Source organism: Bacillus sp. FSL P4-0334, assembly GCF_038004825.1.
GTDB lineage: Bacteria > Bacillota > Bacilli > Bacillales > Bacillaceae > Bacillus > Bacillus velezensis.
In genome coordinates, this window is record NZ_JBBORX010000001.1 from 461,374 (window position 1) to 519,044 (window position 57,671).

Here is a 57,671-nt window from a genome sequence, read left to right on the forward strand (position 1 = left end):
ATTTGCAACGTTATTTGAAACTGTGCTCAATGCAGTCTGCTGCGCACTCAATGCACGCCTTGCTGTTTCCAGCCCCATAAAAGTCGATGGCATTGAAAATCCTCCGTTCTAAGCTTTTGAATCGAATAGTGTCAAACGGCTGACAGGCTTGCGCGCCGCTTGCGGCTCTTTATAATTCATATTCTCTTTTTCACCCGGCATGATCATATCGAATGCCCCGGAGATGAATTGTAAAGCCTGAATCGTGAGCTGTTTGTTCATCTCATTCACTTCTTTCAGACGGTCAAGAAGCGCAGACAAAGAGTGAAATAACCCTTCAAGCTCCTGTTTTTCACTGCCCGAAGTTCTGGAGATGCATGCAGCAATTGTATTGTCCTCACCGCGGCTGAGAAACTGAGAAGTTAACCTGATTCGTTCTTCCTCAGTCTGCCCGATTGCCTGAATATACTTTTGCTCTTTGGTCAATATGTTGGAGAGCTCTTTTGTTTTACCTGCTTTCAGCGCTTCCGTTTTCTCCTCAGACAGCGTGAGCAGATGTTCATGCAGTGCGCAAAGTCGCTTCAGTTGATCAATAATTGGCTTTGCTGACATTGGCTTTCTCCTTTTTATTGCTTTTTATAGAAATTTACTATGTTTTCAGCGATGCTGTTTGAATCTATTTTATATGTTCCGCTCTCTATATCCGCTTTAAGCTGAGCGATTTTTTCCTGACGTGTTTTAGTGACCGCATCTGACGCATTTTGAAGCTCTTTTGCATGAGAAGAAATTTCCACTTTGTCCTTCGGCTTTGCAGCCTCTTTTTGTACGGCTTGCTTTTCGTAATTTTTTTGGTATGGATTAACGGATTGTGTTCCGTACTGATTGATTTTCATAGGATTCCTCTCGCTTTCTGTTCGCAGTCTAATTCTTTTATCGACTGCGTTATCAGTTAGTTTAGGGAATCAGGTGTTTTTGGTATTATAGGCATAGTATGTGTCTTTTGTACTGTTTTTATCTTCGAATTCAGCGGCTGTTTTTTGGTTCATATGGTCTAATTGTGACTCAATATCTGTCTGACAGGACTTGCAAAATTTCCCCGTCCTGATTGGATTTCCGCACCTTTCGCAAGGATATGCCAAATTCGGAAGCTGGCTGATCTGAATTCTTTTTTGTTTGATAAACTTGAGGATCAGCTCTTCATCCACACCTGTTTCCTCAGTGATCTGCTGCATCGTCGACTGTCTGTTGATCTGCTTTCTCAAAAATTTATAGACGGTTTCAAATGCTTTTTCTTCTTCTTTAATACATGCCTGGCACACGGTCTGCAGGTTCGTTTTAAAAAATAAAGCATTGCATTTTGGACAATTCGCCAATTCACCCATCGTATTAACTCCTATTCCTTCTTTAATCTGCCTTATATTTCTATCAATTATATCGGCAGAAAAAAAAAATGATTTAGCTCCTGATTAAAGTAAAAGAGGAGACCGATGACGCTTTACCCACTGTCAGCAGGACTTCGGCGGCTTGGTGAAGTGTGGCGCCCGTCGTATAAATATCATCTATTAAAATGACGTTCATACCTTCGGCGGAGTTTTCGGCTGCTGAAAACTTTTTTTCTGCAGACAGCCTGTCTGTTTTGCTCTTTTTGGATTGTTTTTCGTTGTTCAGTCGGATGAGGGGGGAAATGACGGGCATTCCGAGCAGAGAGGCCAGCAGCTCGGATTGATTGAATCCGCGTTCCGCCAGCCGTTCGCCGCTCAGCGGAATAGGGATGAGAGTATGTGTATTTGATGGATATGCCGCTTTAAAGCCGGCAGCAAAGTCACGTTCAAATGCTTGAATGATTTTCGCATCACCCCTGAATTTAAAACGGGCCAATGAGTCCTTCATCGCATCATTATATAAATATACCGAACGGTTTTGCCGCAGCAAAAAGCGCTTTTCCGTTTTTGATTCCCGGGCCGCACAATCAGCGCATTTTTCATTTGACTCCTGAGGCCTCCCGCATATACTGCATACGGGGCCTTCAATTTTTTCGAATTTGCTGCTGCATATGCTGCATATCTCTTGCTCGGGCGCCAGAGAAAACAGAGATCTCCAAGTCAATGAACTTGAAATTGGTGAGTCACACAATAAACAATTCAGAGATATTACGCTCCTTCCCGAGTTTCACAGAACTCGCTTGGATTAACCGAAACAATCGCCGCTGATTCAGCCAGAATGACAAGCAGCGCCGTATTTTTCTGTTTATCAACTATCTCTGCTTTTGCATAAGCAACTTTCTTTTTATCTGTAACATATGCCGGCTCAGCCCGGTTTAATGAAAGTGCCAGTACATCATTTTTGCATACCCGGCATGTGCATTTCATATGAAGCTGAGACATATGGCGGTCGAGAAGTTCCTTTAATACGATTTCTTTTGAATTGACAAGCATGCTGACAGCTCCTCATAGGAAAGTATGAGTATACTGTATCACGTTTTCTGAAATTAACTAGTCCAACAATTTACTTTTTTGTGCCAATTTGTTCATATGTTCTATATGTTTTTTTGCTTTTTTCATTCCGCTTGTGATTCCGAAATGAAACATGACGACATCACCGCTGAAATGTTTATAATGCCTTCCTGTTCTGCCCGCGATCTGTACGAGCGCGCTCTCAGTAAAGATAGGTGCTTCTGCGCCGAGGACACATGTCTGAACTTTGGGCACGGTAACCCCTCTTTCTAAAATCGTAGTCGTTACCAGCAGGTCAAGCCGGCCGTCTCTGAACCGTTTCACTTTATCCTTTCTGAATGTGTCTTCCGCATGAACGCCTTCTGCCCTTACATTTAATTTCTGAAAATAATCCGTTGTCTTTTTCAATACATGTACAGACGGAACGAATAAGAAAACCGGCAGCTGTGATTGAAGTTTTTGGCGGACCCAATCGGTTACAGAGCGCGGCAGTTTTCCTTTCTGAAGCTTCTTCTTCCAATTGCCGCACCACAAAAAACGCGGCTCCGGGAGGGGTTTCCGATGATATCTGGCCGGTATGCGGACGCTTTTCAGCAAACCGGCTTCAGCCTTCTTTTTTAATGTGTCTGAAGGAGTTGCCGTTACATAAACAAGGGCGCTGTTTTTCTTCCTCGCTTTATCAACAGCGAATCTTAATGTCTCATCGGCTGAAAAAGGAAACGCATCTACTTCATCTATTATCATGACATCAAAAATGTCTCGGTAGCGCATCAGCTGGTGAGCGGTTGAAATCATTAACGGAGTCAGACGGCCTTTGTCCTCGCTGCCGCCGTACAAAGCAGAAACTTCGACTTTCTCAAATGCTTTTTTCAGTCTCGGCAGCAGTTCAAGTACGACATCTGTACGCGGAGTCGCGACACAGACGCGCAAACCGTGATTCAGAGCAAACTCGATACCCGGAAACAGCATCTCTGTTTTCCCCGATCCGCAAACCGCCCATACTAACAGCTCTTGTCTCTCTTTTATCGCATCTGTAAGCGCGGCGGCCGCCCGCTTCTGTCCGTCTGTCAGTGTTCCTTCCCAAGAAAGCTTTACAGGCTCCCAGCTGTTTTCATGGGCTTGATTCCAAGAATATAATGATGTCAGTTCATCAGCCCTTCCCATCACGACACAGGCACGGCAATAGGTAATCTGCCTTTTGGCAGAGGGCGCCCAAAATGCCGCAAAGCTGGCTTGATCAGACTGACCGCATCGTTGGCAGACGTAACGGTTTTTCCGGCGGATGATTGACGGCTCGTCCGTTATATATTCTTTTTCTATAAAACGCTTGATGCGCTGATCTGAAAACGGTATCTCAGATCTCAATAAATGCCGGCCGTAAAAGAAATCCCGTACCTCTGAAAATTCTGAAGCACCTTCGGACATCTCCCTGCCTCCTTTCTGCTCAAAGTATGCCTTGTCGGGAACCCACTTGTCGAATTGCGAAAATTAAAAAATAAAAAAATCTCCGCCCTTGAAAACGGAGATTTTCACTTAGTTTTTAAAGCACCAGCCGATTCCGATGGCGCCTTCGCCCAAATGGGTTCCGATCACGGCACCGAAATAGCTGTTATAGAATTCGACATGAGGATACTTACCGCTTAACTCCTGTATAATATCCGCCGCTTCTTCTTCCCTGTTTGCATGGATGACAGCTGCCCGCATCGGGATTCCTTTACTTGCATCCTCCCCAAACAGCTCAAAAATTCTCGAAATCGCTTTTTTGCGTGTCCGAATCTTCTCAAAAGGAACAATTACCTTATTGTCAAAATGAAGAATAGGCTTTACCTTTAACAGACCGCCGATAAAAGCCTGAGCACTGCTTAGACGCCCGCCCCGCTGGAGGTGTGATAAATCGTCCACCATAAAATACGCACGGACTGTTTTTTTCATTTCTTCCAGCTCTTTTATAATCTCTTCCGGTGAGTCAACACCGTCTTTAATGAGCTGTGCTGCCTTTAACGCATAAAACCCTTGTGCCAAACAGCTGATCTCTGAATCAAAGGGATAAACTTTAATATGATCAACCATAGTGTTTGCCGAGGCGGCGCTGTTGTATGTTCCGCTGATTCCGCTGGACAAATGTATGCTTATGACTGCATCATATGTTTTGCCCAGTTCTTCGTACAATGCGATTAATTCACCGAAAGAAGGCTGAGACGTAGTCGGCAGCTCATCATGATTTTTTACTTCTTTATAAAAACTTCTCCAGTCGAGTTCTGTTTCTTCGCGGAATGTTTTTTCACCGAAAACCACTTGGAGAGGGATCATATGAATATGATGTTCTTCTCTCATCTCTTTCGGAATATATGCTGTACTGTCTGTTACAACTGCAATCTTCATCACTTTACCTGCCTTATTAAGTACTTAATAAGTATTTTAATAGATATGCAGCTGTAAAAAAAGACTTGCCATAACAGGCAAGTCTTCTCACACATGACTAACGCATCTCTACCCAGCCGTTTTTAATGGCCACGACAACGGCTTGTGTCCGGTCATTAACGTTCATTTTCTGCAAAATATTACTCACGTGGTTTTTCACTGTTTTCTCACTGATAAACAATGATTCACCGATTCCGCGGTTGCTTTTTCCGTCTGCAAGCATTTGCAGCACTTCACATTCCCGTCTCGTTAATATATGTAATGGTCTCCGGATTTCCGGGTAAACCTCATGCTGAGGATGAGCAGAAACTCCGCTTGTCGCAAGACGGCGGAATTCGTTGACAAGATTGTGGGTTACTTTCGGGTGAAGGTAAGAACCGCCCTCGGCTACCACTTTCACTGCTTCGATTAAAGTATCTGCGTCCATCTCTTTCAGGAGATAGCCTCTTGCACCTGTTTTTAAAGCATGAGTCACATAGTTTTCATCATCATGGATGGAGAGGATAATCACCTTAGATTCAGGGTACAGCTCAACAAGCTGTTTAGTAGCCTCTACTCCATTTACATTCGGCATATTGATGTCCATTATGACAACATCGGGATGATAATGCTCGACGATTCGAGCCGCCTCATCTCCATCGTCACCTTCTGCTACCACTTCAAAGGTAGGTTCAAAATCCAATATTCTTTTTACACCCTCACGGAATAGTTGATGGTCGTCGATAATAACAATATTTACTTTAGTCACACGCTACGCCTCCTTATCCTATTGTTCTATATACGCCGCTGTTCGGTCAATATGTCTTTTGGCTCTATTTAACAAATTATAGGCCGAGAGATAACGGAACCTTAATCATGATAAATGTCCCAAGACCTATTTTAGAGTCTATCGTTATCGTTCCTTCAAGCAGATCTACTCTTTCTTTCATTCCCAGCAAGCCGAATGACTTGTTTTTCTTTTGTTTAGCATCCTTAATATCAAAGCCTTTTCCGTTGTCCTTAATGATGAGAACGACAAAATCAGCGGTTACTTCCACTTTTACTGTAATTTCCTCTGATTCTGAATGCTTGAGTGCATTTGTGACGGCTTCCTGAGCGAGACGGAAAAGCGCCACTTCAAATTGCGGGGCAAGCCTTTGGTTCTCCGTGTCTCCGATACACTGAAAATGTATTTTCACCTTTCCGTTGTATTCTTCAGTTGTATAAAGATATTTTCTCAGTGTCGGAATCAGCCCGAGATCGTCCAATGCCATCGGTCTTAAATCATATATAATCCTTCTGACTTCGTAAAGGGCATTCCGCACATTCTGCCGCAGATTTCTGATTTCCTGAAATCCGTCCTCCGTGCCGCGGTCGCGGAAGATCCGTTCAATTAATTCCGATCTCATCATGACATTTGCCAGCATTTGCGCGGGACCGTCATGAATTTCTCTGGAAACTCTTTTTCTTTCTTCCTCTTGGGCTTCAATGATTCTTAAACCGAAATCTTGTTTAGCCTGCGCATCGGCAAGAAGAAGCCCTACTTGGCGAAGGTCTTGATTCAGGTAATTCAGAACGACGGTTATTTGGCTGACCAATGATTCTGACCGTTCAATGATTTCCTGAAGCCCCAAAAGCCGGCGTTCTAAATCATCTCTGCGCTCCCGCAGCTGCTTTTCACGCTGTTGGATCATCGTCAGTTCCACTTGAAGTTTGTGCGCCTTTTCATAGGCGTTGCGAATTTCTTCTTCGCTGAACTTATGGAAATTTCTGCTTACTTCAGACAAGCGGTTTCGTGCGTGCCGCGTATGAACTTCAAGTTTGTCGCCCAGCTCAATGACTTCGTAGACCTGCTGTTTGATCTGTTTAAGTTCTTCAACCAGCTGCTCATATTGCTGGCGCGACTGCTCTCCGATTTGAAAAACCTCGTCCTTACTCCCGTCCACGGTTTTCAGCATTTTCATAAGTATAGAATCCAAAACTTTGGAGTCCATCTTCGATTTATTCATCTGTCTCCCTCCGTAACGGTGTTGTTATGTATTTTTATTATAAATGTAATTGAACTGCAATTTATGTCGAATTATAATGAAAGAATGCGTATATTCTAGAAAAAAACATTTTTATATAGTATCTTACTCTTTCATGATACCAAAATATGCGCAAAAATTCTAAAGTCTGTTCGAATTTGTAGAAACAAGTCTTTTAATGCTTGTCAGGAGGGTCCAGCAATCATGCTGCACAGCTATTTAACAGTTAAAGAAACGGGTGAACATGAGATTGTGATTGAAAAATCGCGTTTTATCTGTCACCTGAGCCGTGCTGCTTCTGAAGAGGAAGCGCAGGAATTTATACAAAAGATAAAAAAACAGCACTGGAATGCGACTCATAACTGCTCAGCTTATCTGATCGGCGAAACCGACCATATACAAAAGGCGAATGATGACGGAGAACCAAGCGGCACAGCCGGCGTCCCCATGCTGGAAGTGCTAAAAAAACGCGGTCTGAAAGATACCTGCGCGGTGGTTACCCGGTATTTCGGCGGAATAAAGCTCGGTGCAGGCGGATTGATTCGTGCATATGGGAAGTCAGTGTCTGAAGGCTTAAATCATATAGGAGTTACGGAGCGGAAGCTGATGCGGATTATGCATACATCAGCGGATTATACGTGGCTCGGCAAGATAGAGAACGAACTGAGAGAATCAGTTTTTTTACTGAAAGATATCCATTATGCGGATCATGTCGAATTTGAAACGTACGTTGAAGAAAAAGACAAAGAAGCGTTTATCAAATGGATGACAGAGCTGACGAACGGCAAGAGTAAGAATACAGAGGGAGAACTGACGTATTTAGAAACAGACGTCAGCCCTAAAGGAGACTAATGTAATGGCTGAACGTGTAAGAGTGCGTGTTCGAAAGAAAAAGAAAAGCAAACGAAAGATCATATTCAAACGAATTTTGCTGCTGCTTACCCTCGTTTTGTTAGTCGCTGCCGGGTTTGGCGGATACAAAGTATACAAAACGATCAATGCGGCAGATAATGCATATGATGCCCTTTCCCGCGGAGACAAATCAAAACTTCGGGATAAAGTCATCGATATGAAGAAAAAACCGTTCTCCATTTTGTTTATGGGGATCGAAAATTATGCTACAAGCGGAAAAGGCGGACGATCAGACTCTCTTATTGTCGTTACCCTTGATCCGAGAAATAAAACAATGAAAATGCTGAGTATTCCGCGTGATACGCGGGTGACGCTTGCCGGCGATACAACCGGTAAAAAATCAAAAATCAATGCGGCTTTTGCTAAAGGCGGGGCGGATGAAACCGTCTCAACCGTCGAAGACTTATTAGGCATACCGATTGATAAGTATGTCACTGTCGATTTTAACGGCTTTAAGGATGTTATTGATGAAGTCGGCGGAGTCAATGTAAAAGTGCCTTTTGACTTCGACGAGATGAGTGACGTCAGTAAAAAGAAACGGATCTACTTCAAGAAAGGAAACATGCATTTGAACGGTGAGCAGGCTCTGGCTTACGCACGCATGAGAAAGCAGGATAAACGCGGAGACTTCGGCCGTAATGACCGCCAAAAGCAAATCCTAAATGCACTGATCGACCAAATGTCTAAGGCTGGAAATATTGCTAAAATCGATAAAATCGCTGAAACAGCAAGCAATAATGTCCAAACGAATATTCGAATCACTGAAGGACTCGCCCTTCAGCAGATTTACAACGGCTTTACCAGCAAAAAGATTGATACACTGACCATAACAGGATCAGATTTATATTTAGGCGGCGGCGGAACCGCGTCTACGGGCGGAACGTATTATTTCCAGCCCGATCCGACCAATCTCGAAAAAGTACGGCAGGAATTGCAGAAACACCTGGATTACCCGTCCGGAAGCAGCACGGCGTCCGATCCTGCTTCTGACAGCACCGGAACGGACAGTACGACTGATTCGACTTCTGACAGCACAGGAACAGGCGGTACGGCTGATTCGACTTCCGGCAGCGCAGGAACAAGCGGTACCACTGATTCAACCAACGGTACTGCCGGTGCAAACGGTACGGACAGCACACAGTCCGGCGGCACACAGTCCGGCGGCACACAGTCCGGCGGCACAACAGGCTATTAAGAGTAAACCCGATCCTTTGAGCAGGATCGGGTTTTTTTATATAATAAGAGAATAGCAGAATCCACAAAAAAAGCAGACCATTCGCATGATCTGCTCTTTTTAATTTTTCTTTACCAATCTCTTGTAAAACTTGGTAAATGGTTTAAATTGTTCATTTACTAACCCTGTGACCTCTGCTATGATTTGCATAAATACAATCAATACAAAAATAATAAACAGCGAAAGCCATATGGTCGCGCTTTTCAGCAGGATGGCACTGACGCTGAAAATAAAGCCGATTAAATAAATGATAATGACAGCCGTGCGATGTGACAGCCCGAAGGCCATCAGCCGGTGGTGTATATGTGACTTATCAGGCGCCGAAATCGGCTGTTTGTTTAAAATCCGCCTGATGACGGCGAATGTCGTATCAAAAATCGGCACGCCCAAAATGATGATCGGAATGATGATACTGAATAAAGTAACACTTTTATAAAGACCTAATAATGAGAGTACTGAGATGACGTATCCGAGAAAGAGCGATCCGGTATCTCCCATAAATATCTTTGCCGGGTGAAAATTATAAAATAAAAATCCGAGTGTGCTTCCTATCACGACAAGTGAAAGTGACAGAATAAGGATTTTCCCTCCGGACAACGCCATAACGGCGATAGTGGAGAGTCCGATGACCGACAGGCCGGCAGCGAGTCCGTCCAAACCGTCAATCAGGTTCATCGCGTTCGTAATACCGACGATCCATAACACAGTCAGCGGGTAAGCGACCCATCCCAATTCTAAACGTTCCGTTAAAAACGGTACGGAGAAAAAGTCCATTTTCAGTCCCGTGCTCACAATCATAATGGCCACGGCCAGCTGGACGAAAAACTTTACCTTTGCGCTTAATTGGTATTTATCATCGAGGATTCCTAAAATAACAATAATAAACGCACCCACTGTAATGGCGGTCATTTTTGTTTCATTATATATGCCGGCCGCGAGCACACCCGCCGCTACGCCGATAAAGATGGCCAGGCCGCCCATACGGGGCATTATTTTATCATGTACTTTTCGGTTGCTGGGCTGGTCAACTGCACCTATTTTGATCGCAATTTTTTTTACGATAGGAGTTAGGATTAAAACCGTTAGCAGAGAGACAAAAAACGCAACAACTATGCGAAACATGCGTTCGTCAAGCATAAAGAAGTCTCCTTTGGAATTATATGAAGTCTTTTCTGATATTGAACCGTTCCTTCCATTATAATTCTTACTAGTTATTATAACAAGCATCATCAAAAAGAAACACGCAAATCAAAAAATGCGCTTTCCCTTTTAATGGGATTGCGCATTTTTCAATATACCCGTGCATTCGAGCATTCGGCCGAATAAAACATTCCAATCCCGTCTCCGGGCCAATTCACGGCGCAAAGCCTCATATGATCCGCTGCGGTCCGCTGCCAGAAGCGCGTCGCAGGCCGCGATGAAATCTGCGGGGTCACTGCCTTCAACGTGTTCATAAACGAAAGGCCTTTTGATTTTTGACGTAGAAGAAAGGTTGCAGCCGACAACCGGTTTTCCGGCGGCTAAAAATTCAAAAAGCTTGAGCGGAAATACCGCGTCATTATAAGGTGAATTTTTATAAGGCATGATGCCGATGTCGACAAGCTGCATATAGGACGGCACTTCATTCGGCGCGGCAGGTCCCGTCCAGATGACATTCGGACGCTCCAGAAGCGACTTGAAATCCGGATCGTCCTGAGCCGTGTTCGGGCCTACCAATAAAATCGTCCAGTCAGGCCTCACATCTGCCGTTTCCGCCATAAGCGCAAAATCGAGCTTCGGTTTGATTCCGCCGATAAAACCGAGAACCGTTCCGTTCCGTCCCCGCAAAATGTCTTCATCCGGCTGTTTATTTTCCCGTGAAAACAGGTCATATTCCACTCCGTTTTCAATGGTGAACACTTTCTGGTGCGGGTTCTCCAGCTTTTTTCCGACCTCCTGGTGCAGACAGTCAGATGTACACGTAATGGAATCGGCACGCTGAATGATTCTCATTTCCGCCTGTTTAATGATGTTTCTTCTAACATTTGACAGCACCCCGGACCGGCCGCTGATCGGAGCGGCCCACAGATCACTGCAATCATAAATCACTTCATCCCAAGGAAACAGATCTGCCAGAAGCGGAAAACCGGGGAAGGTGTACCATAAGCAGCAGCGGGCCCCTTCTCCTTCTTCCTTCAGCATGTTCAACAATGGTGAAAGCTTATGCCTGTAGCACATGTCTGTATACCTGCCGAAGCGGAAAGCTTTTTGCCGCATGAGATCCTTTACAGTGAACTGCCGGATTCCCTCAGCGATCCCGGCCATTTGACCATCATTGGCTTGCGGAGACGGGCATACCCAAATGACGCTTTTCGTTTCTTTTTGCCGGGCGAGAAATTCAGCCAGCCGGTGCCGTCTGTATCTCAGCCGGTCATGCCCCCATTCCGCCGCTCCGACGATTACGTGAATAATCGGTTCCACCTTCATCACCCAGCTCCTCTGACGCCTACAGTCTTTTCAAGACCGCGTTTTTCGCATATTGCATAAAACACCACGAAGCCTTGATAAAATGCAGGCGCTCAATTTCTCTATAAACAAACCACGTTTTTTTTGCGGCTTTCCACTTGTTGCTTGAAATCGAATTCTGCACAAGCCTGTATTCTGAAAGGCACTCATTCAGGCCGTAAGCCGTAAATCCCCTTTTCAGCAGGGAAAGCCATGTCGCTAAATCCTGCCGCGTTCTGATATCAGGCATTTGAATCTGCCCCGTCTGCTCTCTGTCAATCATGACCGTTAAACACCCGATAATCGTGTTTTTTAAAGCTTCATCATATGACAGGCTTTCAGGGGCTTGAATCGTTTTGTCCGTCGGCGTTCCGTCCTGCTCCATGACGCTGTAGCCCGTAAATGAAAAAGCGCAGGACCGCTCTGCCATAAACGCAAGCTGTTTTTGAAGCTTTTCCTTTTTCCATCTGTCATCGCTGTCCAGAAATGCGACATAACGGCCCTTGGCATGTTTAAGGGCTGTATTTCTGGCAGCCGCGGCTCCCCCGTTTTTCTCTAAATAAACGACGCGGATCCGCTCATCCTTTTGTTCATATTGCCGTAAAATATCTCTCGTTCCGTCCGTTGAACAATCATCCGCGATAATCATTTCCCAATGCGGGTGGCTTTGATGTAAAACGGACTGAATCGTGTCTTCGATATATTCACTTGCATTATAAGACGGTGTAATGACAGATACGAAAGGTTTCCAGTTTGTCATGGTCACATCTCCATCGCAGATTTTTACAAGGACTCTCTAAAAAACTCAGGAATGACAATGAACATAAATGCAACTGCAATGCCGATTAAAACGCCCAGAACCGCTTTCTTTTTCGGCGGCATGCCTTGTCCCGCCGTTTCATTCATCGGCTCTGAATTGATGATGCCGGCCGCTTTCAGGTTCAGCTGCGTATTTTTCAATTCGTATAAAAATCGTTCCTTATCCACTTTGGCGTCCGCGCTGACGGTTTCTCCTTCAAGCGCAGCAATACTCTGCCGCACTACTTTTGCCCGTTTTTCAAACAGGTCCTGATCATTCTTCAGAAAAGTTTTTATGACGGCTTGAAACACCGATTCGGTCTCCTGTTTGTTTTGGCCGCTGTAGCTGATCGTGATCAATGAATCTGATTGTGTTTCGACAGTCAGTTTACTTTTCACGGCCGCTCTTTCTTCGTCTGTTTTATCAGGCAAAGCCTGCTTTAAAAAGGCATCGCTCGTCAAAAGGAGCGGGATTTCTTTTGTATTGTTATAAAGCGGATGATCATAATTTCCCGCGGCGATCGCGGCTTCTGATGTAAAACTGCTGCCCCCGCTGATTTTTGACGGCAATACATATCCCGCTGCCCCTAACACAACGGGCAGCGCAATGATCCAAATGATATTCTTTTTGATACGCTGGGTTATTCTTGTCAACATATCCTTCATCTCGCATCTCCCTGTTTTTCATAGTACGCCGTGACGGCAGGCTCCTTTTGTAAACGCCTCAATATATTGACCGCCGCGATCACGAGCGAGAGAAATACCCAGTGGAAAAATAAATTTGATACGGAGCTTGGGCTGATGCTGCTTACCAAAAAACCGGCCATCGCCGTGATAAGTCCTTCTGTGATCAGTCTTGACTGATTTTCCGATTTTCTTTCATGACATTTATAAAGTGTCCAAAAAAGGAACAAATAGACTGTCAGGTAACCGAGCATCGTAAGAACGCCGAAGTTCGCCATAATCTCGACGAGCCAGTTGTGCACCTCAACTACGCCGCCCGTATCATAAACGGGCTCTGCTTTTAAATAGTAAGAGACGTTTCCGGCACCCACTCCAAACCCCCAGGAATCAATCACATAGTGAAAGGCGTTTTTTAAAAGATTCGCCCTCGCGAGGTTGGAAGGAAGCGGATGCTGTCCCGGCATCGCCTGCGGAGCTGAAAACAGATTCAAGACGGCATTGGTGATACGGCCCGCAAATAAAACCGCAAACAGCGCCGCACCCGCTCCCGCTGCGTACAGCGCGAGTTTTTTCAACAGGGAAGGCAGCAGGATGAAGACGTATACAGCCGCCCCCGCGCATATGCCCAGCAGACTCGCGCGCGAACCGGTCAAAATGATTAAATACAAAGCGCAGATCGCAAAGAGCAGGCTGACGGCCTTCACATAGCCGTTTTTCATATTTTTCACCGCCGCCGCATACAGAAAGAAACTGATGCACAAAAACGTTGCGAAATCATTTTGATTAAAGAAAACGGACGTCGGATAATGCTGTTTGTACTGCGGGCCGTTATAAAGCGTGGAGCTCGGCAGATGGTGGTGTGTAAAATGATTGTAAAAGCCGATCGCCATCACAAAAATGGTCATCACAAGCCATATGCCGTAAAAAACCATCAGCTGATCAAAGCGCTGAATGAACATGACAATAAGATAAATCAGAAACATGCCCATTCCCATTAAAGCTAAATATTTAATCCCGTACGTCACGGATTTTGCCCACAATAACGATAGGAGACCGTATGTAAACCATAAGGCGAAAAACATCAGAACCCCTTTTACATTCACCCGATTCCATCTGTCAATATGATGACGGTTTGTCAGGATGCCGGCGACGTGAAGGGCGCCCGCTCCGATTAATAACAGCCGGTATATAAATAAGCTGAAAAATCCGAGATGGACCGCAAAGAAGGCCTGGTTTAAAAATGTACACGCGATCAGTATATAAATGAGCCCCATAAACATCTGACCGTTTGTTGTAAAGGCGGATAGCAAAGCAAGTCCGGCAATACCGATCATGGCGGCAAGCAGCAGCACGGTGATTTTTCCGAATCCGGCATCCGTCCTGACCGCCTCCAGCGTGATGAATCCTCCTGTAATGAGAGCGGCAAGCAGCACAAGAACATGTGCCGCTGAACGTTTGATACTCACATGGCAAACCCCTTTCCAAAACAGCAGCCGAGCCGGGCTGCCGAGAGCCTGAAGACAAATCTTTTTCTATCTTGCCAGTTCTTTTATTTGCCGATCGGCATGAACCGCCGGACGTCCGACGGAATGATAAGTGAATCCTGAAATCCTCATATACTCCAGCGGAAACATATTTCTGCCGTCAATGATAACCGGCTGTTTGAGCAGCTGCTTCACTCTCTGAAGATCCATCTCCTTGACTTCCGGCCAATCTGTTGTAATCAGGCATGCGTCCGCGTTTTTGATGGCACTGTACAGCTCTGTGTGATATTCAATGCCGCCGTCTCCTAATATCGCTGACGCTTCGGGAATCGCGATCGGATCATACGCTTTCACATGAGCGCCCTGCTCTTTAAGGCTTGTGATGATATCAAGAGCCGGGGCGGAGCGGACGTCATTTGTGTGCGGTTTAAAGGCCAGCCCCAGTACGGCCGCGGTTTTCCCTTTTAAGGGACCGATGGCGCGGTTCAATTTTTCCGTAATACGGACCCGCTGCTTCTGATTGGTTTCAATGACGGCTTCCATCATTTGAAACGGATAGCCGGCGGCGTTTGCGATATGCAATAAAGCAGTTGTATCCTTCGGAAAGCAGGATCCGCCGAATCCGATGCCCGCCTGGAGAAATTTATTCCCGATCCGGCTGTCAAGACCGACGCCTTCTGACACGTGGGAAATGTCCGCCCCGACACGTTCGCAAATATTGGCGATATCGTTAATAAAAGATATTTTCGCGGCTAAAAAAGCATTTGCGGCATACTTAATCATTTCCGCGCTTTCAAGATTCGTCTTTACGACCTTCGTACGGAACGGCTTATGAAGCTCTTCAATGACCGAAGCGGCATGTTCGCTTGTGGCGCCGATGACCGCCCGCTCCATCTGCATCGTATCCCGCACCGCCGAACCTTCACGGAGGAATTCAGGATTTGACGCGACATCAAACGGATATTTTCCCTTTGACGCTTCGCTGACGATTTGGTAAACGAGCTTTCCCGTCCCGACCGGAACAGTGCTTTTGGTGACAATGATTTTGTATCCGTTCAGCTGTTCTCCGATTGTTTGCGCCGCTGCCTTAATGTAGGTCAGATCGGCTTCACCCGTCTTTGACATCGGCGTACCGACGGCGATATAGATGATATCAGCGGCTTTCACAGCCGGCTCAATGCCGGCCGTAAAGGATAAGCGCCCGGCACTGACATTTTTTTCGGCTAATTCCTCAAGTCCCGGTTCATATATCGGGATGACTCCGTTTTGCAAGCTTCTGATTTTCGCTTCATTGATGTCACAGCAAGTCACATGATGGCCGATTTCCGCAAAACAAGTTCCAGATACAAGACCTACATACCCTGTTCCTAATACAGCGATTTTTTTCACAGCTTCATCCCTCTTTCGAAAGGTTCTCCTCTTGCCCGGCCCGGTTCATTACGGATCGGTATTTCTCTTTCAGCGTTTTCGCGTTTTGGCTTGCGTCAAAATACATGCGGACGGTTTGATAAAGTTCCTCGGCTGTTTGCGGCGTCCAAGCCTCTCCTTCGTCATATTGCAGAATCGATTCTGCCAGCGTCTCAGGTGAACCCGGCTTGATCAGCAACCCCCGGTGTTTCCCGAATAAAGAAGCCAATCCTCCGACATCGGTGCAGATCACCGGCACCTTCAGAGCGAGCGCCTCAATGACCACAGTCGGCATGCCTTCGCTGTAGGACGGCAGCGCCATTACATCCGAAGCCAGCAGATAGTCCTGTACCTTGTCGTTCGGCAATTGCCCCGTGACGATATGAGCGGCTTCACGCAATGAAGATGCGGCGGGACCGTCACCGACAAAGACGGCTTCATACCTTTCATCCAATGATTGAACGGCTTTTGATAAGTCGAAAACGCCTTTCTCTTTGACAAGCCTGCCGATGAACACGATCAGTTTTTTATCCGGAGGAAGGCCGAGCCGTTTTCTGACGGCTTCTTTCGTCTCGTTCCTTTTTCGGAAGGCGTCAAGCGTGATGCCGATCGGAAGCACGGTGCACTCCGCTTCGATAAGCTTTTTCATTTGTTCCCGCAGACTGCCGCTCACAGCGTAAATATCGGCTGCTTCCCGCACCGCAAATGTAAATGCGCGATGAGCGCTTTTGCTGTAATGCGGATAGACATTGACATCACTGCCATGCAAGGTCAGCACATACGGAATGCCTAAAGCCTTTGACACAATGGCGGCCGCTCCGCCTGACGGCATGGCGAAATGCGCGTGAATCAGATCGGGCTTCAGGCCATGATTTTTAATCGCGGAAAGAACCGATGACGCCATTCTTTTATGCGGCTGCGCCCATTTCAGCTGCCCGGGAACCGCCTGATAAAACGGCCGGTGGACGGACACGCCTTTCCGCCATTCATGCGCCGGCCTGATATCCTTTTGCCGATATGTCTTTTTCAGCACCCGGAATGGCGCGGCGAGTTTCGGCCGCGGACAAATGACGGTCATCTCCGCGCCAAGCTTTCTCAGTTCTTGGGCCTGCGTCTCATGAAAAACGCCTTCTCCCGGCTTCTCACTGCTCGGATAGACACTTGTCATCCACAATACCTTCATAGCAAACGTCCTTTTCTTAATTTACTTTTCATATGCGGATAAGCTTTTCCTAACAGGAATAAATAACACAACGCGCCGCAGGCTACGGAGATCGCCAGCCGCAGCTTGACATCAAGGCTGATCCGCTCCGTGCCGAAGCTGGCTGTAAAAGCGATGACACCCATTGCCGCCGTAAGCAGAAACGGTTTGGCCACGGCTTTGAAGTAAGCCGACAGCCGCAGCTTAATGACATATGCCAACAGCCAGCGCCCGATCAGGAAATTCAGGATGCTGATGAAAGCGTACGTCCAGGCTACCGTCAAGAGATTTCCGGACAGCACGGCGGCGTACAAAGATGCACCATACAGCAGCATCACCCCGGCGTCCCAATAAAACGCCAGATCGGCCCGCCCTTTTGCGAGCAGCACAGATCCGTTCGGATTCATCAGAACCCTTAATATCCCGACGATGGCGAGAACGTTTAAAACCGGGACAGCCGCCAGCCATTTTTCTCCGAATACCGAAGCCACGAATGCATCCGACACTGAAACCAAACCGAGCAAAAGCGGAAAGGATATCAGCGCGAGTATTTTGGTCATATTGAGAAATCCTTCTCTGATAACGCTGTTTTCATGCTTGTTTTTCGCAAAGACGGGAAACGCGACTCTCGTAATGATCGGATTAATTTTTAATACCGGAAGCGTGACAATCTGGTAGGCCAGATTGTAAATGCCGAGCGCCTCGGCGCCGATAAAACTGCCGATCAGAATCATATCAATATTCGCTCCGAGCCGGTTCACAAGCCGGGAAGACAGCTGAAAGGCCCCGAAAGAAAAGAAGCCTTTCATTCCTTTCAGATCAAAAACCAACGCCGGTCTCCATGTTTTTCTGCAGGACATCCAGTACAGAATCCCTTTTGACGATTGCAGCAGCACCTGGGAAATCACATAGGCGAGAATCGGGTCCGTATAAAAAACCGCGGCCGCCAAATACACGAAGGACAACACATTTGAAAAGATTTCAATCTTGCTTAACGTGTTAAATGCCAGCGCTTTTTGCAGCATATACTGGTATTGCTGACCGATCGGCGCGATTAAAAACATGACGGCCAGCACGCGGATTAAATAGACAAGCTCCTCCCGCCGATAAAAATCGGCGATGAGCGGACTGCTGAAAAACAGCAGCGCAAACAGCGCAAGCCCCGTTATGATATTCAGCCAGTACAAGGAAGACATCTGTTTATCAGTCACATGATCTTTTTGAATGAGCGCGGCGCCAAAACCCATATCAAGCGCGATTTGGGCAAACACCACTACCGTTGTGATCATGCCGACAAGGCCGAATTCAGCCAGTGACATGACCCGCCCGAGCAGGGCGAATTGGACGATTTGAATGACCGTAATACACGCTGTCGAAATACTTGTCCATTTGGCGCCGCTCAAGATTTGATTTGTAATACTAGGCATCGTTTTCCCTACTTTTTTGTCTGCTGACCAGAATTTTTATCGCGCCCCGTCACCGGTCCAGATCACTTTGCACGTTTTGAGCATAATCTTCAGTTCCAATGAAAAGGTCAGGTTGCGGATATAATATAAGTCAAACATCAGTTTTTCCCTCGGTGTCATGTCATATCCCCCGTTGACCTGCGCCCAGCCGCTTAATCCCGGCTTAACGGCCAGCCGCTCCGTAAACCCCGGAATCTCAGCCTGAAACTGTTCCGTAAACACGGGACGCTCGGGACGCGGGCCGATCAGGCTCATTTCTCCCCGAAGCACATTTACCAGCTGCGGCAGCTCATCTATACGGGTCCTTCTGATAAAAGCGCCGACCTTTGTCACGCGGGGATCCTTTTTCAGCGCCCAGACCGCCCCCGATTTTTCAGCATCTATTTTCATAGAGCGGAGCTTATACAAATAAAACGGCTTCCCGTCTTTGCCTACCCGCTCCTGCTTATAAAAAGCCGGGCCGGGCGACTCCAAACGAATCAGTATGGAGAACAGGCCCATCACCGGGAGCGCCGCCAAAAGCCCCGCAAGCGCAAACACAATGTCCATGAATCGCTTAAAAGCCAAATAACGGGCCGTTCTTTCCGTAACGGCAGCGGAAGTCCCCTGCCGCACTGCATAGTTATTATTTACATTCATGCTTTTCTCTGCTCCCACTGACACACACCTCACGATTTGTTGGGATGTTTGATGACCTATGCCGTGAGTTTAGCAGATGGATGTTAATTGGAAGTAAAGGAAGCGTTAATGTTTATTAGAATGTTTCGATTATTGTTTTTTTATTGTAAATCTATTCATATCCATATTTGAGACAAAGCATAATGAAAAATAAAAAAACAGACCGGTATGAACCGGTCTGTTTCCATGAAAAAATTATCGGAAATAGGAGGAAACGCCTTGGGTGATCCCCGCCGCGAGTCTGTCCTTTTTCGTTGATTGTTTTAAAATATTGGCATCAATCGGGCTTGTGACAAAACCGGTTTCTAACAAGACACTCGGCATTTTAGAATACTTAATGACGTAAAATCCGGCAGTTTTCACACTGCGGTCACGCGTGCCGAGAGCAGAAACCATTCTCGGCTGAATATTTTGGGCAAGCCTCAGACTGTTTGCGGATTGGTACGTTTTATCATAATACGTCTCCGTACCGTTTGCACTGCTGTTATCATTTGCGTTCGCATGGACGCTGATGAAAATATCGGCGTTCGCCTTCGCCCCTTTGTTCACTCTCTCCTCAAGCGAGTCAAAGGTGTCGCCCTTCCTCGACATTACAGTAAGCGCGCCCGCGCCGTATAATTGATTGTTAAGACGCGTAGCGATATCAAGATTTACATTTTTCTCAAGCAAGCCGTTGCCGGTTGCTCCTGAATCCTGATAGCCGTGCCCCGGATCAATAAAGACCGTTTTGCCGACAACGGGATTTTTAAGCTGCGACGCGGCATTGTTGCTTAAAGATGAAGCACTTCCTATGACGGTGAAGCTGGTGATGTTTTTACTTCCGATATACGTCCGGACGTCTTTTGACAGACTGTCTCCATTCGTCAGCAGGTGAACTCTTCCCTGTTTGGCGCTCAGCACGCCTCCGACGATGGTATCCGCCTCTTTAAAACCATTGGTAACAAACGTATAGCCTGTGCTTAAGCCTGTCTTTTTTGCAAGATTCACAGACAGGTTATAGCGGTTTTTGCCGCTGATTCTTGAAGGGTTCGGCAGCTTATTATAAAGTGAGCTGCTGATGCTGCTTGTCCCGCCAATGACAATCGTGTTTTTAATCCCTAAGCTTTTGATCGCATTGGACGTAGAACCATTTAATGTCGAATCATTAGTGAATAAAATCGGATATTTTTTAGCGGACGCATAAGAAATCGCAGCCATTCCATCTGCATCAACAAACCCGTTGACCACAAGGGCTGTAGAAGATCTTGTCATTTCACCCGCCACTTTTGCGGCTGTGGCATATCTCGTGCTCCCTGATAATCGTTTGACACTGATGCCTAATTTAGCAATTTGATTTTCAGTATTTTTCGAAACGGCAGGTGTGCCGCCTACGATAATCACATTTTTCGTTTTTAAATCAATTAATCCCTTTTTTGTGCCGGCAGACAGCTGATCTTTATTTGTAAACAGCAGCGGCGCATTTTTTTGATATGAAAGCGGCGCAGCGGCAATTGCATCGGCATATGAAGTTCCGCCGGTGATAATTACCGTTTTCGCTTCACCCCATGATTGTTTTGCCGCCAGTACAGCCGTATCATACCGGGTGCTTCCGCCGATCCTTTTAACCGTGTTATCAGCCAAAGCGGAAGGGACAAATAGAATGACCCCGAGAATAAAGACGGGGAGACATTTTATGATGAATTTCAATCCGATCTCCTCCACAGAAGTTTAGTAGTTTGTAAGTGCTGTATTAGGGTAATAGAACGCAAGAATAGAAGTATACGGCTCTCCGGCCTCCGCTCTTTCTTTTGCTCCGTATTGACTCATTCCTACGCCGTGACCGTATCCTTTTCCTGATATCGTGATTTGCGAAGAATTACCGGACGCACTGGCGTATGTGCTTTTAAAAGATGAAGCTCCGATCATCGTCCTGAGTTCAGACGCTTTCACCTCAACAGATGCAGTCTTGTTCATGACATAGCCCTTCGACTTGTCATTCACATGGTACGTGACCTTCACCGCGGCGTCTTCCGCGCGCTGGCCTTTTGTTTTTCCGGTTAGCGAGAGATCAGAGATGCTTGCAATTTTTATGGAACTTGCATTGGTTTCTTTATTTTTCATCAGCCAATTTTTTATTCCGTTGAGCTGCGCAGCATTTGCTTCGTTTGTTTTAGACCACCAGGATGCGGGATTTTTCATATCCAGACCCGCTGGCAGCTGCTGCTTCTGCAATGTTAAAGACCAGCTGATTTCCGGATCTTTTGTATCCTTTTTGGCTACTAAATACGGCACTTTCGATCCCCACACTTCATCGCCGGCTTCCATGTAACCGCCATTGCTTGATGAGTAAGTGGCATCTATCAATCTGCCGGAATAAGTGAGCACTTTCCCTTTTGTTCCGTTAACGGCTGCGGTGGCGTTTGGATACCAGCTGTATCCCCCGTAAACCTGAAAGGCCGTTGTATCCGCGACTGTTTGTCCCATCTTGCCGATAGAGTAGGTGCGGGCGGCAACAGCCTGGGCTTTCAGCGCTTCTGTCGGCCAGCTTCCCGGCATTTCATTCGGCAGGACACCTTTCAGATAATCCTCAAAAGGAATGTTTTCATTAACAGGTCTTACATATTTGCCGGATTCCGCAGTGAAACTCATATTCCCCAGATATGGCTTCCCGTCAATGCTGATTGTGTTTGCTGTTGAATATTTTTCAGGAACCGCCTTGAAAGACGTTTTTCCGCTGTTAATGCCTGCAACGCCTAATTTGCCGCCGGACGTTTCAATACGGTACGTCTTTCCGTTTACGAGATAAAACTCTTTTGCGTAAGCAGCCTTAACTGAATCGGCAATTGAATTCGCGCTGCCTATTAATGTATAAGAATAGGTGCCTTTCGTTTTAAAAAGGCTGGCCTCGTCGGCGGGTGTTTCGCTTTTTTTGATGTATACAAGCGGCATGTGATTTGCGGCGGCAATATTTGATCCGACAACGATGTCCGCTAATTTAGTCCCGTTGGCAGCCACCGTTTTGCTTGCATCCATGCCGAGCGAAGTGACTGCGTTTGCTGATATTTGATATCTGTTTGATCCGGTAATTCTTTTGGTGACCGAGGCCTTCTTTTTAATTTGATTCTCCACATCTTTGCTGACGCTTGAAGTGCCTCCCATGATGATCACTTTTTTAGGCAGATTGTAGCTCGGAAGGGAGTCTTTTTTCGTCAGGAGAATTGGATAGCCGTTTTGCGCAGCATAAGGCGCGATTGCCAGCGCATCCGTATATACATCCCCCGTTACTACGACCGCCTGGTCATAGCTGCCCATTTCGGCCGCAATATTTTTGGACAGATCATATCTGTTTTTTCCGCTGATCCGTTTCGTGCGGCCGTATTTCTTCAATGTCTTTTCCGCGGCCGACGAAATACTGTTCGTCCCGCCGATGATTAAAATATTATCCGGACTGAATTTCTTGATTTGCGCTTCTGTGCTGCTGCTCAGTTTTTTCGCTTCAGTCAGCAGAACAGGCGCTTTCAGTTTATTCGCTAAAGGAATGACGGAAAGCGTGTCCGCAAAATAAGCATCCGTATTAACGACAACTATGTTGGACGGGTTTTTCCAATACTTGGATGTCGCGGCGTTAGCCGTATCATATTTGGACGCGCCTCCCAATCTGGCAACGGAGGAGACATCGCTTCCCGTCAGTTTATAAGTTCCTGAAGGTTCGATATTCAGAGTCGATTTATTACCAATATAATTCGTCAGTTTTACTGAGATATCAGAACTGGACGCAAAAGTGCTTTCCGGTAATAAAGCCAGGCTGAATATCACAGAAAAACAGACAGCCCATATTGTTTTCTTCAATTTTTATCCCGCCTTTTGCTGATCATGGTGTATTATTTTGCTTTCTCGATTTCCTTGATCTCTTTTTGGCCTTTATCATTTGTGAAATACGTAATGCTGACTTTGTCATTTTCGCTGAATTTATTCAGAACATCAGAGAAGTCATCAGAAAATTCAAAGCTGACGGGCTGATCATCCACTTTTACTTCAATTGTGTGCGTATCCGCCATACCGACATAATATGCCGTTTCTTTTTGAGCCTGGTTCTCCGAAGAACCGCTTCCCTTCTTTGATTGATCCGCCGTTCCGCACGCTGCCAATACAACAGAAAAAAGCAGTATTAAGAACGAAGCTGCAATAGTTTTTTTCATTTTTTTCACCTCATCTTTATGTATCGTCTTATACTAACTTTTTTTTAAGGTAATTTTAAGGTCTTTTTGTAACCTTTTTTTAAGAATTTCGTCTATTACATGGTTATAAGTAAAAATATGACTGGGTTTATAAAGATTAGTAAATTGTATCAGGAAAGTTAATAGAAAAGGTGATGACAAATGAGAGCTGAACGAAAAAGAAAGAAGAAAAAAGTTCTTCTGACAATCGTAACAATCATCGGGCTGTTAGTTTTATCATCAGGAGGCTACGTCTACTACTTGTGGCACAAAGCGGCTTCAACGGTGGCAAGCATTCAGGAAGACTTGAAAAAATCGGACAAACGTGACACGGATATAGATCTCGGAAAGAAGGATCCGATTTCTGTTTTAATCATGGGCGTCGATGAGCGGAAAAATGACAAGGGGCGCGCGGATACGATGATTTATATGACCGTCAATCCTAAAACGAATACAACAGAAATGGTCAGCATTCCGCGTGATACGTATACGAAAATCTCCGGCAAAGGTACGATGGATAAAATCAACCACTCCTATGCTTTCGGCGGAACGCAGATGGCCGCGGATACCGTCGAGGACCTGCTTGACGTGCCGGTAGATTATTTTGTGAAAGTAAACATGGAGAGCTTCAAAGATACCGTGGATACACTCGGCGGGATTACGGTGAACAGCACGTTTGCCTTCAACTACGACGGGCACTCTTTCGGAACGGGGAACATCAGCCTGAACGGCGAAGAAGCACTTGCCTACACGCGTATGAGAAAAGAAGATCCCAGGGGGGATTTCGGCAGGCAGCAGCGCCAGCGCCAAGTGATTGAAGGGATTATTTCTAAAGGGGCAAACATCTCGTCTGTCACGAAATTCGGAGATATGTTTAAGGTCATTGAAAACAATATGAAAACAAACATGTCATTCGATGATATGTGGACGGTTATGACTGACTATAAAAACGCCCGCAGCAAAGTCACTCAGCATGAACTGAAGGGAACGGGAACGAGAATCAACAATATCTATTATTACAAATTAGATGAAGCAAGCCTCGCTTCAGTCAAAAAAGAATTAAAAGAAAGCCTGAAATAATAAAAAAACTCTGCATATGAGGGACTGACCCCCGTTTTTGAGACAGGGATCAAAACACCTTTAAGCAGCCAGCTGTCGGTATGTGACCGGCGGCTGGTTGTTTAGTTTCGTTTGAATACGAATGTTGTTATAATAGTGTATATAGGTTTCGACAGTTTGTTCTACGATGGTCGTCGTAGTGCTTTCCAACCTGTCGAGGTAGAACGTTTCAGACTTTAGTGAGGAATGAAACGATTCGATGGAGGCATTATCAGCGGGCGTCCCTTTGCGGGACATGCTCATGGTAATGCCTTTTGTTTTAACAGCTTTCTGATACTCATAAGATGTATAAACAGAACCTTGGTCACTATGTAACACACAGTTCTCTGGCAGTGCGGGCAGCTGATCAAGTGTGTGTAAGACAAAGTCTGTGTCCTGTCTATCGCCAATCGTAAAAGCAATCACTTCTCCATTGTATAAATCCAATATACTGGAAAGATACAATTGTTTCTGCCCATAAGGCAAATATGTGATATCCGTTACTAGCTTTTCCAGAGGGCGATCAGACTGAAAGTTCCGATCCAATATATTCTCGGCCACGGCATATGGCTGCCCATTCTTCTTACGCTTTTTCACCTTAACCCGGCATTGCCACTGATTCTTCTGCATAATGCGCTGAACCGTTTTATGATTCATACGCATTCCCTTTTTTAATATGGCTGTGATTTTCCGATAGCCATATCGATACTTGTGTTCTCGGCACAACGTGCCGATTTGTTTTTCTAAATGGTATTTAGGGTTATCTTTCATCAGATTCTTCTTCCAACGATAATAAGATGCTCGTGAGATACCTAAATGAATACAGATATCCTTTATGGTCATTGTGCTGCGCAATGCTTCTACAAGCTCGACTGGCGTTTCGCTATCAGCTTCCTTTCCAATTCGTTGTACTTTTTTAACACTTCATTCTGTTGTCTCAGATAACGATTTTCTGCCTGCAGTTTCTCTAATTCGGAAGAATACTCTGGACCTTTTCCATAAGAATATTGCTTTCCGACAGGTTGTTCGAATCGATGTGTGTCCCCAGCTTTATACCACCTGACCCATGTCTGCACCTGCGTCTTATTCTTTATATTCAATTCCTGCATGATCTCCTTCACAGGCACGCCCGCCAATCTCATTTCTACAGCCTTCTGTTTGACTTCAACCGGATAACTCACTCTTGCCCTCATAGAAAAACACCTCCAAGTCTAATTTCGGATAACAACGATCCGTTTTCAAACTTGAAGGTGTTTTTTGTTTGTCTCATATTATGGGGTCAGTCCCATGATGCAGAGTTTTTTTATTCTGTAAAAGGCTGCGGACGGGTTTTTCTATAGCCGTACCGATAAAGCAGTTCTTCCACAATCCGTTTTGAAGCCGATCCGTCACCATAAGGGTTTGACGCCTTTGACATCCGTTCATATTCAGCCTGATCGGTTAAGAGCTGTTTTGTCAGCTGATACACCGTTTCTTCATCTGTACCCGCCAGCTTTAATGTCCCGGCTTTCACTCCTTCGGGGCGCTCGGTTGTGTCCCTAAGCACCAAGACCGGCTTTCCGAGAGAAGGCGCTTCCTCCTGAACCCCGCCTGAGTCGGTCAAAATGAAGTTTGCTTTCGCAGCGAAGTTATGAAAATCCACGACCTCCAGAGGTTCTATTAAGTGCACCCTGTCCGAATCAGCAAAATGGGCTTCTGCGGCCTCACGAACTGCGGGATTCAAATGAACGGGATAAACGACTTGTACGTCCTCAAACTCTTCAACGACTCTTCTGACGGCCTTAAACATCTGTTCCATCGGCCTGCCTAAATTTTCACGTCTGTGCGCTGTTAAAAGAATCATCCTGCTTCCTTCCAGCTTGTCAAAAATCGGATGAAAATAATCTTCCCGCACTGTCGTTTGAAGCGCGTCTATCGCCGTATTTCCCGTGACAAATATAGAATCCGGCTTTTTATTTTCTGAAAGCAGATTCTGCTCGGCCTGGCTTGTCGGCGCAAAATTCACATCAGCGATCACGCCCGTCATCTGCCGATTGATTTCCTCGGGGAAAGGAGAGTATTTATTATGCGTACGCAGACCGGCTTCCACATGGCCGACAGCGATTTGATGGTAAAAGGCGGCAAGGCTTCCGGCGAACGTTGTCGTCGTATCTCCGTGGACCAAAACGATATCTGGTTTTACTTCTTGGAACAGCTTGTCCAGTTTCAGCAAAGCATGAGATGTAATTTCTGAAAGCGTTTGACGCTCTTTCATAATATTCAAATCAAAATCAGGCGTAATGCTGAATGCTTCAAGCACTTGATCCAGCATCTGTCTGTGCTGTGCGGTTACAGTCACCAGCGAATCAATTTCCTGATATTTTTCAAGCTCTAATACAAGCGGAGCCATTTTAATTGCTTCAGGTCTTGTACCGAATACGGTCATTACTTTTAGTTTTTTCAACGGTTTGTCTGCACCTCGTTTTATATGTCGGATATCCCTTCATGTTAACATATTTATGCCGTTTCTTAGATATTGTAAAGCTTAATGGCAAACAAAGCAAAAACCGTTCCAAGACTCTTTGAAAGCGGATTAAAAGGTGTGAATTTTAATCAATTGTGGTAAAGTGGAAAAAGACTAGGTTATAGTTCTGAAAAAAAGATTTTGCAGAAACAAGGATGGTGTTATTCAGTGAAGAAAGTACGCAAAGCCATTATTCCGGCAGCAGGTTTAGGCACTCGTTTTTTGCCGGCCACAAAAGCAATGCCTAAAGAAATGCTTCCAATCGTTGATAAGCCGACAATTCAGTATATTATCGAAGAAGCTGTCGAATCCGGCATCGAAGATATTATTATCGTAACCGGAAAAGGAAAAAGAGCAATAGAAGACCATTTCGACAATGCCCCTGAACTGGAACGTAATTTAGAAGAAAAAGGGAAAATCGAACTGCTTCAAAAAGTGAAAAAATCGTCAAATATTGCGGATATCCACTATATTCGCCAAAAAGAGCCAAAAGGACTCGGTCATGCCGTTTGGTGCGCACGCAACTTCATCGGCGATGAACCTTTCGCCGTTCTTCTCGGCGATGATATTGTCCAGGCTGAAAAACCGGGACTTCGTCAGCTGATGGATGAATACGAAAAAACATTGTCTTCAATCATTGGTGTTCAGCAAGTTCCTGAAAACGACACACACCGCTACGGAATTATCGATCCGTTAACAAATGAAGGCCGCCGTTACCAGGTCAAAAATTTTGTAGAGAAGCCTGAACCGGGTACAGCTCCTTCCAACTTGGCTATTTTAGGAAGATACGTTTTCACTCCTGAAATTTTCATGTACCTGGAACAGCAGGAAGTCGGTGCAGGAGGAGAAATTCAATTAACGGACGCCATCCAAAAGCTCAATGACATTCAGCGTGTCTTCGCTTATGATTTCGAAGGAAAACGTTACGATGTCGGTGAAAAACTCGGATTTATCGAGACGACGCTTGAATTTGCCTTACAGGATCAGGATATCCGCCATAAATTAATTCCGTTCATGAAGGATCTTCTTGAAAAAGAAGAAGCTGACGAATAGAAAAAGCTGCCGAATCCGGCAGCTTTTTTATGTGATCTTTACTTTTTAGACGTTACGGTCAGTGTTTGATCAGCATTGTTCACAGAAAAAGTATATTCCTGGTTTTTAAGCATGAGCAAATTCTGATTGATTTTGCTGCCGCCTTTTTCACTTAAAGCTGGGATGTCTGCGGGACGCGATAAATGAAAAACCACTTCGGAGACTGTATCCTTGTCAATCACTACATCCGTTTTTTCATCGGATGTTTTTAATACGTTCCGTCCGTCAGCCGTTTGTCCGGCAGCTGGATTTTTCAATTTACTCTGTACATCGTCCCGGCTTTTATTGAGATATGAGAGAAACTCTTCTGCTGTTTGGCTTGATAAACTGCCGCTGAAATCATTAAGCTGAACATCCGTCTTTTTTAAAGCGTTCACTTTATACAGATCAGACTTTTTCATAAAGTACTCTTTATCGTTTAATTTCACTTTGGCCGCCTGGTTATTTTCGGCTTCTACCTGCACCTTCGTGCCGAAACTTACACTTGCGGAGGCTTTTCCTTTTATATCTTTTTCAGTATAAAGGTCCGCCTTTTCAGCTTTTACCAAAGCAGGTTTATTCACAGACTCATAAAGGCCGGCATCGCTCTGTTTGACGTCACCGAAAGATGTAATCGCACGCAGAGGCTTGTCTGAAAACATCGAAGCGCCCGCGCCGACAGCCAGCAATGCAAGCAGCGTAATCTGAATCGTATTGGCAATGAATTTAGGCTTCGCTTTCTTTTGCTGCGCCTGACTGATTTTCTGTTCCTCGGCTGCCCGCGTTCTGCCTTCAATCTGCTCGTTTTGATATTTCTTCTTTTCTTTCTTTGAAAGCTTGTTGAACCAATCCACAAAAGCTTTATATTCTTTCACAACGGCTTTCGTTTCGTCGAACATGCGCATTTCGCCGTAATGCATCCAAGCCACCCGATCACACATTTTCTCAATCTGTCCGATGGAATGACTGACGAAAAAGATCGTTTTGCCGCGTTCTTTAAATTCCGTAATGCGGTCCACACATTTCTGATAGAAAGTCTGGTCCCCTACTGAGAGCGCCTCATCAATAATAAGGATGTCAGGATCCATATGCGCCGATATGGCAAAACCGAGACGGGATTTCATACCGCTTGAATAGCTTTTAACAGGCTGATCTATAAAGTCGCCGATATCCGCGAATTCAACGATTTTTTCATAAAGCTCGTCTATCTGCCGATTGTTGAGACCCATCATCAAGCATTTTAAACGAATGTTGTCTTTACCGCTTAATTGATTGTTTAATCCGGCAGAAATCGCGATTAAAGACGGCTGCCCGTTCATATCAATCTCCCCGCTTGTCGGCGGAATGATCTTTGCAAGCAAATTGGACATCGTTGATTTTCCCGAGCCGTTGATCCCTACGAATCCGATCGTTTCCCCTTCATAGACGTCAAAAGAAACATTTCGGACAGCGAAAAAACCTTTTTGATTTCTGTTTGGGAAAAACAGTCCTTTAATTTTGTCAGACTGTTTTTTATATAGAAAATACTGTTTTGAAACATTTCTGAACGAAACTTTTAGTTTCATCGTATAATCTCCTTACTATATTAAAGAAAGTCAACAAACTTATCTCTGAATTTCATATGAAGAAGTGAACCGACTGTTAATAACAGCAGTGTGACGAACCAGAAATACAGCGTGTATTTCACATCGTGGAAAAACCACTGCCCTTCCATAAAGCTGTCTCTAAAGCCCTCGATAATATAGAAAAGAGGGTTTAACTTCAAGATGGTCAAAACTTCAGGTCTGTTTCCGAATTTCTCCGCAATGTCCCAGAAAATCGGCAGAAGAAAAAAGAGCAGCCTTGTGACGGCTTGAAGCAAAAACTGATAGTCCCTGATTAAAACGCTGATGGTTGAATTAAACAGGCCGAAAGCAAACATAAAACTGATCATGCAAAACAAGTAATAAATATATTGCAGCCAGTGAAGCGTCGGAAACAGTCCGTTGCTCAGCAGCACAATAATATAAATCGCCATCATCACAAAGTAACTGAATAAATTCGATGCTATCACTACAGAAGGCAGTGAACTGATCGGAAAGTTCATTTTCGACACTAAATTTATCCGTTTAAAAACGCTGTTAGATGCATCCAGTATCGTCGGACTGATAAAGAACCAAGGAATTAAGCCGGCCAGCATCCAGACGATGAACGGTACGCTGTCTCCATTTCCAAGCACCATATCATGTCCGCCGCGAATCCCGAGACCAAATACGAACCAGTAAGCCAGCATTTGAATCATAGGGTTGAGAAACTGCCACAATATACCCAAATAGTTCACTTGATACTTTGATTTCGTTTCGTACACTGCAAGCCGCATAATCAGCGGAAATGAGTTGAATTGCTCTTTCAGAATTTTTACCAATGCATTCATTCTAATCTTCCTTAGTCGTAAGTTTTAGGTAATAGCTTTGACTTACAAAAGCACCGCTCATAATTGTAACAGATTACGATGTATTTTTCACTTCATAACAAGCCTGAATCCCATGAGCGCAACATGCCGTCACTTAAGCAAAAAAGCATAATTAACGTGGTTAAATTATGCTTTTTTGCACCTATTTACTTGTCCCCGAAAATCACTTTTACGGCTTTTTCAGACGATTCTCCGGTTTCTAAATAACAGAACTTCTCGTAAAAAGGCCCGAATGAATCCGGAAGCTTATAATCATCTGATTCCGTTTCATTGACCCATTTGATAACGTCACCTGTTTCTTTGACAAGCGGGCCAGGCGCTTCTTTTTCAAAGTCAAAGTAAAACCCTCTGAGTTTATCCCGGTACGTTTCGATATCAGGCACATAAAACAGCATCGGTCTTTTCAGATTTGCATAGTCAAAAAAGACAGAGGAATAGTCCGTTATGAGTAAATCAGAGACCATATACAGCTCACGGATATCTTCGTAGCTGGAGAAATCATAAGCAAATCCTTCATACGGTCCGAGATCAAAGTTTTCCGCCACGAGATAATGCATTCGTAAAATAATGACATAACGATCGCCAATCGCTTCTCTCAATTGATGAAGGTCTAAATCAAGGTCAAACTTGTATTTTCCCTTCTTATAAAATTGGTCATCCCGCCATGTCGGTGCGTAGATAATCACTTTTTTATCTTGCGGAAGATTCATTTTTTCTTTCAGCGCTTTGATGACAGAAGGGCTGTTATCCGTTTGAAGGAAGTCATTCCGCGGATATCCCGATTCAATCATGGTTTTATTAAACTGAAACGCCCGGGCGAATATTTCGGTTGAATATGCGTTCGGTGAAATCAGGTAATCCCACTTTGAAGCCTCTGTCGTAAAGTTGCGCTTGTATTTTTCAGTGTTTGTTCCGGGCATATGCACTTCATCCATATCTACGGCAAGGCGCTTTAAAGGCGTGCCATGCCATGTCTGGACATATGTCGTATGCTCAGGTTTCGGAATCCACAGCGGCATACGGCTGTTGACAACCCAGTACTCGGCTCTTGCCATGGCAAACAGCCATTTGAACGTAAAGCGTTCGATATAAGGAATTCCTTTATCTTTAAATGTCTGTGAGTAAGCGGGATTTACACTCCAGCAGAGACGGTATTCCGGCATCTCTTTGCTCATGTATTCATAAATCGCCCGCGGATTGCAGCTGTACTGTTTTCCGGCAAAGCTTTCAAACATGACAAATTTCTGTTTGACAGGCAGTTTCCCCGCAACCCTGAATCCCGCTTTATAAGTGTTTTGTATTCTTTTCTCAATGAACTTTTTCAGCTTATTCTTTCTCTTGCGTACAAAGGAAGCGCCCCGTTTCAGCTTTCCTTTCACAAAATACTCCACGCGGGTGCTGAAGCTGTAATCGTTCATTCTCAGGTGGAGATTTTTCGTTTTCTTTTTCGTGAAAACGTGAAATCTGGCAGGCCCTTTCTCCGTTTTCAGGATCGTGAATTGGTTAGGGTTTACTTGTTCAGATTTCAGAACCTTTAACGGTTTGCTGTTGGTGATAATCTCTTCACCCGTCCCGGCATCTTCAAAAATGAATTGAATATGGAATTGAAAGATTAGCTGCTGATTCAATTCTTTATAAACGGCATTCAAATCAATTTTTGTATCAAAGCCTATCGTGTCAAGCATCGTTGTGTCCTGAACATATTCATCAAGGTCGTGTCTCGGCACGTCGTGAAGCGGATACTTCAGAATGAGAGGCTCCTCTTCTTTTCCTTTTTTCATTTTCAGAATCAGGTTTTTTTCTTTTATCTTTAAGGTTTCTGCCGCATTCAGCCGGAATGCAAAACCTTTCAGATGTAAGCTGCCGTCAGATTCGAGCTCCATTTCATCAATCCGCGTGACGAACTTTTTCTGCAGCAGCTTTAAGGAGAAATTCCCTTTCTTCGTCGTGTAAGGGAAAAAGAACATATGATGAGCCTCATCTTTATAAGAAGACAGTTCAATAGGTTCAAGGCTGGATTTTAACCGTTTTTTACTGATATCACTGTCATCATTGATAAAGGAGACATAGAAATCCAGACATCCTTTGCCGTCCGTATGGTCAGAAAGCAGATCCGTGCTCATAACAGCATGGTACTCCCCGCCTTCTCCGGCCAACCGTTTCAGAGGGACGGAAAGTTCCGCTTTTGTCTTACGATTTATAATCTGAAGAGAAGGCTCTTCCCCTGCAGTGACATTTTCACAGGATATCGTAATGCTGAATGTCTCTTCCTTTATGTTAAGATGTTTTAACTTGTATCTGACAGGATTTTCTATACCCATAAAATAAGTCTACTCCTCTGTTTCAATTAAACATATCCAATCACAATCATCATTTTGTTACTTTCAGCGAAAGGTTCTCCTTCACCGTCCGGTAGAATTGATATTGCAGTCCGTTCGCTTCTGCCGTCACCTTTTCACCGTCGTCTCTGTTTAACATGACACGTTCATAATCGTTATAAATGACATACATAATATAACCGCCAAGTCCGACTTTTTCAATGTCACGTAACGGGATTTCAAGGACGTACCGCCCGTCTCCCAGTGACTGAACCGGAAACTGGTGGTGTACTTTCATGTTATCTCTGTGCTGAAACAGAATATATTGGGCATTATTTCTGTCCTGTCCGAACAAGCGGAACGTAACGGTGAATTTATGATCGGCGAACACCGCGCTTTCCGTTTCTCCGTGCATGCGAAGTTCGACCAGTTTATTTTCTTCATCCGTCAGCGGGCTTTCTAAATAAGCCAGTCCGCCTTGCGTCACGATGGTTTTATCGGGCTCTTTTTTGGACCAGCGGAACAGCTTTTCGACCTCATCATACCGTTTTTGAGTCAGCAGACGGAAGGCTGTCTTATGAATCGGATGAAAAAATGTCTCGGAAATATCGTATTTCGTCTTCTTTAACACATTCAGAATTTCATTGAATTTATTGTAGTAGGCTTCTTTGTTTTCGCTTTTCAGGAAGTGCATCCGATCGAAAAGACGCGTAATGGAATCGAATTCGATCAGGCGGTTCATCGCCATCTTCTCTTTTTCAGTATCTAATTTTTTGTTCAGAATATACTTCATTACGGCTATGTTCGTGTCGGTTTTTTCCATTATATTAGTCTGCTTTGTCAGCGACTCATTATTGTCCATTCTGTTCAGATAATAGACCGGTTCGGTTGACGTTGAAATATCTCCGCACGCCAAAAGAACATCCATAAAAAATTGCTTATCTTCAGCAAATTTCATTTCCGGATATCTGATATCATTATCTTTTAGAAATTGTAAGTTCATCATTCTTGCCCGCGGGCCGAGATGATAGAAAATATGCCGGATTGAAAAAGGCGATACCTTCGCTCTGTTCAGAGAAGACTCATGTTTCCCGATCGTTTTTTGACCGTTCACCTGCATTTCGATCGTTTTTCCGACCGCATAATTTACCTGATCTCTTTCAAGCATGTCGAATAAGATTTTAACTCCGTTCGGCGCAAACCAATCATCCGCATCCAAAAATGTAATGTACTTTGCATTTGCCAGCTCAATTCCCAAGTTTCTCGGATAAGCCGGGGTCCCCGTGTTGTCTTTCAAAAAGACGACTGTAATATTTTCATACAACTCGGCGTACTCAGTCAGGATGTTTCTGGAATCATCAGTAGAGCAATCATCGACAAGAATTAAAGAAATATGCTGAAAGCCGATGTTTTGAAGGATCACTGAATCAACTGTTTTCCTTACATATTCTTCTGCATTATAAACAGGAACGACTACCGCTACCTTCTTCTCTTCCGCCAATGCTTCTTTGTTTAAAATGGTATATTCGCGTTCTTCTACGGACGGCTTGGACTCTTTTTTATTCAACTTAAAAAAGTTACTAAGATTCATCTTTAAATTCTCCTCTTATTGTCTAGCTTTTTTTCAAAAGCGCATAACAAATATAGCGAAAATAACCTTATATTACAAGAAGTACTCCCTATCCGGAGGGAGTACTTCTTTATCATCTGTATATCCGAATGTTTCAATTACACCCCGGCAATTTCTTTTTTAATCTGTGTGGTGGAAATGCCTTCGGTTCTAGGGAGGTAGATGACTTCGCATTGATCTTTAAGGAAATCGAATTTGCCTTCCCAATCGTCTCCCATTACGAACACGTCGATGTTGTGATCCGCTACGTCACGTACTTTTTGATCCCAGCTGTTTTCCGGAATGACTTCGTCGACATAACGGATCGTTTCCAGAATCAGCTTTCTGTGTTCATAGCTGTGGTAGGCCTTTTTTTGTTTTTGCAGGTTGAACTCGTCTGTTGAGATGGCAACAACAAGGTAATCTCCAAGCTGCTTTGCGCGCTCAAGCAGTTTAATATGACCCCAATGCAGTAAATCAAACGTACCGTAAGTAATGACCTTCTTCATGAAACAAAAGCTCCTTTCTATCATCATACGTATAACAAGCAACTGCTCTGAAATGCTGCGCAGCTGTATCCTTAATCACTAAAGTGCCAATTTCGTACTCATGGAACCTCATTATATCACATAGCCCTGAAAAGGTTAAGCCAATGTAAAACGAAGTTAAAATCCACTTATTAACAAATGTTATTACAATAGGAGTTTAGCAGGGTTTTTGCGCGTATGATTAAAGAAATTGTTATCTTATTTATATTTTTGTAAAACTATTGTTAAGTTTATCTGAAGGTATTATGTTAAAATAAAGCTTAGCCTAAGTCACGAAAAAGTGAAAGAAAATCCCGTACAAAAAGGAGGACGGCAGATGCAGACTGAAATGGTGCACAACCTTTCTTACGTTAATGGAAATTTACAGGAGTTTATTTCATATTTAGACACTTATTATATCGCACAAAAGCAAGGAGCCGTCATTGCGACGGTCAATCCTGAGATCGGATACGCTGCGGCGAAAGACAAAGGTTATCATCAAGTCATTTCTTCCGCGGATTTCGTCCTGCCGGATGGTATCGGCGTCGTGTTAATGTCACGTTTGACGCAGCACCCGCTGAAATCAAGAATTGCGGGATTCGATGTGTTTCTTGCGCTGCTCGGCCTCGCAAACCGGCAGTCTAAAAAAATATTTTTATACGGAGCTAAGCAAGACGTGCTTGACGCCGTTTTGAACCGGATCAGCAAAGAGTATCCGAATATTGAGGTTGTCGGAGCCAGCAACGGTTATGAAGCGGATAAACGCTTCGTCGCCAAACAGATTTCCCGGGCGAAACCCGATCTCGTGTTTGTCGCCTTAGGATATCCCCATCAGGAACAATTTATTTATGAATACAAACATCTTTTCCCTCAGGCTGTATCGATCGGTTTGGGCGGAAGCTTTGATGTGTTCAGCGGAACGGTGAAACGCGCCCCTGAATGGATGATCAAAACGAATCTGGAATGGCTGTACAGACTGGTGACGAATCCGTGGAGATGGAAAAGGATGCTGAACATTCCGAAGTATGCTTTTACCGTTTTGAGAAATAATAAATCAAATAAAAGCCTGTATTCCAAGCAGGCCGAAGATCAAACGAAACAGCTTTAAACAAATAAAACAGCAAAAGAGATTGGTAATCTATGAACTTGCGATCTTTATTCGCCGCTTTTTATTCTATATATCTGTCTGTTCTCGGCGTTTTGTTCAAGCCTGTAAAGCCCAAGAACCATCTGACCCTGCTGGTATCTTTTGAAGAGAATGCGCAGGCTCTCATCCGTTCTTACAAAGCGCACGCTGAATCGCTTTCTTATGAAATGACGGTTTTGTATACGAGACACGCCGTCAGTCTGAAAAAAGAGCTGGAAGGTATCGGCTCTTTTTATCTGAACGAAAAACATCCGCTGCATCTTTTGAAGGCTGTTTTGATCCTTTTTAAGAGCAAAGTGGTGATAACGGATAACTATTTCCTCATGACAAGCGTCTTAAACCGCCGGCCGCAAACGACATGCATTCAGGTGTGGCATGCGAACGGCTCTTTGAAAAAGTTCGGCCTTGAGGATGTGACGAATCAAAACCGCCCGGCATCAGATATCAGCCGGTTTAAAAAAGTGTACCGATCGTTTGACTTTGTCACCGTCGGTTCAGACGCGATGGCTGACGTTTTTAAAAAGTCGTTCGGCATACGGGACGGCCAGCTGTTAAAAACGGGTATCCCCCTGACTGACGTCTATTATGAAGAACACAAGCCGGAACTGAAGCTCAAATGGCCGAAAAAAATCATCCTGTACGCACCGACATTCAGGGATTATGATATGCAGTCCTTTCGGCTGCCATTCACCGAAGAACAGCTCACAAACGCGTTAAACGGAGAGTATATGCTGCTTGTAAAGCTTCACCCTGCCGTTTTGCATCAGATTTCGGCTTCGTTTGAAAGCGAATTGATCAAGAACGTGTCTGACATGCGTCTTCATGATCTCTTGAAAGCGGCTGATATTTTAATTACGGATTACTCTTCCGTGCCTTTTGAATTCGCGCTCTTAAATAAACCGATTTTCTTTTTCACGTATGATCTGGAGGAATATGATCGAAAACGCGGTTTAATCGACAATTATACTTCCGTCATTCCCGGAAAGGCTTGTCATGACAGCGAAGCTCTTCTGGAGGAAATGACGAAAAAGCCATTTCGTGCAGAAGAAATGAAGCGGTTCTCGGACAAATGGAATATGTATTCAGATGGGAATTCGAGTGAAGCGTTATTGAAATTTGCGGAAACAAAAATGAAAAATTGTGCTGAAGCACCTGCCTGAATCCGACGGCGGGTGTTTTTTGCATGAAGAAAGGGCTGAAGCATACACTTCAGCCCTTTTTTTATACTTTCATAAACACGGGAACATCATAGTAAAGCGTATAGTCATCCAGCAGTGAGTATAAGCTGTACATGCGGTTTACCTGCTTATACGCCCAGCCGATATCTGTCGCATACTGATGGGCCGCGGCTGGAGACCATCTCATTTTATACAGCGTATCCTGCTCGTATGAAGGATTGTGAATATAAGACGCACCGATAAATTGGGCTCCGCCGATAATCGCGGCTTCCGGAGTAAACCAGCCTTGATTATACGCGTATTGTGCGCCGTAGTAATTCGGGTTGCTGTCATAAGCCCCGATGCCGTACATGTTGTAAACCTTTTTACCATTATACATAATGCCGTTCGCAAGCTCTGACGTGCCATTGCCAGTTTCAAGCAAAGCATGCGAAATCAAATACACTTCATTGATGCTGTATTTGCCGGCGGCTGTAATAAAGGCCTGGCCTTTCCCTGTCAGTATTCCTTTATTGACCAGCACTTTTTGATTCAGTTCCGATGCGTTCAGTCCGGCTGTCTGAGAGAGCTTCAGAAATTGAAAGTAATACTTGCTGTCTTGTGCGAAGTGAGCCGGATTGACATACTGCCCGACTTCGTCACTGCTGGCGTTTCTCCAGCCCATGCTGAGTTTGGCCCAGCCGTTTGTCTGGCCTGTGATGCTGACTTTATCGCCTTTTTTCAACTGCCCGATAATATTGCCGGAGCTGACTTCCGGGGTTGACCGGACGTTCAGGACGTCGGCTGTGACCGTTCCGGAGGCCGTATTGATGTACGTAAGCGATGCATAAGCCGCGGCATCAGTCTGCGGGCTGACTGTCATTTGTTTTTTGACCATATCTGCCAGCGAGATGTTGTAATTGGTATTCATGATTTGCGGTCCGTTTTTTATTTTCAAAATAGCCATCGTCCATCCGTACAGCTTTTTCAGCTTTTGGGAGGCGGCGTCCGCTGACTGCGCTCCCGTGAATTGATCGCGAATGCGGAGTTCATAAACCGGATGGCTTTCACTCGTATAGCCGGCCTGTAATTGTTTGGCGCTGAAAAAGCTCATGCTTTTATTTAAAACGGTTTTACTGCTGAATGTATCGGTTTTGATGACGTACTGTGCAGAGCCGGTTTTCCCCGTCTCCTTCACAGTGCCGGCCGCTTTGTTTTGCTTGAAAAAAGCAGTCACGCGGTCAATGTCTTCCTTTTTAAGCAGCGGTGCCGTTTCAATTCTGAATTGTGTATACGCTGCTTCACCTGTTTTCTGTGCGGAGGCGGATACTTTTTTCCCTTTGAAAAAGTCCAGCGAACGATTGATCTTTGCCTTATCAAGCAGTGATTCGGTTGTGACTTGGTACGTTGTGTCCGTCTGCTTGGATATCGTTTTTGAAATAGCAGTCAGTTTATATCCCGCCAGCAGATTCAATCCTTTTTTTATCTTCGACTGGTCTGCCGTCTGCTGAGAAAGCAGCTGATATTCGTTTTCTGCTGTTTTTCCCGCCGCTGTTCTTGCCGTCTTTACATGCTGCTGGCGGAAAAACGCCTCCGCTTGATCTGCCTTTGCAGCGGTAAGCTGCCCTGCCGTGATCCGATAAACGGACACTGATGCTGTCTTTTTGACAGGCGATGCGTCGCAATGCCATTTTTTCTTTTTAAAGAAAGCTTGAACACTTTGCAGCTGCTTAGCCGTCAGTCCGCTCATCCCGACCGTGTAATTATTTTTCTTGCCGGCTTTTTGATAGCTTCCGCTCACACCCGTATTCTTCTTGATTTGGGTGATAGCATTTTGTACGGCCCCTACTCCGTTAAAATATCCTGACTGCACGTTGTACACGGTTGCTGTTTTGCTTTGGGCATACTTTTGAACATTCCCTTTGACGCCAGTTTTCTGCTGCAGCTGTTTCGCTAAACCTGCCGCATCATTTGCATTTGAAATGTCAGAGGCTGTCACGGTGATATTCGGACTGGCCTTTGCCGTGACTTTCAGCGACGCCTGCAATCCTGTTTCCTTTTGAAAATCAGTTTGGATTTGAGCGGCTTTTTGATCGCCGGAGATTGTTCCTGATTGGATCTGAAACCGGGCTGTTTCCCGTTTGATCTGACGGTATGACGCTCTCACGCCCGTCTGCTTCGTCAACGCTTGCGAGAGCGCTTTTGCGTCCGCTTCGGCCGCCATCTCAGCAGTCACGACCTGCATGTACGGCTGTTTTGTCCCCGCCGGCTTGACGGCGCCGGTCACGCCCGTTTTTTTCGTCAGTTCGGCAAGAAGATTTTTCGTCTGCCGCTCGTCTGATAGGACGCCTGATGTGACGGTCACGTACGGCTGTTTGCTTCCGCTTGCGCTGTAAGTGCCGGACACGCCCGTCTGCTTCGTAAAATCTTTCAGCACGGTTTTCGCATCCGTTTCATCGTGTAAGCCTGAAGCTGAGATTTGATAAGTGAGCGGCGTATTTCCGGCTTTCTTTGCGTCAGCCTGCCACCCCGTATCCTTTTTCAATTTCGCTGCCGCTTGAAGCGCCTCGTTCTCAGAAGCAAATTGCTGCTTCGTTTCCAGCTCGTAAACGGAGTAGTCGCTGTATGCGGCCTCAGCGGGCTGTGTAAGGGTGCAAAAGACAAGGAAAACGGCGGACAATAACATAGGTGCAACGAATCTCTTTTTCATTCCTTCTCCTCTTTCTGATTCAATTGGTTTCTATCAAACTAGTTTATTTATCGGCCGGCCTTCTTCATTTTTACAGAGAGAAATCACCCAATTTTCCAAATAAAAAAAACTTAATCCCAGAGCTGGGATTAAGTTTGGTTTTATATATGAGAAACGATGATCGTGCAATCTCCGTTTATCGTAAAGTCAGGCATCTGATCCGGCAGTATGAAATGCGCGCCTTTTTCAAGCTTGGCGGACTTGCCTTCACAGAGGATGGAGCCGCTTCCTTCTGTGACGCTGCACAGCATAAACGGAGCGTCCTGGGTCATTTCCGCCGTCCCGCTGATATCCCATTTGTATACAGAAAAATATTCTCCCTGCACAAAGGTTTTGATGGTGACGCCTTTTCTCGTTTCAGTTGATTCATCTAAAAATCCGTCCACATGAGGAACGGTGGCGGCGTTGACGGCATCGCGGATATGCAGCTCACGCGCCTGGCCGGTTTGATCTGTACGCCCGTAATCATATATCCGGTAGGCGGCCTCTGAATTCTGCTGTGTTTCAAGCACGAGCGCCCCCGCGCAAATGGCATGGATGGTTCCGCTCGGCACATAATAAAAATCGCCGGGTTTGATCTTCACACGGCGCAGCAGGCCTTCCCAGTCACCGCTGTTAATCATGGTGACAAGTTCCGCTTTCGAACGGGCCGTGTGACCGTATATGATTTCCGCATTTTCTTTACAGTCAATAATGTACCAGCACTCAGATTTCCCCGTTTCGCCCAGTCCATGCTCCTCAGCGTCATAATCGTCAGGATGGACTTTAACGGACAGATGTTGTTTGACGTCCAGTATTTTCGTCAGCAGCGGAAACCGGTCCCCTTCCGTTCCGCCGAATAATTCTCTATGCTGATCCCACAGTTCCATCAAGGTTTTCCCTTGATACGGACCGCTTTTGACCGTGCTCATTCCGTGCGGATGGGCTGATATCGCCCAGCATTCGCCGGTTGTTTCTGAAGGTATGTCATATCCGAATCGTTCGCGTAATAACGTGCCGCCCCATAGTTTTTCTTTACATACAGGCTGTAAAAAAATCGGCTCTTGCGTCATGTTCGTTCCCCTCCCCTTAAAAAGCGGCTCATATCCCATTCCCCCTGTGTCTTTTTTAAAACACGGAGGGAGCCGCGGTTAAAAACAATATGTATAAAATGGCTGACCTGCTCATTATACCATTCGGATGGGGCGGAATGCTCAGTCATTTCCTATTCCAGAATAAAATGCCTTGTTTGTCGCAAATTAAAATAACTGATGGAAAAAGGGGGGAACATTGTGACGATACATGCGGAGCTCGGCAAAAACCTTGAAGTTCTGAAAAAACGGTTCGGCCAAAGCGATGACATGATGTTTTATTCGTTTACGTACGGAAACGGCAAATGTGACGCCTGTCTTATCTATATAGACGGACTGACCGACAATCAATTGCTTGCGGAATATATTATTTCGCCCGTGCAGGCGGCCGCCCGGCATCAAGAGGAACCGGCTGAAATACCGCCGTCATCCATCTCTTTCGGCTATCGTCATACCCGGCTTTCTTCACTTAAGGACGCGGAGGCAGACATTTTCTCCGGCAAATCGGTTTTGCTGGCGGAGGGATGGGAGGAAGCCCTTTCGTTTGAGACGGAAACATTTAAAATGCGTGATATTGAAGAACCGTCTTCAGAAGTGCTTGAACGGGGGCCGAGGATAGGTTTTGTCGAAAAGCTTCGGACGAACACGGCGCTTTTGCGCGAGCAGTCCGGTGATCCCAACCTCCAGATCAAAGAGATCACACTCGGCGAACGGACAAAAAAACGGATCGCCGTCGCCTACATTCGGGATATCGCGCCTGATGATGTCGTAAAAGAAGTGATGAAAAGACTGGAGTCCATCACCATTGACGACATTCCGGAATCAGGAGCGATCGAGCAGCTTATTGAAGATAACACGTATTCCATTTTCCCGACCGTCTTGACGACTGAACGGCCTGACCGGGTTATGGGCGCTCTTTTGGAGGGAAGGGTTTCCATTCTTGTAGACGGAACGCCTTTTACCCTTTTGGTGCCGGCTACCGTTGATGAATTTATCCACTCCCCTGACGATTATAATCAGCGGTGGGTTCCGGTTACCTTTCTCAGGCTGCTTCGGTATACATGCATTTTAATCACGATTTATTTACCCGGCCTTTACATATCGCTCGTTACGTTTCACACGGGGCTTTTGCCGACGAGAATGGCGGTTACGATTGCCGGAAGCAGATTGAATGTTCCGTTCCCCCCTTTTGTTGAAGCGTTCATCATGATTTTTACGATCGAGATGATCAGAGAAGCCGGACTCAGGCTGCCGAAGCCGATCGGACAGACGATCGGCCTGATCGGGGGCGTGGTGATCGGACAGGCCGCCGTTCAGGCGAATATTGTCAGTGCGATGATGGTCATTGTCGTATCCGTTACGGCGTTGGCTTCTTTTACGGCGCCCTCCTATGCGTTCAATTTTCCGCTGAGGCTCATCCGTATTTTTTCGATGATTTTGTCGGCGATATTAGGTTTATACGGACTGATCATGTGCTATCTGCTTGTCATCGGCCATCTGATGCGTCTGAAAAGCTTCGGTCAGGACTATCTTATTCCGATCATGGCGCAGCCTGGCCAGGACTTAAAGGATACGATCGTCAGACTGCCGACGCCTCTTTTGAAAAAACGGCCGACCAGAAAAGAGACGAAAGATAAAATCAAGCAAAGGTGATCCCCATGAAAAAACCGGAAGACAAGCTGTCGTTTATGCAGACACTTCTCATGGTAAGCGGAACAATGATCGGAGCGGGCGTGTTAACACTGCCGCGCTCCGCCGCAACAGCGGACAGTCCGAGCGGATGGATCATTATTCTTGTGCAGAGTGTCGTGTTTATCGGCATCGTCCTGCTCTTTATGCCGTTTTTGCAGAAAAACAGCGGGGAAACCATTTATGAGCTGAATCAAGGCATCATGGGCCGCGCCATCGGTTCTCTTCTGAATTTATTCATCAGCTGTTATTTTGTCGTCACCGTCTGTTTTCAAGCCCGTTTTCTCGGTGAAGTCATCAATTACTTTTTACTGAAAAATACGCCGATGGGTGTCGTCATATTCATCTTTCTGGCGGTCGGCATTTACCATGTGACCGGCGGGGTCTATCCCATTTCAAAGCTTTATGCCTATCTGTTTCCGATTGCGATCGTCATTCTGATTACGCTGCTCATATTCAGTTTGAGACTTTTTAAGCTGGATTTCGTCCGCCCGGTCATGGAAGGAGGCTACAAAAGCTTTTTTGAGCTGTTTCCGCGGACCCTTCTGTATTTTTCGGGACTTGAGGTGATTCTTTATCTGGTGCCGTTTATGAAAAACCCGAAGCAGGCGAAAAAGGCGGCTGTCTTCGGCATCGCAGGCGCGACCATTTTTTACAGCTTTACGCTGCTTGTCGTCATCGGCTGTATGTCGGTCGCTGAAGCCAAAACGGTGACGTATCCGACCATTTCCCTGATTCATGCCTTGGAAATCCGGGGCATTTTCATAGAGCGGTTTGATATCTTTCTTTTAATTACGTGGACATGCCAGCAGTTCACCTGTATGCTCGGTTCTTTTAAAGGGGCGCATCTCGGATTAAACACCATTTTCAAACTGAAAAATAAAAACAATGCCTGGCTGCTGGGAGGCTTATTGGCAGTGACATTCGGCCTTTCAATGTACCCCGATGATATCAACAGTGTGTTTGCATTCGCGAATATTCTCGGATATGCGTTTTTTGCCGTCATTATGATTCCTTTTCTCATCTGGTTTGTCAGCTGGATGAAAAAAATAGCCGGGAGGAAACAGACGTCATGACACTTTTCATAAAATGGGCGGCGGCGCTTTTCATACTGATGACGCTTTCAGGATGCTGGGACGCGAAGGAAGTCGAAAAGCTGTCTTTCGCCCGGGGGCTGGCGATAGACGAGACGAGTGACCGCCGATATAAATTAACCTATCAAAACCTGCTGCCCCAAAGCGAAAACAGCCAGGCTTCCGGCCGGCCCGTGTTTGTCAATGTGACGACGCGGGGGGATACCATTCTTGAAGCCGTCAGTGAAGTCTCTTTAAAAGATCCGCCTGTTTACAGCGATCATTTAAAAGTGCTGATATTCAGCGACAAATTGCTGGCCGACCAAAATATACTGCAGATGATGAATCATTTTATCCGCGATGATGAATTACGGCGGAGCAGCTATCTCTTCGCGGCAAGAGGAAAAGCGTCCGATATTCTGACGGAGCCGACGCCGAATCAGCAGCAGCCCATGGCCGCGGAAAAGCTGATCGACCTTACGAACAACGGCGGCTACAACGGGAAGATTTTAAAACCGCTCCGAATCGGGAGAGCTTCGATTTACTGCCATAATAAACTCAGTTTTCTCATTCAGGCCGTCAGCAATCAAAAAGGAAAAACGGTGTATGACGGAGCGGCCATTATCAAAAACGCAAAACAAAACAGATTGGCGGGCTTTCTGTCATCATACGAAATACAGAGCCTGAATTGGCTGATGGGGACGATACGGGGCGGCGTGCTGCCCGCTTTGGATAAAGGGGGGCACCCGATTACCTTCGAGATCAAAAAATCAACATCCGCCATCACTCCCAGGCTGAAAAACGGGAAGCTTTCATTTCATGTAGCGGTAAAAACAAAAGGACTTTTGTCAGAGGATCAATATGCCGGAGAAGATTCATTCGATCAGCACTATTTAAACGGGCTGGAAAAGATTTTCGAAAAAAAACTGAAAAGCGATGTGAAAGAAGTCATCGATAAGCTGCAGAATCAATATGAAACGGACCCTGTATTCTTTTCTGACAGAGTCCGCATTCAATATCCCGACTATTGGAAGAAAGTAAAGCATCATTGGGATGAGACCTTCTCCGAAGCGGCTTTTGACTATGATGTTTCCATTCAGATTACCAACTTCGGAACGATGGGACGGTAGCCTTCAGCCTGTTTTTTCGACACGGAGGAGAATCTGATAAATCCGGCTTTGTTCGGGCAGCTGTGTCACCGGAAATTGCATCGATTGCGCCATTCGTGTGATTTCCTGTAAAAACAGCTGCACCCGCTCATCCACGTGAACATACGTATAGGACTGCTTTTTCACAGCAAATGTCTCTTCCGGAAAGAGCGTGCGCACCGTCTGCGGCGTAAAAAACCGCAAGTGGGTGCGGTCGAGAATGCCGGCGTCTCTGTATGTCCAGTCACCGAGCAGAAGCGGAAACAGCGCTTCGGCGTGGGAAATATTCGGAATGCTGCAAACGATTGATCCGGCAGGCGACAAATAGGATGAGTACGTTTCAATGACGCGCCACGGGTCTTTTAAGTGCTCAAGGATGTCCGCGAAAATGATGCAATCAAAAAAGCCTTCCGGATAAGGCAGCTTCACTTCTTCGACATCTTCCTGCAGCACCGCTTCATAGTGTCCTTTTGCCGCTTGCGCCGCCAGCGGGTGCAGTTCTATTCCGTACAGTTCGCAAGGCTGTCTGTTTTGAAGTTCCAGCCCCGTAGCTCCCGCACCGCAGCCGACATCAAGTATCCGTTTCGCTTCCCGGGGAACGAGCTCCGCAATTTCCGGTCTCGGATGAGTAAAGTACGTGAAATCAGTGCCCCATTTTTCTGTAAAACGCTGGCGGTTCTCCGAATATAACTGATTGATATTGATATCCTGATTAGCCGTAAACGTCGCGTGCCCGTGGTGATGCACAAAGGCATCGAGGGCGATGTGCAGGCTGTAGCCTTTTTGCAGGGCGCGCAGACATAAGTCATCATCTTCAAAAGAACCGTATCCGAATTGCTCATCGAACGGGCCGATGTCTTCAATGACGCTTCTTTTCACCAGAAGACAGAAACCGACAAGGCGCAGCACCCGCTTTGTATGATGCTTTTCCCGTGCGCAATACGCCTCCGCGAATGACTCCAGTTCATCAAGCGATTGATACGCGTCATGGATCATTTGCGCACCGCTGACATAGTTGCTGACGGGCCCGACCATACCGGTTTTTTCAGATTGATACAGCACCCTCAGCATGGAGGTGAGCCAATTTTTCGTGACCATCGTATCGTTGTTCAGAAACAGCAGATTTTCTCCCCCTGCCGCTTCGATTCCCTGGTTGCACCCCTTGGCGAACCCGAGGTTTTTTTCATTTAGGATGACTTTGACGTCAGGCAGATTTGATATGTATTCTCTCGTTCCGTCTGAGGAACCGTTGTCAACTATAATCAGTTCAATCTTATCTTTGTCGGTGTATCGTTCAATGCTGGCCAGACATTTTTTCGTCAGCTCAAGTTCATTATATGTAAGGATAATAATACTCGTTTTCACCGGCATCCCCGCCTTTATCGTGACTTTATACAACGTATGACATATCCCCGTCATTTATGTGACCGGGCGCCCGCACGGCATCCGTTTTGAGGGGCCGGTGAATAACCGCCCCCTAAAACTGAATATTACGGATGAACTGTCCGCCGATTTGATTCTGATCCCGAGCCTCCGTTACGGCTTTTCAGATCCTGCTCAATTTCTTCAAGGCTTTTCCCCTTCGTCTCGGTCACTTTAAACCGGACGAACAGGAATGCCAGTATCCCGATCGCGGCATAAATGAGAAATAAATAGCTGATGCCGACTGCTTCCATTAACATCGGATAGGTTAATGAGACAATCAATGTTCCGGCATGCAGCATCAAAGTGGAGACACCCGTCCCGATACCCCGGACATGCAGCGGGAATAATTCAGGAAGCATGACCCACACGGCAGGCCCCCAGCTGACCGCAAATACAACGATAAACAGGCCTAAACAAATCACCGTTGTCCATGATGCGGCTGCTGAATGTTCAAAGAAAAGATTGACCGCGGCCAATACGAGCAGACTGATGACCATGCCCGCATTACCGGCCAGCAGCAGCGGCTTCCGGCCGATCTTATCAATAACTTTAATAGCCGCAAGCGTCATGATGACATTGACGGCGCCGATTCCGACCGTTCCCAATATAGACGCGGAATTGCCGAACCCCACACTGGTAAATGTTTTCGGGGCGTAATAAATAATTGTATTTGTCCCGATGAATTGCTGCAAAAAGGCAAGTCCGAGGCCGGCAATCAGCGCGGGTCTCACCCACGGCTCAAACAATTCTTTCAAGCCGCCTTCGTTTTCCTTTTCCGCTTCTTTCATCTGATCAATCTCATCATCAATATTCTTCGTTCCCCGCAATGATGAAAGGATTTCTCTTGCTTTCTCTTCTTTGCCGATCGTAAACAGCCAGCGCGGGCTTTCCGGCATAAATAGGATTCCGATCAGCAGAATGACTGACGGCACAACCGCAAGTCCAAGCATCCAGCGCCAAGCGCCTGCATCGGCAAATATATAGTTCACGATATAAGAAACGAGGATTCCGACCGTAATCATCAGCTGATTCAGCGAAGAAAGCGCCCCTCGTTTATGCTTCGGAGCCAGCTCCGATAAATAGAGCGGAACGATCGTTGTAGATGTTCCGACAGCCAGTCCGAGAATGATCCGGAAAAGAACCATTACCTCTGTATTCGGGGCAAAAGCGACTCCTAAACCGCCTATACAAAACAGCAGCGCCGCTCCCATGATGGCCTTCCGCCTGCCGAACCGGTCGGTCAGTTTGCCGGCGAACCCCGACCCGAGAATCGCCCCCGCCAATAACGAACTGACGACGAGGCCTTCTGTAAAGGCGTTCAGTCCCAGTTCTTTTTTCATAAATAAAATAGCTCCGGAAATGACTCCGGTATCATATCCGTATAACGCGCCGCCGAGTGCGCCGAAAAAATAGAGCCATTTATTCGAGTGTATGCTTTTCATGTTATATAGACTCCCTTCATCCAACGCTGTATCCGCGCGGAATTGTTCTACTGCTTCTTTTGCCTGTTTCCGTCCGTTTCAAACCTTCCGCACCGTTAATATCCATTATTTTACTAATTATTTTTTACAAAGCGACGAAACATTTCCCGCTTCCTGCCGTCCAATATAATGTGAACCTGATGCAAAAATAACAGTAGATGTTGTCGAAATAGAGAGAAAGATTTGGAATTTTCTCATTTGCAGAGTTGCTCCAAGTCAACAATTATGGTACGCTTCACAAAGAATAGAAACGAGAGGTAATGATATGGAAGAACGATCTCAACGCAGAAAAAAGAAAAGACGCCTCAGAAAATGGGTGAAATTTGTACTGGTATTCGCCGCTTTCTTATTGGTGATCGCCGGTTCCGTCGGCACCTACGCATTTGTGAAATTGAATAATGCGACCAAAGAAGCGCACGTCAGCCTTGACCGCGGCGACCAGTCCGTAAAACGGATCAAAGAATTTGACCCGAAGAAGGATTCTTTCACCGTATTGCTTTTAGGAATAGACGCCCGTGACAATAAGGGCGAATCAGTAGATGACGCAAGAAGTGACGCCAACGTGCTCGTCACCTTCAACCGGAAAAAGAAAACAGCGACGATGCTCAGCATTCCGCGGGATTCCTATGTCAACATCCCGGGACACGGCTATGACAAATTCGCGCACGCACATGCTTACGGCGGTTATAATTTAACTTATAAAACAGTAGAAAACATGCTTGATATTCCGGTAGATTATGTGGTTGAGAGCAACTTCGACGCGTTCCGCGATGTCGTCAATGAGTTGAACGGCGTTACGGTAAATGTGAAAAGCCAGAAAATTGCCGATCGTATTAAAGTCGATACAAAAGGAAAAGTCGTGCTGAAGCCGGGCGTCCAGACGCTTGACGGTGAGCAGGCACTGGCTTATGTAAGAACACGCAAAGCGGACACCGATCTGATGCGCGGACAAAGACAGATGGAAGTGCTGAGCGCCATTATTAAAAAATCTAAATCGTTAAGCTCGATCCCATCTTATGACGATATCGTCGACAGCTTAGGGAAAAACTTAAAAATGAACTTATCTCTTAATGACGCCATCGGTCTGTTCCCGTTTATCACATCGCTGAAATCGGTGGATTCTTTGCAGCTGACAGGTTCAGACAGCTATATTTACACTCCTCAGTACGGCAAAAATATTTATTACTTCAAGCTGAATGAGGAAAACCTTCAAGAAGTAAAAACAAAATTAAAAAATGATTTAAACGCGTAAGACGTCACGGCGGGGTTTTAGAAACCCCGCCGTTTTTCTGTTGAAAAAAAGGACATGAAGGTATAGCCTTTTAACTGAAGGCTTTCTGCTGATTTCGCACAAAGCTGAACATACTACATGAAGCAGCTTTATTTTTAAGGAGGGCATCCATACATATGAAATTGATAGCCATTGACTTAGACGGCACATTACTGAACTCGGACAGTGTGATTTCTCCAGAAAACAGAGCGGCTTTACAAAGAGCGGATGAAGCGGGCATTCTCGTGGCCATCTGCACGGGCAGAGCCACGTTTGATGTAAAAGCGCTCTTGAATGATTTGGATATTCCGATCATTGCGGCAAACGGCGGGACAGTCCATGACAAAGGATACCGCCTCGTCAGCCGGCTCTTAATGGATCAGCAGGCCGGGAAGGATATAGCCGCTTATTTAACGGACAAAGACATTTACTTTGAGGTCTATACAGATGATCATCTGCTGTCCCCATTTGACGGCGAGTCCAAACTGCAGGCAGAACTGGATATTCTGAAAAGCGCCAATCCCAAGGAAGATATTCAGACATTATGGGAGGGCGCAAAGACGCAGTTCAAACAATTCGGCATTAAACCCGTACAGGATATACAGGCGATTTTTAACGGAGACGAACATGTTTACAAGCTTCTTTGTTTCTCTTTTGATATGGAAAAACTGAGAAACGCCAAAGAAGAAATTACACATCATACGAAATTATCCCAGACATCTTCCGGAAAACACATTATCGAAATCCTCCCTGCCGGTTCCGGAAAGGGACGTGCTCTGACGGAGCTTGCCTCACTGTACGGAATTGAAAAACAGGATATTTACGCCATCGGCGACAGCCCGAATGATTTCTCCATGTTTGAAGCGGCGGGAAACCGCATCGCCATGGGCAATGCGATTGATGAACTGAAGGAAAAAAGCACGTATATTACAAAAAGCAACGATGAAAACGGCGTCGCATATTTCATCAACCGGCTTCTCGACAACGATCAATAAAAGGAAAAAGCCAGGTCTTTCACGGCCTGGCTTTTCACGTTTCCCAAAAAACAAATTCCCAAAAATGAAAATAAATTGTAAGATAAAGAAAAAAGGAGTTTCATGATGTCGAATGCAATCGCTATTATAGGATGTTTAGCTTTTCTCTGCGCAGTCGGATACGGAATTTTCCATCTCATATGCAAAGCTGCCAAAAAAGAAAAACGTTTTTCAAAAAAGCTGTTTTGGCCCCTTCTCATCGGCGGATTTATCCTGCTTCTGACCGGCGCCTCCCTCGCAGAGCCGGACGCCTCGGCCGTGAAGGCAGAGGAGAAATACAGCACCCTTGATACCGCTTATCAAAAATTGACGAAGGAACACCAGGCGCTTGAGAAAAAATATGAAAGCATCAGTGCCGCGGCAGAAAAGGAGAAATCCGAAGCCGAAGCCGGCAATGAAGAAAAACTCAGCAAACTCAGCCAAGAGATAAGCGAGCTGAAAAAAACAAACAAATCACTCAAACAAGACAATGAGAAATTAAAAAATTCACAAAAGAAGCTCGAAAAGACCGCTGAAACGCTTCAGTCAGAAAATAAAACTTTAAAGCGGCAGAAAGCAGAAACAAAAACATCCGAAAACGCGGAAACGGCGCAAAACAACGCCCCTTCCTCCGGCGGACATGCCGAAACGAAAGCAGCCGGCACCTCACAGGGATGCGACATTAAAGGAAGCCGGAACGGCATTTATCACACGCCGGGAAGTACATACTACGACCGGACGACAGATCCCGCGGAAATGTTCTGTTCCGTAGAGGATGCGGTAGCGGCCGGATACAGAGCGCCGAAACGGTAAAAGAAAAAGACGTCAGAGACACTCTCTGACGTCTTTTTTTACGGAAGCCGGATGCCGCCCGCATATTTGTCCTTCCAATAAGCGCTTGTGTTCATATTTGTTATGGTAACGCCTGCGGACACGGTGACATGAATCACTTGTCCGTTCCCGATATAAATGGCCGGATTCAGGCTTTCCGCTTTAAAGAAGACCAGATCGCCGGGCTTCAGATCTTGTTTATCGACCGGAACGCCCGCCTGCATCTGCTTGTCCGCATAACGCGGCAGGCTGATTCCTTTCGCTTTTTGATAGATGTATTGAACAAATCCCGCCGTATCAAAGCCGGTTTCCGGTGAAACGCCGCCTTTCAGATAAGAAATTCCGATATGATCGGCCGCTGTGGACACAACGGGATTTTCTTTAGAAATGGCTAAATTGCTGAATCGGCGCACCCCTGTAAAATGTTTTTTCCAGTAATCTTCCGACAAGTAAGAAATGGTGACTTTTTCGGAGCGGCTTGCTTGGATGAACCTTCCCTCTCCCGCATAAATGCCCGCATGGGAAATTCCTTTTTTATACGTGTCGCTGAAATAAATCACGTCCCCGGGCTTTATGCCGCTCAGTTTGATTTTCTCACCGACCAGCCACTGCTGTTCCGCTGATCTCGGCAGGTAAATGTGAAGCTTGTTTTCAAAAACATATTGGACCAGCCCCGAACAGTCGAATCCCTCCTCGGGCGTGCTTCCGCCGAATACATACGGAATGTCAAGGTAACGGGCTGCCTCCTGAACGATCGGGTCATCAGCCAGTTCCGGATCTTTTGTAATCCGCTTTGCGCCAAGATATAAATTCATCCAATAACTGCTTTTTTGAAACCGTGTGACGGTTACGCCTTCTGACGGAGAACTGTGTATCATCTCTCCGTTTCCGATATAAAGACCGTCATGGACGGGCGCGTTTTGTGTTGAATCCGACTTTTTGAAAAACACAAGATCTCCCGGTAAAAGGTCATTTTCTTTGACGGCGGTTCCGACTTTCCATTGATCACTTACCGTTCTCGGCAGATGGATGTTCTGCCTGCTGAAAAGATAATGCATCAATCCGGACGGATCAAAACCGTCCTCAGGCTCTTCGCCTCCGTAAACATATTTATTTCCGACAAGTTTTTGCGCGTCTGAAACCATCAGGACAGAAACTTGAGAATCCGCTTCAGCAATTTCCGTTCTCGTTACTGCGGGTGCCACAAGACAAATCATAAGGCCGGCAAGGATGTACTTCCTCCAGCTTGTGAGCATGTTTTCTATTCACTCTCCTCATTTTTAGTAGTTTTTACATCGGTAACTTTTAACAAATGTTTAGGAGAGCACACAAAAAAAGAATGCCCGATATGGGCATTCTTTACTGGATTCGGAACAAACAATATGCCGGCAAGCGGAATCATGCGCTTATTTTGCGCCCGCTGTGTCCTCTTGCTGAATCTTTTGCATTTCCGTGTCAATTTTTTGTTTTTCCTGATCTGTGAGCTGATCATTGTATTTAAACGCTGACATAAACATAAATACCATAATGATCGCGGCAAACGGCCATCCCGCTTTAATGATTTTCATTTGTTTTTCACTCCGCTTTCTTTTTTAAGATATCGCTGTGATCCACATCAAACGTTAATTTTCCATCCTTGACGCTCCAATCGAAATTCGATTCTTTCGTCAGTTCACGTACGATCGTTTTATGATTGATGCTGCCTTTTTTAACCGGTGCAGGCGTTGCTTCATGAATATTCATCGGCGTGACTTCAAAGCGTCCCGTGCCGTTTTTCTGCAGATGATATTGAACAAGCGCCGTGTCTCTCGTTCTTGTCCACCCCTGGTCGAATACGAAGTTGCCCAGGCTGTAGAAAATAACGGTGCCGTGGTACATTTCGATCGGTTCTAGCACGTGCGGATGGTGTCCGACGATAATATCCGCTCCGGCATCTGACATTGCTCTTGCCAATTGGCGCTGTCTGTCATTCGGATCATTATCGTATTCCTGTCCCCAGTGTGTTTGAACAATGACAAGATCGGCTTTCTTTTTGGCTTTAGAAATCATCGGAATAAACAGCTCTGGATCGGCCGGAAGCACACCCGGCGCATTTCGTTTAGCTGCAAAGCCTTTTCCGGAAACATCAGTGAAACCCAGTGTTGCGATTTTGATTCCGTTTACATCTTGATACGAAATGTTCTGCTCGGCTTCCTTCAGCGTGAGGCCCGCGCCGACAAGTTCAAGATTTTGCTTTGAAAACTCTTCAACCGTATCCCGCATTCCTTGAGGGCCGTAATCCATCGCATGGTTGTTGGCTGCCGTGAGAACGGTGAAATTCATGTCCTTCAATACTTTTACGGCATCTTTGTTTGACTGAAGGTGGATATTTTTTTCTGCTTCTTTGTAGTTCTTTTTATATGTAACCGGGTTTTCAAAGTTCCCCGACACATAGTCGGATGCTTCGAAGAATGGCTTTGCGTAACGGAAGACACTCTCCGTGCCTTTATGCTTTGTCACTTTCTCGACATTCCGGCCCATCATAATATCTCCGACGAATGAGGCTGATACAAGGTCATCGGCATTTCTTTTCACACTCGGCGTTTCCGCCTTCCCTGTCAGGATGCAGACGAACATCAGGCAAAAGACGATCGGCAGCGCGATAAAAACGTGAAGATTGGTCTTCTTTTTCTGCTGTTTGGTCAGCTTCAGCAGTTTTTCTTGAAAGCTTAATTGTTTTTTCATCGTTTGACACACCTTACATTAGATTAAGTAGTAAGCAAACATAATGGCAAAAGTTGCGCCGCTTAAGAACAGCGTGCTGGCAAATGTAATCGTTAATCCCTGTTTCTGAATGGTATTGGCGATCAGACCCGGTACGATGATACCGATTCCGCGGAATTCTGATATCTCAAACGGTACGATCGGGTAAAGGAAATCAAGGGCGATTTTTAAGCAGATTCCCGTTATCAGCATAGCTGCGAATTTTCTGCGTCCGTACAAAATCATAAATCTGGATAAACCGTATTTGACGATCACGTATGTAAGAAGACTCACTAACAATACGAGTAAAATAAAGACCGGCTGGTTAAAAACGAGCCCTAAATAACCCGGCACGACTAAACCGGCTGGTACGATACCTGTTTTTTCCGCGAAAATTAAACTGATTAACACGCCTAAAATAAGTGAGATGTATAAATCTGATCCGAACATTTATCCTTTTCCTCCTAGCTAACGAGCTGTTTCACCTTATACTCTTGAATTTTTTCAATTAATGGTTCCGCTGAACCGTGGATATTGCCGACGCCATATATGACACGGTTTTGCATTCTTGTTTTCAGCACGTCCATGATTTCGTCTGTTGATTTATATTCCAGATCGTGCAGTGTATCGGCAGGAATCTTGCCTTCTTCATAAGCTCTGACGATCGGTTCTGTCGTCTCGCCGATGAGTATGAGTTCCTTCGTTTTAATGTACGGAAGCACGTCGTTTGCGAACTGAATCGTTCTGTCCACACGGTCGGCGCGGCAGTTCATGATAACGATCGGTTCATCTGTCGGGTAGCCGATTTCCTTTACACGTTTCCATATATTTAAAGTAGAAGATGCATCATTTGCGGCAAAGCCGTTTACGAAATGACCGGGCTCCTTCGTGCTGAGCAGCGGCAGGATTCTCATGGCGCCAGGATCAGGCGGCGCATTCAGCATTCCTTTAAACGCCGTTTCTTCATCTATCCCAAGAGCCTGGGCAACGCCGAGCGCAAGGGAAGCGTTATCAGGAAAGACCATATATTCAAATTTTCGAAGGTATTCATCTGTAATTTTAGAGTTATCCGCAATAATGACCTCGGTATTCCGCTCTGCGGCTTTTTCTTTAAAGAAGTCTGTGTATTCACTGTCTGTAATGACAAGGTGACCGTTATACGGTATCGTCGCGGTAAATGCTTCAGCGATTTCATCAAGCGTCGGCCCCATGACGTCCATATGGTCTTCAAGCACATTCACGATGACGCCGATGTTGGCTTGAAGGAGTTCTTCCTGAAAGATAATCTGATAATCCGGGTTTACCGCCATACATTCACTGACAATGGCATTGGCGCCCCGTTCTACGGTTTCCTTCATTACTTCTTTTTGCTCGCCGATATTCGGGCCCTGCGGTTTCCGTTTGATCGGTTTCTCCTCAGGTGTATCCCAATAGATCATCCTTGCATCTGTTCCCGTCGTTTTTCCGACTGTTTTGTAGCCCGCCTCCATCAGTATTCCGGTCGTCAGCCTCGTTACGGTTGACTTTCCGCGGATACCATTAATATTGACGCGTACTGGCAGAGCATCGATATTCTTCTGATGCCGCCTTTTTTCAATGATTCCGATGATTAGTACGGCAGCACAGGCTATAATGAGTAACCACATTGATTTTTGACATCTCCTTCTGTATTGATAAATTCATTCATCAGTATATAGCTTCACTATGAATTCTCAATCGGCATTATGTAACATAATCTTCCCGCTTTCACTGAGCCAAACTTCTCTATTAGTGACGCTATTCTTCCTATTATCGAATTGCTTTTTTTGGGAATAGGCAGGACTTCAACCTTACTTCAATTTTTCAAAAGAAAAATGAATGCGTTTACATTTTCACACAGAAATTCATTTGGACCAATGGAACTATTCGCGTTCCGGAAGAAAAAGATGTAATGATAATCCATCTTTTCCAGCCCGTTTGTATCAGCGTTTTTCGCACTGCGCATACGTTTCGGGACTCTCTGTCCGCTGTGTGCAGACTGCCTGTTTTGTTAAGGATAAGGTCTTAAAGTCATTCATTTTTCCCCCGTATCCTACTTTCAGTCCCATTCCAAAATAACTAGCGGAATGACTGGTACATGACAGAATAAGACGGGTCCGGAGTGTTTACAAGAAATACACATTTTATATGCGGAAAGCCTTTCTCCTTTTAAACCATTTACAGGACGTTTATCACTCTTTTGAAATAATTTTAATAAATCTTTATATTCGTTCAAGAAATATTCATCCATAATTGTGAAGTTCTTGGTAAAACATCGAGGAACTCCTCTATTTTATAAAATGCATAAAAAAGGAATACCCGCTGAAAACTACAGATAACCAGGAAAGGAGGCGGTCTGATGTCTGCGGATAAACAAAACAAACGGATTCCCGGCGATTTTGAATCGGCTGTACGGGAAATGCAGGAGCTGATGTGTGTTTGCGGTGATTTTAAAATACGAAGGATCAAACTGCAGGACCGTCATACCGCTTTCTTTTATATTGAACAAATGATAGAAGAACAGAAGCTGAATGAGTTTCTGTTAAGCGACACCCTGCAGAACGGCCCGCTTGAGGAAACGATGAATGCCGTCAGCAGTGCGGAAACGGATGAAATCAGAAAACTCATTGACGGGATTTTGGCAGGACAGGTTGTTTTTCTCAGCGATGCATCGAGGAAAGCGAAGCTGTTTTCCGTCGGCCAGAATCCGCTGCGTTCCATTATGGAACCCGAATCTGAAAGTATCGTCCGCGGCGCCCATGACGGGTTTGTGGAAAGTTTGGAAACGAACATTCATCAGCTGCGGTTTCACATACAGGACCGCCATCTCTCCGTTCATTATATGGATATCGGGGAAAGAGCCAAATCAAAGGTTGCGGTTATCTTTGTTGAGAATATCGCCAATCCGGAGATTGTCGAGGAAGTGAAGCGGCGCCTGTCATACCTGCGTATAGACAGCGTGCTTGCGCCCGGGATTATCGAGGAATCAATAGAAGATAATTCGTTTTCCATTTTTCCGCAGATCATTCATACGGAACGGCCGGATAAAGCAAAAGCATGCGTGATGGAAGGCTGTGTACTGATCATGATGGACGGGAGTCCGTCGGCTTTGATTGCGCCGATCACATTCTTTTCTTTTTTTCAATCTCCGGATGACTACAGCACGAGGTGGATTTCCGCCAGTTTTTTAAGAGTGCTGAGATTTTTCGCCTTTATGATCGCGATTACGCTGCCCGCTTTTTATATCGCGCTGATTGCGTTTCATTTTGAAGTCATTCCCAACGATCTGATTATCACCATGAAAAATTCGATTGTTGATATTCCCTTTCCCCCGCTGATAGAAGCCATGATTATGGAAATTACGATTGAACTGATCCGCGAAGCCGGTATCAGGCTGCCGAGACCGATCAGTCAGACGATCGGCATTGTCGGCGGTCTCGTGATCGGTGACGCAGTCGTTCAGGCGGGACTCATTTCTAATATGATGATTATCGTCGTAGCCGTTACGGCCGTTTCTTCTTTTGTGCTTCCTTCATATGAAATGAGCACGTCCATCCGAACGCTCAGATTTCCGCTTATGTTTCTGGCATCCTCGTTCGGTTTTATCGGCATCGCACTCGGCTTCGGGCTTATTCTGATGAACCTGTGCAAGCTTGAATCACTCGGCGTTCCTTATTTATCATCTCTGACGCCGTTTCATTTCAGTGACTTGAAGGATGCATTTATCCGGCTGCCGGCTTGGTTTATTAAAAGAAGGCCTTTTTATTTGAGACCGCAAGACTCAAAGCAGATGAAACATGTTCGGGGGTGGAGAAAAGATGAAGCCTAAAAAAATCAGCCCGCTTCAAGGCGTGTTTTTCATTAATCAGACGCAGAT

The 57,671-nt window shown here is 45.5% G+C and carries 52 protein-coding genes (2 of these 52 only partly in view); 14 read left to right on the plus strand and 38 right to left on the minus strand.

The window, feature by feature from the left end; all coding sequences use genetic code 11:
- From flgK to degS, 10 genes are all read right to left on the minus strand, one after another.
- Positions 1-93 carry the beginning of a flagellar hook-associated protein FlgK gene (flgK, locus tag NSQ37_RS02360; protein WP_025285351.1) on the minus strand. The gene continues 1,425 nt to the left of window position 1, outside the view, so 93 of the gene's 1,518 nt are visible here — the first part of the coding sequence; its start codon is at positions 91-93; the stop codon falls past the left edge of the window.
- 15 nt (positions 94-108) lie between these two features.
- Complete coding sequence (locus NSQ37_RS02365) at positions 109-591, minus strand: flagellar protein FlgN (protein WP_003151394.1); 483 nt, start codon at positions 589-591, stop codon at positions 109-111.
- Positions 592-605: 14 nt separating this feature from the next.
- Positions 606-872 carry a flagellar biosynthesis anti-sigma factor FlgM gene (gene flgM, locus NSQ37_RS02370; RefSeq protein WP_003151393.1) on the minus strand — a complete coding sequence of 89 codons (267 nt, stop codon included), beginning with the start codon at positions 870-872 and terminating at the stop codon, positions 606-608.
- A gap of 69 nt (positions 873-941) precedes the next feature.
- Positions 942-1,361 carry a TIGR03826 family flagellar region protein gene (locus tag NSQ37_RS02375; RefSeq protein ID WP_025285352.1) on the minus strand — a complete coding sequence of 140 codons (420 nt, stop codon included), beginning with the start codon at positions 1,359-1,361 and terminating at the stop codon, positions 942-944.
- Positions 1,362-1,434: 73 nt separating this feature from the next.
- Complete coding sequence (locus NSQ37_RS02380; RefSeq protein WP_204565382.1) at positions 1,435-2,124, minus strand: phosphoribosyltransferase family protein; 690 nt, start codon at positions 2,122-2,124, stop codon at positions 1,435-1,437.
- Between the two features lie 5 nt (positions 2,125-2,129).
- A complete protein-coding gene (locus tag NSQ37_RS02385) occupies positions 2,130-2,414 on the minus strand; it encodes a late competence development ComFB family protein (protein WP_007407481.1) in 285 nt (94 codons plus the stop codon).
- Between the two features lie 57 nt (positions 2,415-2,471).
- Complete coding sequence (locus NSQ37_RS02390) at positions 2,472-3,857, minus strand: DEAD/DEAH box helicase (protein ID WP_253612762.1); 1,386 nt, start codon at positions 3,855-3,857, stop codon at positions 2,472-2,474.
- A gap of 108 nt (positions 3,858-3,965) precedes the next feature.
- Positions 3,966-4,814 (minus strand): DegV family protein, encoded by an 849-nt coding sequence (locus NSQ37_RS02395; RefSeq protein WP_003151387.1) that lies wholly within the window; start codon positions 4,812-4,814, stop codon positions 3,966-3,968.
- A gap of 97 nt (positions 4,815-4,911) precedes the next feature.
- Positions 4,912-5,601: a two-component system response regulator DegU gene (degU, locus tag NSQ37_RS02400; RefSeq protein ID WP_003219701.1), complete on the minus strand. Its 690-nt coding sequence runs from the start codon at positions 5,599-5,601 to the stop codon at positions 4,912-4,914.
- A 76-nt stretch (positions 5,602-5,677) separates the two neighbouring features.
- Complete coding sequence (degS, locus tag NSQ37_RS02405) at positions 5,678-6,841, minus strand: two-component sensor histidine kinase DegS (RefSeq protein WP_007407484.1); 1,164 nt, start codon at positions 6,839-6,841, stop codon at positions 5,678-5,680.
- A 222-nt stretch (positions 6,842-7,063) separates the two neighbouring features.
- Between degS and NSQ37_RS02410 the strand changes: the two genes are divergently transcribed.
- Both NSQ37_RS02410 and NSQ37_RS02415 read left to right on the plus strand, forming a co-directional pair.
- Entirely contained in the window at positions 7,064-7,711 is a 648-nt protein-coding gene (locus tag NSQ37_RS02410) for a YigZ family protein (protein ID WP_007407485.1), read from the plus strand.
- A 4-nt stretch (positions 7,712-7,715) separates the two neighbouring features.
- Positions 7,716-8,966: an LCP family protein gene (locus NSQ37_RS02415; protein WP_015240688.1), complete on the plus strand. Its 1,251-nt coding sequence runs from the start codon at positions 7,716-7,718 to the stop codon at positions 8,964-8,966.
- A gap of 99 nt (positions 8,967-9,065) precedes the next feature.
- Here the strand turns inward: NSQ37_RS02415 and NSQ37_RS02420 are convergent, their stop codons facing one another.
- From NSQ37_RS02420 to NSQ37_RS02475, 12 genes are all read right to left on the minus strand, one after another.
- Positions 9,066-10,142 (minus strand): glycosyltransferase family 4 protein, encoded by a 1,077-nt coding sequence (locus NSQ37_RS02420; RefSeq protein ID WP_003151382.1) that lies wholly within the window; start codon positions 10,140-10,142, stop codon positions 9,066-9,068.
- A gap of 132 nt (positions 10,143-10,274) precedes the next feature.
- On the minus strand, positions 10,275-11,471 hold the full coding sequence (gene tuaH / locus NSQ37_RS02425; RefSeq protein ID WP_094031330.1) for a teichuronic acid biosynthesis protein TuaH: 1,197 nt from the start codon (positions 11,469-11,471) through the stop codon (positions 10,275-10,277).
- Positions 11,472-11,490: 19 nt separating this feature from the next.
- On the minus strand, positions 11,491-12,249 hold the full coding sequence (gene tuaG / locus NSQ37_RS02430; RefSeq protein WP_012118576.1) for a teichuronic acid biosynthesis protein TuaG: 759 nt from the start codon (positions 12,247-12,249) through the stop codon (positions 11,491-11,493).
- A gap of 23 nt (positions 12,250-12,272) precedes the next feature.
- Positions 12,273-12,953: a teichuronic acid biosynthesis protein TuaF gene (gene tuaF / locus NSQ37_RS02435; RefSeq protein ID WP_122504229.1), complete on the minus strand. Its 681-nt coding sequence runs from the start codon at positions 12,951-12,953 to the stop codon at positions 12,273-12,275.
- Positions 12,950-14,437, minus strand: a complete 1,488-nt coding sequence (gene tuaE / locus NSQ37_RS02440) for a teichuronic acid biosynthesis protein TuaE (RefSeq protein ID WP_099567129.1) — start codon at positions 14,435-14,437, stop codon at positions 12,950-12,952. The genes tuaF and tuaE overlap by 4 nt, the downstream gene beginning before the upstream one ends.
- 66 nt (positions 14,438-14,503) lie before the next feature.
- A complete protein-coding gene (gene tuaD / locus NSQ37_RS02445) occupies positions 14,504-15,844 on the minus strand; it encodes a UDP-glucose 6-dehydrogenase TuaD (RefSeq protein WP_122504230.1) in 1,341 nt (446 codons plus the stop codon).
- Between the two features lie 4 nt (positions 15,845-15,848).
- Entirely contained in the window at positions 15,849-17,045 is a 1,197-nt protein-coding gene (tuaC, locus tag NSQ37_RS02450) for a teichuronic acid biosynthesis protein TuaC (protein WP_099567131.1), read from the minus strand.
- On the minus strand, positions 17,042-18,490 hold the full coding sequence (gene tuaB, locus NSQ37_RS02455) for a teichuronic acid biosynthesis protein TuaB (RefSeq protein WP_076424614.1): 1,449 nt from the start codon (positions 18,488-18,490) through the stop codon (positions 17,042-17,044). The genes tuaC and tuaB overlap by 4 nt, the downstream gene beginning before the upstream one ends.
- A gap of 36 nt (positions 18,491-18,526) precedes the next feature.
- A complete protein-coding gene (locus NSQ37_RS02460; RefSeq protein ID WP_003151373.1) occupies positions 18,527-19,186 on the minus strand; it encodes an exopolysaccharide biosynthesis polyprenyl glycosylphosphotransferase in 660 nt (219 codons plus the stop codon).
- A 216-nt stretch (positions 19,187-19,402) separates the two neighbouring features.
- Positions 19,403-20,893 carry an N-acetylmuramoyl-L-alanine amidase gene (locus NSQ37_RS02465; RefSeq protein WP_012118582.1) on the minus strand — a complete coding sequence of 497 codons (1,491 nt, stop codon included), beginning with the start codon at positions 20,891-20,893 and terminating at the stop codon, positions 19,403-19,405.
- Between the two features lie 21 nt (positions 20,894-20,914).
- A complete protein-coding gene (locus NSQ37_RS02470) occupies positions 20,915-23,035 on the minus strand; it encodes a SpoIID/LytB domain-containing protein (RefSeq protein ID WP_020956425.1) in 2,121 nt (706 codons plus the stop codon).
- Positions 23,036-23,067: 32 nt separating this feature from the next.
- A complete protein-coding gene (locus NSQ37_RS02475; RefSeq protein ID WP_007407496.1) occupies positions 23,068-23,385 on the minus strand; it encodes a hypothetical protein in 318 nt (105 codons plus the stop codon).
- Positions 23,386-23,565: 180 nt separating this feature from the next.
- Between NSQ37_RS02475 and tagU the strand changes: the two genes are divergently transcribed.
- Positions 23,566-24,483 (plus strand): polyisoprenyl-teichoic acid--peptidoglycan teichoic acid transferase TagU, encoded by a 918-nt coding sequence (gene tagU, locus NSQ37_RS02480; RefSeq protein ID WP_003151369.1) that lies wholly within the window; start codon positions 23,566-23,568, stop codon positions 24,481-24,483.
- 60 nt (positions 24,484-24,543) lie between these two features.
- On the opposite strand, the gene NSQ37_RS02485 is transcribed toward tagU, so the two are convergent.
- Positions 24,544-25,694, minus strand: a protein-coding gene (locus tag NSQ37_RS02485; RefSeq protein WP_094031235.1) for an IS3 family transposase whose coding sequence is annotated in 2 segments (ribosomal slippage) — positions 24,544-25,421 and positions 25,421-25,694 — 1,152 coding nt in all. Because the reading frame shifts where the segments join, the coding sequence is not laid out codon by codon here.
- 110 nt (positions 25,695-25,804) lie between these two features.
- Positions 25,805-26,944 carry a non-hydrolyzing UDP-N-acetylglucosamine 2-epimerase gene (wecB, locus tag NSQ37_RS02490; RefSeq protein WP_099567133.1) on the minus strand — a complete coding sequence of 380 codons (1,140 nt, stop codon included), beginning with the start codon at positions 26,942-26,944 and terminating at the stop codon, positions 25,805-25,807.
- A 228-nt stretch (positions 26,945-27,172) separates the two neighbouring features.
- Here wecB and galU point away from each other — a divergent pair, with 228 nt between their 5' ends.
- Positions 27,173-28,057 carry a UTP--glucose-1-phosphate uridylyltransferase GalU gene (gene galU / locus NSQ37_RS02495; RefSeq protein WP_020956427.1) on the plus strand — a complete coding sequence of 295 codons (885 nt, stop codon included), beginning with the start codon at positions 27,173-27,175 and terminating at the stop codon, positions 28,055-28,057.
- A gap of 38 nt (positions 28,058-28,095) precedes the next feature.
- Here the strand turns inward: galU and tagH are convergent, their stop codons facing one another.
- From tagH to tagD, 5 genes are all read right to left on the minus strand, one after another.
- Entirely contained in the window at positions 28,096-29,640 is a 1,545-nt protein-coding gene (gene tagH / locus NSQ37_RS02500; protein ID WP_099567134.1) for a teichoic acids export ABC transporter ATP-binding subunit TagH, read from the minus strand.
- Between the two features lie 20 nt (positions 29,641-29,660).
- Positions 29,661-30,488, minus strand: coding sequence for an ABC transporter permease (locus NSQ37_RS02505; protein ID WP_003151365.1), 828 nt, complete (start codon positions 30,486-30,488; stop codon positions 29,661-29,663).
- A gap of 185 nt (positions 30,489-30,673) precedes the next feature.
- Positions 30,674-32,848, minus strand: coding sequence for a CDP-glycerol glycerophosphotransferase family protein (locus tag NSQ37_RS02510; RefSeq protein ID WP_043021850.1), 2,175 nt, complete (start codon positions 32,846-32,848; stop codon positions 30,674-30,676).
- A gap of 49 nt (positions 32,849-32,897) precedes the next feature.
- Positions 32,898-34,436, minus strand: coding sequence for a glycosyltransferase family 2 protein (locus NSQ37_RS02515; RefSeq protein ID WP_085341558.1), 1,539 nt, complete (start codon positions 34,434-34,436; stop codon positions 32,898-32,900).
- 137 nt (positions 34,437-34,573) lie between these two features.
- Positions 34,574-34,963: a glycerol-3-phosphate cytidylyltransferase gene (gene tagD, locus NSQ37_RS02520; RefSeq protein ID WP_003151361.1), complete on the minus strand. Its 390-nt coding sequence runs from the start codon at positions 34,961-34,963 to the stop codon at positions 34,574-34,576.
- 355 nt (positions 34,964-35,318) lie between these two features.
- Between tagD and NSQ37_RS02525 the strand changes: the two genes are divergently transcribed.
- Both NSQ37_RS02525 and NSQ37_RS02530 read left to right on the plus strand, forming a co-directional pair.
- Positions 35,319-36,089, plus strand: coding sequence for a WecB/TagA/CpsF family glycosyltransferase (locus NSQ37_RS02525; protein WP_007407501.1), 771 nt, complete (start codon positions 35,319-35,321; stop codon positions 36,087-36,089).
- A 32-nt stretch (positions 36,090-36,121) separates the two neighbouring features.
- Complete coding sequence (locus tag NSQ37_RS02530) at positions 36,122-37,288, plus strand: CDP-glycerol--glycerophosphate glycerophosphotransferase (protein WP_015240704.1); 1,167 nt, start codon at positions 36,122-36,124, stop codon at positions 37,286-37,288.
- A 61-nt stretch (positions 37,289-37,349) separates the two neighbouring features.
- Here the strand turns inward: NSQ37_RS02530 and NSQ37_RS02535 are convergent, their stop codons facing one another.
- The gene (locus NSQ37_RS02535; protein WP_099567135.1) at positions 37,350-39,995 is read right to left on the minus strand and encodes an N-acetylglucosaminidase; all 2,646 of its coding nucleotides are present in this window, start codon (positions 39,993-39,995) and stop codon (positions 37,350-37,352) included.
- A gap of 140 nt (positions 39,996-40,135) precedes the next feature.
- Positions 40,136-41,086: a mannose-6-phosphate isomerase, class I gene (gene manA / locus NSQ37_RS02540; RefSeq protein WP_098082002.1), complete on the minus strand. Its 951-nt coding sequence runs from the start codon at positions 41,084-41,086 to the stop codon at positions 40,136-40,138.
- Between the two features lie 219 nt (positions 41,087-41,305).
- Here manA and NSQ37_RS02545 point away from each other — a divergent pair, with 219 nt between their 5' ends.
- From NSQ37_RS02545 to NSQ37_RS02555, 3 genes are read left to right on the plus strand one after another with little or no spacing between them, the layout of a single operon-like run.
- Positions 41,306-42,757 (plus strand): spore germination protein, encoded by a 1,452-nt coding sequence (locus NSQ37_RS02545; RefSeq protein WP_025285368.1) that lies wholly within the window; start codon positions 41,306-41,308, stop codon positions 42,755-42,757.
- A gap of 5 nt (positions 42,758-42,762) precedes the next feature.
- A complete protein-coding gene (locus NSQ37_RS02550) occupies positions 42,763-43,869 on the plus strand; it encodes a GerAB/ArcD/ProY family transporter (RefSeq protein WP_072589639.1) in 1,107 nt (368 codons plus the stop codon).
- Positions 43,866-44,996 (plus strand): Ger(x)C family spore germination protein, encoded by a 1,131-nt coding sequence (locus tag NSQ37_RS02555; RefSeq protein ID WP_020956435.1) that lies wholly within the window; start codon positions 43,866-43,868, stop codon positions 44,994-44,996. The genes NSQ37_RS02550 and NSQ37_RS02555 overlap by 4 nt, the downstream gene beginning before the upstream one ends.
- Before the next feature lie 3 nt (positions 44,997-44,999).
- On the opposite strand, the gene NSQ37_RS02560 is transcribed toward NSQ37_RS02555, so the two are convergent.
- The gene (locus tag NSQ37_RS02560) at positions 45,000-46,412 is read right to left on the minus strand and encodes a bifunctional glycosyltransferase family 2 protein/class I SAM-dependent methyltransferase (RefSeq protein ID WP_079891059.1); all 1,413 of its coding nucleotides are present in this window, start codon (positions 46,410-46,412) and stop codon (positions 45,000-45,002) included.
- A gap of 92 nt (positions 46,413-46,504) precedes the next feature.
- Entirely contained in the window at positions 46,505-47,881 is a 1,377-nt protein-coding gene (locus NSQ37_RS02565) for a sugar porter family MFS transporter (protein ID WP_025285372.1), read from the minus strand.
- 304 nt (positions 47,882-48,185) lie between these two features.
- Between NSQ37_RS02565 and NSQ37_RS02570 the strand changes: the two genes are divergently transcribed.
- The 3 genes from NSQ37_RS02570 (at position 48,186) to NSQ37_RS02580 (ending at position 51,016) form a co-directional block, all read left to right on the plus strand.
- Complete coding sequence (locus NSQ37_RS02570; RefSeq protein WP_007407510.1) at positions 48,186-49,172, plus strand: LCP family protein; 987 nt, start codon at positions 48,186-48,188, stop codon at positions 49,170-49,172.
- Positions 49,173-49,327: 155 nt separating this feature from the next.
- The gene (locus tag NSQ37_RS02575; RefSeq protein ID WP_341123172.1) at positions 49,328-50,185 is read left to right on the plus strand and encodes a Cof-type HAD-IIB family hydrolase; all 858 of its coding nucleotides are present in this window, start codon (positions 49,328-49,330) and stop codon (positions 50,183-50,185) included.
- 105 nt (positions 50,186-50,290) lie between these two features.
- Positions 50,291-51,016: a sunset domain-containing protein gene (locus tag NSQ37_RS02580; protein ID WP_085341560.1), complete on the plus strand. Its 726-nt coding sequence runs from the start codon at positions 50,291-50,293 to the stop codon at positions 51,014-51,016.
- Between the two features lie 38 nt (positions 51,017-51,054).
- Here NSQ37_RS02580 and NSQ37_RS02585 read toward each other — a convergent pair whose 3' ends face one another.
- The 5 genes from NSQ37_RS02585 to pgsB form a co-directional block, all read right to left on the minus strand.
- A complete protein-coding gene (locus tag NSQ37_RS02585) occupies positions 51,055-52,290 on the minus strand; it encodes a C40 family peptidase (RefSeq protein ID WP_015240713.1) in 1,236 nt (411 codons plus the stop codon).
- Between the two features lie 150 nt (positions 52,291-52,440).
- On the minus strand, positions 52,441-52,602 hold the full coding sequence (locus NSQ37_RS02590; RefSeq protein WP_003151344.1) for a hypothetical protein: 162 nt from the start codon (positions 52,600-52,602) through the stop codon (positions 52,441-52,443).
- 7 nt (positions 52,603-52,609) lie between these two features.
- A complete protein-coding gene (locus NSQ37_RS02595) occupies positions 52,610-53,758 on the minus strand; it encodes a CapA family protein (RefSeq protein WP_007614174.1) in 1,149 nt (382 codons plus the stop codon).
- Between the two features lie 18 nt (positions 53,759-53,776).
- Complete coding sequence (pgsC, locus tag NSQ37_RS02600; RefSeq protein WP_003151340.1) at positions 53,777-54,226, minus strand: poly-gamma-glutamate biosynthesis protein PgsC; 450 nt, start codon at positions 54,224-54,226, stop codon at positions 53,777-53,779.
- A 14-nt stretch (positions 54,227-54,240) separates the two neighbouring features.
- Positions 54,241-55,422, minus strand: coding sequence for a poly-gamma-glutamate synthase PgsB (gene pgsB / locus NSQ37_RS02605; RefSeq protein WP_003151337.1), 1,182 nt, complete (start codon positions 55,420-55,422; stop codon positions 54,241-54,243).
- Positions 55,423-56,153: 731 nt separating this feature from the next.
- Between pgsB and NSQ37_RS02610 the strand changes: the two genes are divergently transcribed.
- Together NSQ37_RS02610 and NSQ37_RS02615 are read left to right on the plus strand one after the other, a co-directional pair.
- Positions 56,154-57,623, plus strand: a complete 1,470-nt coding sequence (locus NSQ37_RS02610; protein WP_015240716.1) for a spore germination protein — start codon at positions 56,154-56,156, stop codon at positions 57,621-57,623.
- Positions 57,613-57,671, plus strand: the 5' end (the start) of a protein-coding gene (locus NSQ37_RS02615) for a GerAB/ArcD/ProY family transporter (RefSeq protein ID WP_327943419.1). It continues 1,033 nt past the right edge of the window; 59 of the gene's 1,092 nt are visible here — the first part of the coding sequence; its start codon is at positions 57,613-57,615; its stop codon lies beyond the right edge, outside the window. The genes NSQ37_RS02610 and NSQ37_RS02615 overlap by 11 nt, the downstream gene beginning before the upstream one ends.

Bases quoted from the DNA above. Each gene is read 5' to 3' on its own strand.
- NSQ37_RS02365 (WP_003151394.1), bottom strand. From the start codon at position 591: ATGTCAGCAAAGCCAATTATTGATCAACTGAAGCGACTTTGCGCACTG.
- flgM (WP_003151393.1), bottom strand. From the start codon at position 872: ATGAAAATCAATCAGTACGGAACACAATCCGTTAATCCATACCAAAAA.
- NSQ37_RS02375 (WP_025285352.1), bottom strand. From the start codon at position 1,361: ATGGGTGAATTGGCGAATTGTCCAAAATGCAATGCTTTATTTTTTAAA.
- NSQ37_RS02385 (WP_007407481.1), bottom strand. From the start codon at position 2,414: ATGCTTGTCAATTCAAAAGAAATCGTATTAAAGGAACTTCTCGACCGC.
- NSQ37_RS02390 (WP_253612762.1), bottom strand. From the start codon at position 3,857: ATGTCCGAAGGTGCTTCAGAATTTTCAGAGGTACGGGATTTCTTTTAC.
- NSQ37_RS02395 (WP_003151387.1), bottom strand. From the start codon at position 4,814: ATGAAGATTGCAGTTGTAACAGACAGTACAGCATATATTCCGAAAGAG.
- degS (WP_007407484.1), bottom strand. From the start codon at position 6,841: ATGAATAAATCGAAGATGGACTCCAAAGTTTTGGATTCTATACTTATG.
- NSQ37_RS02410 (WP_007407485.1), top strand. From the start codon at position 7,064: ATGCTGCACAGCTATTTAACAGTTAAAGAAACGGGTGAACATGAGATT.
- NSQ37_RS02415 (WP_015240688.1), top strand. From the start codon at position 7,716: ATGGCTGAACGTGTAAGAGTGCGTGTTCGAAAGAAAAAGAAAAGCAAA.
- NSQ37_RS02420 (WP_003151382.1), bottom strand. From the start codon at position 10,142: ATGCTTGACGAACGCATGTTTCGCATAGTTGTTGCGTTTTTTGTCTCT.
- tuaH (WP_094031330.1), bottom strand. From the start codon at position 11,471: ATGAAGGTGGAACCGATTATTCACGTAATCGTCGGAGCGGCGGAATGG.
- tuaG (WP_012118576.1), bottom strand. From the start codon at position 12,249: ATGACAAACTGGAAACCTTTCGTATCTGTCATTACACCGTCTTATAAT.
- tuaF (WP_122504229.1), bottom strand. From the start codon at position 12,953: ATGAAGGATATGTTGACAAGAATAACCCAGCGTATCAAAAAGAATATC.
- tuaC (WP_099567131.1), bottom strand. From the start codon at position 17,045: ATGAAGGTATTGTGGATGACAAGTGTCTATCCGAGCAGTGAGAAGCCG.
- tuaB (WP_076424614.1), bottom strand. From the start codon at position 18,490: ATGCCTAGTATTACAAATCAAATCTTGAGCGGCGCCAAATGGACAAGT.
- NSQ37_RS02475 (WP_007407496.1), bottom strand. From the start codon at position 23,385: ATGAAAAAAACTATTGCAGCTTCGTTCTTAATACTGCTTTTTTCTGTT.
- tagU (WP_003151369.1), top strand. From the start codon at position 23,566: ATGAGAGCTGAACGAAAAAGAAAGAAGAAAAAAGTTCTTCTGACAATC.
- tagH (WP_099567134.1), bottom strand. From the start codon at position 29,640: ATGAAACTAAAAGTTTCGTTCAGAAATGTTTCAAAACAGTATTTTCTA.
- NSQ37_RS02505 (WP_003151365.1), bottom strand. From the start codon at position 30,488: ATGAATGCATTGGTAAAAATTCTGAAAGAGCAATTCAACTCATTTCCG.
- NSQ37_RS02510 (WP_043021850.1), bottom strand. From the start codon at position 32,848: ATGGGTATAGAAAATCCTGTCAGATACAAGTTAAAACATCTTAACATA.
- NSQ37_RS02515 (WP_085341558.1), bottom strand. From the start codon at position 34,436: ATGAATCTTAGTAACTTTTTTAAGTTGAATAAAAAAGAGTCCAAGCCG.
- tagD (WP_003151361.1), bottom strand. From the start codon at position 34,963: ATGAAGAAGGTCATTACTTACGGTACGTTTGATTTACTGCATTGGGGT.
- NSQ37_RS02525 (WP_007407501.1), top strand. From the start codon at position 35,319: ATGCAGACTGAAATGGTGCACAACCTTTCTTACGTTAATGGAAATTTA.
- NSQ37_RS02530 (WP_015240704.1), top strand. From the start codon at position 36,122: ATGAACTTGCGATCTTTATTCGCCGCTTTTTATTCTATATATCTGTCT.
- NSQ37_RS02535 (WP_099567135.1), bottom strand. From the start codon at position 39,995: ATGAAAAAGAGATTCGTTGCACCTATGTTATTGTCCGCCGTTTTCCTT.
- manA (WP_098082002.1), bottom strand. From the start codon at position 41,086: ATGACGCAAGAGCCGATTTTTTTACAGCCTGTATGTAAAGAAAAACTA.
- NSQ37_RS02550 (WP_072589639.1), top strand. From the start codon at position 42,763: ATGAAAAAACCGGAAGACAAGCTGTCGTTTATGCAGACACTTCTCATG.
- NSQ37_RS02555 (WP_020956435.1), top strand. From the start codon at position 43,866: ATGACACTTTTCATAAAATGGGCGGCGGCGCTTTTCATACTGATGACG.
- NSQ37_RS02565 (WP_025285372.1), bottom strand. From the start codon at position 47,881: ATGAAAAGCATACACTCGAATAAATGGCTCTATTTTTTCGGCGCACTC.
- NSQ37_RS02570 (WP_007407510.1), top strand. From the start codon at position 48,186: ATGGAAGAACGATCTCAACGCAGAAAAAAGAAAAGACGCCTCAGAAAA.
- NSQ37_RS02575 (WP_341123172.1), top strand. From the start codon at position 49,328: ATGAAATTGATAGCCATTGACTTAGACGGCACATTACTGAACTCGGAC.
- NSQ37_RS02580 (WP_085341560.1), top strand. From the start codon at position 50,291: ATGTCGAATGCAATCGCTATTATAGGATGTTTAGCTTTTCTCTGCGCA.
- NSQ37_RS02585 (WP_015240713.1), bottom strand. From the start codon at position 52,290: ATGCTCACAAGCTGGAGGAAGTACATCCTTGCCGGCCTTATGATTTGT.
- NSQ37_RS02590 (WP_003151344.1), bottom strand. From the start codon at position 52,602: ATGAAAATCATTAAAGCGGGATGGCCGTTTGCCGCGATCATTATGGTA.
- NSQ37_RS02595 (WP_007614174.1), bottom strand. From the start codon at position 53,758: ATGAAAAAACAATTAAGCTTTCAAGAAAAACTGCTGAAGCTGACCAAA.
- pgsC (WP_003151340.1), bottom strand. From the start codon at position 54,226: ATGTTCGGATCAGATTTATACATCTCACTTATTTTAGGCGTGTTAATC.
- pgsB (WP_003151337.1), bottom strand. From the start codon at position 55,422: ATGTGGTTACTCATTATAGCCTGTGCTGCCGTACTAATCATCGGAATC.
- NSQ37_RS02610 (WP_015240716.1), top strand. From the start codon at position 56,154: ATGTCTGCGGATAAACAAAACAAACGGATTCCCGGCGATTTTGAATCG.